The sequence below is a fragment of the Nocardioides sp. NPDC059952 genome, assembly GCF_042730435.1.
Classification (GTDB): domain Bacteria; phylum Actinomycetota; class Actinomycetes; order Propionibacteriales; family Nocardioidaceae; genus Nocardioides.
This window is the reverse complement of record NZ_JBHWLY010000041.1, coordinates 2,429-51,388: the sequence shown is the minus strand read 5'-3', so window position 1 is coordinate 51,388 and position 48,960 is coordinate 2,429. Positions and strand designations below refer to the sequence as shown.

The window sequence follows — 48,960 nt, the reverse complement described above, 5'->3', positions numbered from 1 at the left end:
GGGTCCCTCCGGACCGGGCCCACGCCTGCACCTGGCCAGATAGCAGGAACCACATGAGCTCACCGATCCTGGAGATGCGCGGCATCACCAAGGAGTTCCCCGGCGTCAAGGCGCTCGCCGACGTCAACCTCGTCGTCAACCGCGGTGACATCCACGCGATCTGCGGTGAGAACGGCGCCGGCAAGAGCACCCTGATGAAGGTGCTCAGCGGGGTCTACCCCCACGGCACCTACAGCGGCGACATCGTCTTCGAGGGCGAGACCGCGAAGTTCGCCAACATCCGGCAGAGCGAAGCCGCCGGCATCGTGATCATCCACCAGGAGCTCGCCCTCATCCCCGAGCTCTCGATCGCGGAGAACATCTTCCTCGGCAACGAGACCGCCAAGCGCGGCATCATCGACTGGGGCCGCGCCAACCGCGAGGCGATCGACCTGCTCGCGCGGGTCGGCCTGCGGGAGAACCCGCTGACGCCGGTGAAGAACCTCGGTATCGGCAAGCAGCAGCTGGTCGAGATCGCCAAGGCGCTCTCGAAGGAGGTCAAGCTCCTCATCCTCGACGAGCCGACCGCCGCCCTCAACGACGACGACTCCCAGCACCTTCTCGCGCTCCTGGAGGGGCTCAAGGAGAAGGGGATCACCTCGATCATGATCAGCCACAAGCTGAACGAGATCGAGCAGATCGCCGACGAGATCACGATCATCCGCGACGGCCAGAGCATCGAGACCCTCTCCGTCGCCGCCGGTGGCGTGGACGAGGACCGGATCATCCGCGGGATGGTCGGCCGTGACCTCGAGAACCGCTTCCCCGATCACACCCCCTCCATCGGAGACGTCCTCTTCGAGGTGCGCGACTGGACCGTCATGCACCCGCAGGACAGCCACCGTGAGGTCATCCGCCAGGCCAACCTGTCCGTGCGAGCCGGTGAGATCGTCGGCATCGCGGGAATGATGGGCGCGGGACGTACGGAGCTGGCGCGGTCGATCTTCGGGCGCTCCTACGGCTCCCGGACCTCCGGCTCGCTGGTGCTCGACGGCGCGGAACTGCAGCTCAACACGGTCACCCAGGCGATCGATGCGGGCATCGCGTACGTCTCGGAGGACCGCAAGGGTCTCGGGCTCAACCTCATCGACGACATCAAGACCTCGATCACCGCGGCGGCGCTGAAGAAGCTGCGCACCGGGCTCGTCGTCGACGAGCACAAGGAGGTCGTGGTCGCCGAGGGCTACCGCAAGAACCTCAACATCAAGGCGCCCTCGATCACGGCCGGGGTCGGCAAGCTCTCCGGCGGCAACCAGCAGAAGGTGGTGCTGTCCAAGTGGATGTACACCGACCCGAAGCTGCTGATCCTCGACGAGCCGACCCGAGGCATCGACGTCGGCGCCAAGTACGAGATCTACGGGATCATCCAGGAGCTCGCCCGCAGCGGTCGCGGCGTACTGGTGATCTCCTCCGAGCTGCCCGAGCTGCTCGGTCTGTGTGATCGCATCTACACGCTCGCCGAGGGCGTGATCACCCATGAGTTCGACCGCTCAGAGGCCACCCAGGAGTCCCTGATGCGCTACATGACCGCGGACGCGAGGAAGTAACCCCCGATGAATGCCCTGCTCAACACGCTGCGCGGGAACGTCCGCCAGTACGGGATGATCATCGCTCTGGCGGCGATCGTCATCCTCTTCCAGATCTCGACCGAGGGCGTGCTGCTCAAGCCGCTCAACGTCTCCAACCTGGTCGTCCAGAACGCCCAGATCCTGATCCTGGCCATCGGCATGGTGATCGTGATCGTGGCGCGCCACATCGACCTCTCGGTCGGCTCCGTGGCCGCCTTCGTCGGCGCGGCCGCGGCGATCATGATGACCCAGTACGACTTCCCGTGGTGGCTGGCCGTCTTCCTCGGCCTGCTGATCGGCACCGCCATCGGCGCCTGGCACGGCTTCTGGGTGGCGTACGTCGGGATCCCGGCGTTCATCGTCACGCTGGCCTCGATGCTGCTCTTCCGCGGGCTCACCCTGGTCGTGCTCAAGGGCGCGACCGTCGGTGGTCTGCCCGAGCAGTTCAAGGCGATCGGCAACGGCTTCCTGCCCGAGATCGGGCCGGACACCGGGCTGCACAACCTGACGCTCCTCATCGCGGTGGCCGCCGTCGGTGTGCTGATCTTCCTCGAGGTGCGTCGCCGCAACGCCCAGATGGCCTACAACTTCGACGTCCTGCCGTTCCCGCTCTTCGTGGTGAAGCTGGCGCTGCTGACGATCGTGATCATGTACTTCGCCTACCTGCTCGCCGACGCCCGCGGCCTGCCGATCGTCGGCCTGATCCTGGCCGGGCTGATCGTGGTCTACACGTTCATCATGAACAAGACCGTCTTCGGCCGCCACGTCTACGCGATCGGTGGCAACGTCGACGCGGCCACGATGTCCGGCGTCAACACCAAGCGGGTCGACTTCCTGGTCATGGTGAACATGGGTCTGCTGTCGGGCCTCGCGGGCCTGGTCACGACCGCCCGCCTGACCGCCGCGAACCCCAAGGCCGGCGTGAACTTCGAGCTCGACGCGATCGCCGCCGCCTTCATCGGTGGCGCCGCCGTCACCGGCGGTGTCGGCACCGTCGTCGGCGCGATCATCGGTGGTCTCGTCATGGGTGTCCTCAACAACGGCATGTCGCTGCTCGGTGTCTCCATCGACTGGCAGCAGGCCATCAAGGGCCTCGTGCTCCTGCTCGCCGTCGCCTTCGACGTGTGGAACAAGCGCCGCACGGCAGGGTCCGGTGGTGCCGGTGCCGAGGCCGCCGAGCCCAGCGCTCCGCCGCCCGACAAGCTGGCCGAGGAGATCGAGGCCATGGAGGCCGAGCTGAGCGTCGACTCCAACGATCCGCCGAAGACCTGATCCATCCCTCACACCCCCACCCCTCGACCCCTGCCTCCCCCCGGGCAGGGGTCGTTGGGTTTTCGGTGTCCGGCGGCACCTGTAACACGCTGTTCGTAGGACTACTCGCCCTATCGGAACGACCGGATAGCCCTACGAACGACGTGTTACATCCCCGCCGCACCCGCCGCGAGCCACAGGTGTTGAATAGCGGGGTGGCAAACTCCGCTCAGTGGCTCCAGGGAGCCCGTCCTCGCACACTCCCCGCTGCGCTCGCGCCGGTCATCGCCGGCACCGGGGTGGCTGCGTACGCCGGTGGCCTGGTCTGGTGGAAGGCGCTGCTCGCCCTCGTGGTGGCGCTGGCGCTGCAGGTGGCGGTCAACTACGCCAACGACTACTCCGACGGGATCCGGGGCACCGACGACGACCGCGTGGGCCCGCTGCGGCTGACCGGCTCCGGCCTCGCCGCGCCGGCCGCGGTCAAGCGCGCCGCGTTCATCGCCTTCGGGATCGCCGCGGTCGCCGGCCTGGTGCTGGCGCTGACCTCGGCATGGTGGCTGATCCTCGTGGGGCTGGTCTGCATGATCGCGGCCTGGTACTACACCGGCGGCTCGCGCCCCTACGGTTACGCCGGGCTCGGCGAGGTCATGGTCTTCGTCTTCTTCGGGCTCGTCGCGGTCATCGGCACCACGTTCGTCCAGACGCAGAGCTGGGAGTGGGGCGCGTTGTGGGCCGGTGTCGGGATCGGCGCGATCACCTCTGCGCTCCTCGTCGCCAACAACCTCCGCGACATCCCCGGCGACACCGAGTCCGGGAAGATCACGCTCGCCGTACGCCTCGGCGACGCGCGGACCCGCTGGCTCTACGTCGCCCTCGTGGCCGTCGCCGCCGTCTCCGTGGTGCTCGTGGCCCTGACGACGTCCTGGTGGGCGCTGCTCGGTCTCGGCTTCATCGCCGTCGCCGCGCAGGGCGTACGCACCATCCTCGACCGCGCCAACCTAGGCCCGCGCCTGATCCCCGTCCTCCAGCAGACCGGGATGGCCACGCTGGTGTGGGGGCTGCTCGTCGGCGTACCTCTGCTGTTCGTCTGAACGCGTTCCGGGAGGTGTAACACGCTGTTCGTCGGACGATCGGTCGTTCTCATCGGGCGAGTAGTCCTACGAAAGACGTGTTACACCACCGACCGACAGCCCACCTCAGGCGGCCTTCGAGCGACGCACGCGGAATCGTTCCAGGTCCGAGATGTCTGTGCCGAAGGCTCGGCAGGTGACGAGATACTCCCGGTGCAGGCGGTCCTTGAGGTAGTTGCGGTTGGGGCCGAAGAGGTCGTCCCACTCGACCCGTGACATGCCGAGATGGAAGCCGTGGGCCCAGTCTTGCCGTGTCTTCTCGTCAGCCAGGATTGCGTCGACCGATCTGAGCGCCAGGCCGCCGTCAGACGCAGGCACGTACTTGTTCCGGCCGTCGAACTCAAAGAGGTGACGGCCGACCCGAAGATCGAATCGGGCAGTACGTACGCCGTCCGTGATCTCGAACTGAGTCTCGATGCCGGTCATGCCGATCTCTTCGAGTACGTCGCGGGTGAGTGATTCGCCGACGGACTCTGCCCCGGGGTGGGAGAGCTCGATGGCCTCCCGTGCCAGACGACGGTTGGGCCAATGCTTCATATCGTCGAGGACCCCCCAGAGGTCGTCGACGGACGCCCCCATCTGTCTGGCGGAATCGACGGCGACAACCCCGTACGGCCGGCCGTGCTCCCGCGCGATGTCGATCGCCGTCCGGGCTGGACCGAGCAGGTCGAACCCGTTCGCCTGCCTCAGCTGACTCGCGAGGTAGGGCGCAAGGTGATGCTTCACGCCCCACTTGTTGTGGGTGCCGACGACAGGATGGCGAGTGACATGGGTTTGAGCCTTCCGGGGAAGGAGGATGCCCATCTCGAGTTCGAGGGCGGCGGTTTCATGGCTGCGTACGAACGGAACCGTGATCGCCGCGCAGGCGGCCCGGTCACGGAGGCGCCGCCTCTCGGTCGGCAGCGTGATGCTCTCCACGTACGCCCGTTCGGCATAGACCCCACGACGCACTGCGGTCCACAAGCCGCTGTTGACGTGGCGATAGATCGTGTCGAGATCGAGGCCGGCTGCGAGCGCCTGGCTGCGGGTGACCAGCCCATGGTTGGCCGCCATGATCGCCTGGATGCGTGGGTTCATGGTCTCAGCCTGCGGCGTCGCGCCGACGCATGCCGGCGCTCAGCGACGCGCTGTGGATAACCCCGACACGAGGTGGGCCTGTGGATGGCTGGCGGCTCGGTGCGGAGCCTCGGGCGTGTGTAACACGCTGTTCGTAGGACTATCGGGTCGCTCAAATAGGGCGAGTAGTCCCACGAACGACGTGTTACACGGCGCGCTACGCCGGCGCAGGGACGGGCTGGGCCCGGCGGGCGAGGTAGCGCTCGGCGGCGCGGGCGGAGGGGTGGACGCCGATCGCGGCGATGACGATGATCCCGGCGATGATGGCCCAGCCGAGATGGCCGAGCTCCATGGCCAGGAAGGTGTACGCCGCAGGGGCCCAGACGGTGCCGAGGGTGTAGCCGACCTGGGCGGCGCCCTGGTAGTCGCCGCGGTGCTCCGGGTCGGAGAGATCGGCGACCAGACCCCACTCGCCGGCGGACTGGAAGAGCTCGGCGCCGGTGACGGTCACGTGGCCGAGCCAGACGAGGGCGATCGTGATCAGGCCGACGGTGTCGTGGGTGACGGCGATGATCGCGCAGGAGGCCAGGAAGCAGAGCGCGCCGCGGCGCTGGGCCTTCAGTGATGTCGTCACGTCGGTCACCCCGCGGGCGGCGATCACCTGCAGCCCGACGGCCATGACGGTGTTGGTGCCGAACAGCCAGGCCAGCAGCACCCGTGGGGCGTCGGTCTCCTGGACCAGCCACAGCGGGATGACGACGTTGAGCAGGACCTGATGGGTGCCGAGCACTCCGTCGAAGAAGGTCGTCGCGAGGAACGCGCGGTTGCGCAGGGCGCCGAGGCGGTCGCGTACGTCCGGCTTCATGTCGCCGGGCGAGGCAGCCGTGGCGAGGCGGGGGAGGCGCGAGATCCAGTAGGCGTTGACCAGGAGGACCACGGCGGTCATCAGCGGGACGGCCTTGATCAGGGTGTTGGAATCGGCGGCCAGAGCGAGACCGCTGGCCAGGGCGCCGAGCGTGTAGCCGACGTTGCGGGCGGCCCGCATGTAGGCGAACGAGCGCACCCGGGTCGCCGCGGGGAAGACCGAGATCCGGTAGGCGTCGCGACCCGACCGCTGCCAGGAGGCGGCGAGCGCGAGGAGCACCTCGACGGCGACGTACGCGGCGAAGTTGCCGACGAGAACCCAGGAACCGAACAGCAGCGCCTGGAGTACGGCACCGGCGATCCAGCTGAACCGGGTGCCGAGACGATCCGCGAGTCGGCCCAGGGGGACGGCGAACAAGAAGGTTGCAGCGCCCGCGATCGTGAGACCGAGGCCGACCTGTGCGGCAGAGAGGCCGACGATCTGGGTGAAGAAGACCGCCGAACCGGTGAGAAAGGTGCCTTCGGCGAAGGCCGAGAGCACCGACTGGTACGACATCGCCCGGATGAGCGGGTCGTCTGAGAGGACCTTGTCCCTCAACCGGATGAAGTGAGGGGACAAGACGACTCCAAACTATCTTGACATCGAGACAAGCGCAGTCTTGTCATCGCGGCGTCCGACGTCAAACAGTTATCCGTGCTGATCGGTCCCCAAACCGGGCAGCGAAGAAAAAGGAGTCCATCGCGCCGACGCCCGGGCGTCGGCGTAGGTCATGGCGAGGTCAGCGGGTGGAGCCCTCGATCGTGCCGATCACGCCGCCGAAGACGTCGGTGGTGACGCCCCAGATGCCGCCAGCGATAGCCGAGACCGTGTTGGTCAGTCCCTGCGGATCGGTGAACAGCCAGAACCCGACGAACAGGGCGCCGATGACGATGAAGATCTTCTTCTTGTCCATGTGAGCTCGTCCTCCCGAGAAATCCGATTGAATGTTGTGTAAATTCGCGAATCCGGACGCAAGCGCGCGAAATTCGCGAGGATGCACCGGGATATAGATTCGCTGAAGTTAGCCTCCCCTCGCAAGAATTCAGCGAAGGAGACCACTGAGCGGGACAGTGTCGCGCCCAGCGGTCCGGTCTGTGGCATGGCGGCCTGGTGAGGCGGTCGTCCGGTGCGCCCGCAGGCGCGCGGTGAGCACGTGTCGTCAGGTGGAACGAGGTGCGTTACGGCGGTCTGGGGACTACGCTCGTCTCACATGGCGGTGGCGTTTGTCCAGAAATGCCGATGCCCGGGAGTTCGCGTCAGCCCGCGGGAGGGGCAAGGCGCCTCCACCCACCGGTGCCGCATGGGGCTGCGCCGGGCGGGACAACCGAATACTTCCGGCAACCACACCTCACCTCGGGAAAGGGAGCAGAACAATGGCACCGCACCAGTTGATTCAAAGTACGACTCAAGCCGCCGAGTATGGCACCGGCGGCCTGGCCGAGTGGATCACCGACAACATCATCACGCTGGTCGTCCTGATCTTGGGCGTCACGGTCCTGTGGGCTGCCCGCAGCGGGAACATCTCCAAGGCCGTCACGATCGTCGGTGGCCTGATCATCGGTCTCGGCGTCCTCGGCCTGGCCGTGGGCAACAACGCCACGGACCTCGGTCAGTGGATGGCTGGTCTCTTCAAGGGGTGAACCCGGTCCCGTTAGCTAACCCAGGGAGGGATCTCGGGGATGAGGCTGCCTGACGACGACGAGCTGTACGAGGTCGACCAGACCTATCTCGGCCCCCCTCGTCGCTACATCGGGGAGATGCGTTATCGCACCATCTTCCTCTTTCTGGTGATCGCACCATTGACGCTTGTGCTGCTGCGCAAGCTCGGCATGCCGGTGACGCTGCTGAGCATGGGGCTGTGGCTGATCGGCGCCTCCTTCCTCTCGATGAAGGCCTCCGACTACATCAGCTCGGAGAGCTCGGCCGGCGCCTGGCTGATGACCTTCTGGCACGAGCTGACCACGCCGCGCGTGGAGACCAGCGCCCAGTACGCGGGCGGCGCGGCTGTCGCCTTCCGGCACGCCACGAGCCCCCGCGGCGGCTGGGCGAAGGCCATGCGGCGACCCGGCCGGCGGTTCGCGCAGCAGCCGGGTGCCACCCCCTCGCCGAGGGCGCTGCAGGCGACGGTCGTCACCTCGACCCCGAGTGCCCAGACCGGACATGTCGCGTCAGCGGGACGTACGGCTTCGGGCTTCGCTTCAGCGGGACACACTGCTTCGGGCTTCGCTTCAGCGGTGCCGGTACGCGGCAAGGCCGCGCCCGTGCGACCCGTGATCGAGGCGAAGGTCGTCGAGGAGCCGCTCCCGGCCCACCTCTCGGTCCAGGCCGAGGCGCAGCCTGCGAGGCAGCAGCACGCCACCGGCGTACGTCCGGCGAAGGGCGGCTGGTCGAGCCGACCGTCCTCCTCGCCGCGTGAGCCCCGCGACGTTCCGTGGAAGGGTGGCGCGCCGTGGCAGGCCCGGCAGGAGCCGGAGCAGCCCGCGCCGGCCGCGCCGCCTGCGCCGCCTGCCCCGCCTGCGCCCCCAGCCCAGCCCACTGCGGCGCCACCGCCACCCCCGCCGCCTCCTCCGCCACCGCCACCGCCTGCCCAGGAGCCCGCGCCCAGGCCAGCCCGGCAGCCGCTCTCGCATGCGGTCAGGCCGGCCGTGGTGATCGCGCCGGAGCCAGGGTTCGACGAGGAATGGGACGAGGCCGACGAATGGGACGACTTCGACGATGCCCCCTCGGGGAGCACCCGTCCCAGGGACAATCAGGACGAGCGGGCGGTGCCTGACGGGCGCCTGCAGAGTGTGGACGACTACCGCAAGCGCCTCGACGGCGACGACGCACCCAACGACGGAGGAACCGCATGAGGCGGCCGCGAACGGAGCGGGCCTACGGGCCTGGCTTCGAGAAGCCCAAGCCGGGACGCAAGAGCGTCTTCGGCCGGGGCGGCGACGACTCGAAGGGCGTCCGTGAGCCGAGAGGCGACATGTGGGCGCTGGAGGAGGTGCGCGGTCACCTGACCTTCACCAGCGACCGGATCATCGCCTGGTACCTCGCCGAGCCGCAGACCTGGTCGTTCCGCGCCCACTCGGACCTCGAGGCCCTGATCACCGACCAGGCGAGCCAGCTGGCCGACCTGGTCGGCAACACGGTCCACGGCCGGGTCACCACCCGCCCCTATCCCGTACGTCACTGGGCGCATGCCGCGTTCGCCAACGCTCCCGACCCGCAGCCCGGGTTCGAGGAGATGATGGCGCGCAACCAGGCTCATATGGCCGCCCACAGCCAGGCGGACAAGCTGGTCTACTACGGCGTCGACCTGGGCCGCCGCGACGCGACGGTGAGGACGCTGGCGAAGTTCTCCGCCGGTGCCGCCGAGCGCGAGATGGCAGCGATCAGCGAGCGCCTCGACACGGTCAACCGGGTGATGTCGCGTCCGGGCTTCTCCGCGCGGCCGGCAGTCGGTCACGACATGGAGTGGATGATCGCCCGTTCGCTCTCCCTGGGCGCCAAGATCCCGGTGCCCGAGCCGGGTGAGGCCCAGCAGAACTTCCTCGACACCGACGACATGGCCGAGTGGTTCGAGTCGGTCGCCTGGTCGGCCGAGCCGCTGGCACCGACGGTGCAGGTCACCAGCAGCATCGGTGGCCGCCAGGAGACCAGCCACGTGTGCGTGCTGACGGTCTCCCGGATCGGCGACATCGAGGTCCCGGAGACCCACGCGCCGTGGATGGCGAAGACCGACGCGCTCGGCTTCCCGGTGGAGTGGTCGTTCCGGGTCGAGCCCCGCTCGCCGGATGACGTCTCCCGCGAGATGGCGTCCCTGACCCGCCGCATCGACGGCCAGGTCAGCCACTGGTCCGACGACCACGGCAAGCGGCCTCCCAAGCAGCTCTCCCGTCAGGCCGGCCGAGCCGCCGACGTCGAGGACGAGATGCGTTCGGAGTTCACGGGCCTGTCCACCCGGACCAGAGGCTGGTACCGGATCGCCGTCACCGGCCGCAGTGAGGCGGAGGCGCTCGACAAGGCGCAGAAGGTCGTCGACCTCTACCGGCCGCAGATCAAGATCACCCGCCAGCTGGGGCAGTATCACCTGGCTCGCGAGTTCGTCCCGGGCGAGCCGCTCGCGTCGACCGCCCACGCCCGGAAGTTCCCGGTCCTCAAGGTCGCCGCCGGGCTCCCGGCGGTCACCGCCGAGGTCGGCGACAAGCGCGGCTTCTACCTCGGCGAGACCTCCGCGATGGCCTCCCGGGCCGTGCTGATGGACCCGTGGTACCTGACCGAGGTCATGGAGCAGGCCGGCCTGATCCCGCTCGTCGGCACGCCCGGTTCCGGTAAGTCGACCCTGATGGGCGTCGTCATCTACATGTCGATCCTGTCCGGCATCCACGGTGTCGCCATGGACCCGGCCGGGCGGCTGCAGCGGCTGATGACGCTGCCCGAGATCGGCGGCGGCGTCTTCAACGGCCAGCAGGTGCCCGCCCGCGCCCGCAGCGTCGACGTCCTCGGCGGTCGACCGGGAAGCCTGTCGCCGTACGCCGTCGTCCCCGACCCCAACCCGGAGCTGATCCGCGCCGAGGCGATGTCGGACCACGAGTTCGCCGAGCGGCTCCACCGGGAGCGGTCCGCGGCCGTACAGCAGCGCCGCGACCTGACCGTTTCGGTGCTCCGCTCCTGCCTCCCGGTCGGACTGGCCAACAACGAGGAGGTGCTCAAGCGCATCCGCGCCCGCGTCATGGAGGCGCAGGCCGACCGCGGCGCCGACACCTCGACGATCGTGAAGATGCTCTTCGAGGGCGACGGCGGTGACCACGAGATCGGCCGCGAGCTCGCCGCCGCCCGTGAGCGTGAGCTCGGCCGCCTCTTCTTCGGCAACGACTTCCTGCAGTCCGACAAGGAGCTGAAGGGCACGCCGTTCACCTTCTACAACCTCAAGGGGCTCAACACCCCGCCCGAGCACGTGCCGCGCGAGGAGTGGAGTGCCGAGGAGCAGATGGCGCGCCCGATCATGACCCTCGCCGCCTGGTCCGCGCTGCACCTGATCTACCGCAGCGACCCCAACGAGCGGAAGCTGTTCGCGCTCGACGAGGCCCACGAGGTCACCCAGGCGAGTGGTGGCACCGGGCGGGCCCTGGTCCACAAGCTCTCCAGCGACTCCCGCAAGAACAACTGCGCCGCGCTGGTCTCGACTCAGAACGCCTCCGCGATCCTGGGCTCCGACATCAACAACTTCGTCGGGGCGGCCTTCGTGGGACGTACGCAGGACGAGGGTGCCCAGCGCGACGCGCTCAAGCTGCTCGGCAAGCCCGAGGGTCTGGGCTACGAGTCGATCCTGGCGCGGCTCTCGCCGCGCACCAGGCGTGGTGACGAGCAGCTCGGCTACCGCGAGTTCATCTACCGCGACGGCCTCGGTGGCGACACCGGTCACGGCGGCATGGAGATCATCAAGGTCACCCTCAACCACCACCCGGGTCTGCAGGAGGCGCTCAACACCACCGCCGACCCCACCCGCCGCGTCAGCCGAGCCATCGGCGGCGAGCCGACCGATCTTCCCAGGACCGAGCTCTCCGGGGACGGGATCGGCTGATGCCGCCGCGCCCCACCCACCACAGGGCAGCCCTGCGCCGTAGGGCCGCTGCCCTCGTCGTACTCGTGGTCGCTCTGCTGTCCGTCGCCGGTCCGGCGGCTGCGGGGCCGAGGGGGATCGATATCCCGATCCCGTTCGATCCGACGGGTGGGCTCTCGGGTGTGAGCGATGCGTGCAACAACCTTGACGCGCCGATGCCGGCGTCTCCGTATGGGGACGGCAGCTTCATCGTGCGGATGACGGCGTTGGGGGCGGCGTCGAAGGCGGGCACGGAGCTGAACGACCCGGAGAAGGTCAACGACGAGCTGGATCCGTTCCGCAACAAGGACGAGGTCTCGTTGGAGTCGGCCTATGGCACGACTCCGCAGTGGTGGACCTATGACAACGGGTGCACGGGGCAGTTCGTCGCAGGTGCGGGGACCTCGATCGGCAACATCATGTTGGAGATCTCGGGGATCCTGCCGAACTGGTCGCATGCGTTGCTGAACGCGGTGATCGGCGAGGACTCGTTCCTGAGGGCGCTGGACGATCCGATCGTGGCGGCGAGCAAGGCGGTCACCGACGGGGTGTGGGCGCCGTGGGTGAGCGTGGTGCTGTTGCTGGTGGCGGCGACGGTGATGATCCGCGCGCGGGATGGCCGGTTCGCGCGGGCGGTGACCGCTGCGGGTTGGGCGCTGGGTGTGCTGGTGGTGACCTCCTGGCTGATCCAGTACCCGGTGGAGTCGACCAAGCTGGTCGATGAGGGGGTCCGGTCGGCGACGGGGATGATCGCGACCGGGTTCAACGACGGCAAGACGGTCCCGGGTGTCGGTGACGACGAGTTCGGTGAGACCGATGCGGTCAAGGCCGTGGATGCTCAGATGGACGAGGTGGTGCGTTCGACGCAGTACCGCACCTGGCTGGCCGGTGCGTTCGGTGATCCCGACTCGGCCACGGCGAAGAGGTATGGGCCGCGGGTGTTCCGGTCGACGCACTTCTCCTGGCAGGAGTACGACACCTACCGCAAGGACCCGAACGGGGATGGCAAGAAGGTCCTGGAGGCCAAGCAGGACGCGTTCAAGAAGCATGCCGAGGCGGTCAAGAAGTCGGACCCGGTGGCCTATGAGTACTTCAAGGGCGAGCACTGGTCCCAGCGGGCGACCACTGCGTTGGTGAACCTGGTCGTGGTCGTGGTGGTGTGCGGGTTCTTGCTGGTGGCCGGGTTGGCGATCTTGTTGTCGTTCGCGTTGATCCGGTTGATCGTGCCGTTCGCGCCGGCGGCGGGGGTGCTGTTCATGCTGGACCACACCCGGGACGCGGCGGTGGCGATGCTGAAGCGGGTGGTGGGTCCGCTGGTGATGGGCCCGATCTACTTCCTGGTCGCGCTGTTGCTGCTGCGGCTGGACTCGGCGATCTTGGGCTCGACGATGTGGTTCGTGCTGCAGCTGGCGTTGATCGCGGTGCTGACCGTGCTGGCCTGGCGCCTGACCCGGCCCGCCGCCTACGGCATCCCGTTGCCGGGCATGGGCCGGCTGACCTCGATGCTCTCCTCGTACGTCGGCACCCGGACGGGCACCGAGGCCGGGATCCGCGACGCGGCCGAGGACCGGCCGCCCGTCCCGGGCGGTGGCCCGGCGGGCACCGGATCGGTCTCGAGCCCCGGCGGCGTCTACATGCCCGGACACGAGCTGACCGGCAGCCGGCCGACGATGACCGCCGAGCAGGTGCCCAACCAGGCGCCGGTGACGGCGGCCGGAGCGCTGGGTGCCGGAGCGAGCGCGAGCAACACACCGACGTACGCCCTGGGGTCCTCGATGAGCGGCGAGGAGGGGGAGCGGGTGGCCGGTCAGTGGTTCGACTCGCGCTCCGTCGAGCGCGACGAGCCGGCGTTCCGTGATGAGGCGCGCCCAGGGTTCGCTGCCGGGCAGGTCTACAACAACGACCGCCCGGAGGCGCCGAACCCGGTCGACTACACCGCGGGCGCCTACGCCGACCGCGAGCCGGAGCCGCCGCGACAGTCCCCGGTGGCGGAGGCCAACGTGGACTACGACTCCGACGGCAACGCGGTCTTCGTCATCTACTCACCGAACGGGAACCGCTCGGTGCCCGTCGACAACAGTCCGGGCCGGTCCGAGGGCTGGTCTGAAGGAGGAGCCCGGTAGTGCGGTCGACAACGACGCGTGGTGTGCTGTGGGAGGTCATCGCGCCGGTGCTGAGGTGGCCCATGAGGTCGCCGTTCCGGTTCTTCTCGGTGGTTGTCGGCATCGTCTTCGTCATCTGGCTGATCGCCCAGGTGAGCGACGCCCCCGACGCCGAGCCGGCCGCGCAGCCCGACCGGGGATCCGCGTCGGCGCAGCAGAGCGCCTCCGCGAGCGGATCGCCGGCGCCCGTCCCGGACCCGACTCCCTTGGCGACCAAGTTCGTCGTCGCCTGGGCCCGTCCCGACCTGACCACCGAGGAGTGGTGGGCCGGGATCAACGCCGCCCGCCCGGACGAGTCGCTGGCCCAGGCCCTGGGCACCACCGACCCGGCGACCGTGCCGGCGTCCAAGGTGGTCGGCGCCGCGAAGGTCCTCGAGCAGACCGACGGGGAGGCACGCGTCGAGGTCGCCACCGACGGTCCCAAGGTCATCGTCTACCTGACCCTGGTGGACAACGTCTGGTACGTCGCGAACATTCTTCCGGGGGGATAGGGCGATGTGGATCTTCAAGGCGCGTCTGATCTGGGGGATCGTGGCCGGGGTGGCCACGTTCGTCCTGGTGGTCACGGGTGGCTTGGTGATCCTCATCGGTGGTCTTGCGAGCACCGAGCAGAGCAACCAGGACCAGGCCGAGTCGGGCTGTGTCGGCGGGACCAACGCGATCCAGGCCGGAAACCTGGGACCGGACGGTGAGGTCCCCGAGGGCAGCATCGCCGGGTTCGACACCGAGCAGATCCAGAACGCCCGGACTATCGTGGCGGTCGGCAAGCAGTCCGGCGTGCCCGCCTACGGGTGGGTGATCGCGCTCGCGACCGCGATGCAGGAGAGCACCCTGCGCAACCTCAACTACGGCGACCGCGACTCACAGGGCCTCTTCCAGCAGCGCCCGGTCTCCGGCTGGGGTTCGGTCGCCGACATCACGAACCCGGTCAAGTCCGCCCAGGCGTTCTACGGCGTCGCCACCCACACCGGCAACACCGGGCTCCTGGACATCCCCGGCTGGCGCAAGATGCAGGTCACCGCGGCGGCGCAGGCGGTGCAGCGCTCGGCGTTCCCGCTGGCGTACGCCCAGCACGAGGACGAGGCGCGGGCTCTCGTCGCAGCGCTCGCCGACGGGGTCTCGGCCGCCGACCTGACGGCCACCGCGACGGATGTGTCCTGCACGATCGGCATGGCCGGGATCAGCACCAGCGTCGTACGTCCCATCCAGGCCGGCCTCGCGGTCGACCAAGGCAACTACGGCAACTCCGGCTCCAACTGGGCCAACATGCACACCGGCAACGACTACTCCTCGCCGTGCGGCACGCCCGTGCAGGCGGCCCACGGCGGCACCGTCGTCCTCGAGTCGGGCGGCAGCTGGGGCTGGTCGGGGCGCTGGCTGGTGAAGGTGCAGACGGCACCCGGCAACCTGACCACCTGGTACGGCCACATGCAGTCGCTCTCGGTGGCCGCGGGGCAGACGGTGAAGGCCGGGCAGGTCATCGGGCAGGTCGGCAGCGAGGGCAACTCGACCGGCTGCCACCTCCACTTCGAGGTGCACCCGCACGGCGGCGGCTACCTGCAGGACCAGGTGGACCCGGCGGCGTGGCTGACGAAGAACATCGGCAAGACCCTCGAGGCGACCAAGCAGGTCGGCGGGCTGCCGGGCGCTGGTCAGCCCGGCGCCTCCCCGGCGGCCGTCTCCGGCCCGCAGGTCCGCCTGGCACAGGCCAACATCAAGGTCTCCATGTCCCGCTCGAGATACCGCTCCGACCTGGCCGAGGTCATGAAGCACGGACCCGACTTCGTCTCCTTGAACGAGGCCCAGTCACGTACGGTCTCCGACATCTCGGTGCGGGGATACGGCACCTACCGAGCCTCGGAGGATGAATACGGTCGTCGGAGCCAGGCGCTGAGTCCGGTCGTCATGTGGCGCACCGACCGCTGGGTGGCGGTCGACAAGGGCACCGTCCAGCTCACCAAGCCGGTCACCGGAGTCAAGAACGACAACAGGTACGCCACCTGGGTGGTCCTCGCCAGCAGCGACGGCTCCGGGCGTATCTCGGTGATCTCCACCCACACCATGACCTCGCCCGCCAAGAGCGCACAGGCGCGTAAGGACGAGGCCCAGCGCGGCTTCGCGAAGCTCGCCGGACTGGCGCAGGGGCTGCAGAAGTACGGCCCGGTCCTCGTTGCCGGCGACCTCAACTCGCCCTACCCGCGCAACGGTGGCGACGGGGATCCGTGGGGTCCGAAGCCGTTGATGGCCAAGGCCGGGATGACCTCCTCCTTCGAGACCCTCGGCGCGCCCGCGCAGGGCTGGGCCACCCACGACGGCGGCGGCACCATCGACTGGCTCCTCGGCTCGAGCTCCACCGCCACCCCCACCCGCCACGCCACCTTCAAGCTGGACTCCGACCACCACGGCCTGGTCGCGGACTTCGACATCCGCGGCCAGTAGCGGCCCACGGCGAGCCCGCGTAGCGCAGGAGATAGCGTTGGGGGTGTGAACGACGCGGTGGAACGGGCTGAGGGCACCGTCGCCGCGATGGCCGAGTGGCTCGCCGGGGGTGGGCCGGAGCACTGGGTCGTGGAGACCTCGGGATCGACCGGCAGGCCCAAGCGGGTGATGCTGTCGCGCGAGGCGATGAAGGCGTCGGCAGCGGCGTCGGCGCGACGGGTCGGGGCGAGCGGGCAGTGGCTGCTGACGCTGCCGGAGTCGTACGTCGCCGGGGCCAATGTGATCGCGCGCTCGCTGCTGGCCGGCCACGAGCCGGTGATCGCCGCCGCCCACGGATCCTTCGCCGAGGCCGCTGGAGCGATGATGCCGGGGCCGCGGTTCGTCTCGATGGTGCCGACCCAGCTGCACCGGATCATCGAGTCGGGCGGCGACGACCTCGCCGCCCTGGCCGGGTTCCACACGCTGCTGCTCGGAGGTGGCCCGATCGACCCGTCGCTGCGGGCCCGTGCCGAAGCGGCTGGGATCGTCGTGGTCGCCACCTATGGCTCGGCCGAGACCTGTGGCGGGTGCGTCTACGACGCGATGCCGCTGGACGGCGTGGGGATCGCGATCGGCACCGACGGCCGGGTCCGGATCAGCGGCCCGACGCTCTTCGACGGCTATCAGGACGACCCCGAGCAGACCGCGACCGCCCTGGTCGACGGCTGGTTCCTCACCTCCGACGCCGGCACCCTGGACGAGGACGGCCGGCTCCGCATCCTCGGTCGGGTCGATGACATGGTGATCACCGGCGGCGTGAAGGTGCCCGCGGCGCTCGTCGCCAGAAGGCTCCGTGAACACCCGTCCGTCGTCGCCGCGGAGGTTCTCGGCACCCCCGACGAGGAGTGGGGCCAGCGACTGGTCGCCTTCGTCGTCGGCGACATCGACGCCGCCGCGGCCCGCGAGTGGGTCGCCGCTGAGCACCCGCGCTCCTGGGCGCCCCGTCAGGTGGTTGCGCTCGACGAGATCCCGCTTCTCGGCAACGGCAAGCCCGACCGGCAGGCCCTCCTCGCGCTCGCCACGACCAACGAGGCGGAGACGCGATGACCGACCAGATGCATGTCTTCTCCCTTCCGATGACCACCCGCTTCCGCGGGATCACCGTGCGCGAGGGCCTGGTCATCTCGACAGGCTCGATACATCGCCTCGAGGGGGCCATCGGGTGGGGCGAGTGGTCGCCGTTCCTCGACTACGACACCCCCGAGATCGAGCCCTGGCTGCGCTGCGCGGAGGAGGCGGCAGCGGGGGACTGGCCGGCGCCGGTCCGTGACGCCGTCCCCGTCAACGCGACCGTGCCGGCCGTCGGCCCCGAGCGCGCCCACGAGATCGTGACCCGCTCCGGGTGCGCGACCGCCAAGGTCAAGGTCGCCGACCCGGGCCAGAGCCTGGCCGACGACATCGCTCGCGTCGAGGCGGTCCGGGACGCCCTCGGCCCCTCCGGCAAGGTGCGGATCGACGTCAACGGGCTCTGGACCGTCGACGAGGCGCTCGCCGCGATCGGGGTGCTGGACCGGGCCGCCGGCGGGCTCGAGTACGTCGAGCAGCCCTGCCCCACGGTCGAGGAGCTCGCCGCCGTACGCCGCAAGGTGGAGGTCCCGATCGCCGCGGACGAGTCGATCCGGCGGGCCGCGGACCCCTATCGCGTACGCGATCTCCAGGCTGCCGACGTGGCCGTGCTGAAGGTGCAGCCGCTGGGCGGCGTACGCGCCTGCCTGCGGATCGCGGAGGACATCGGGCTGCCGTGCGTGGTCTCCTCGGCGCTGGAGACATCGGTCGGGATGGCCGCCGGGATCGCGCTCGCGGCGGCGCTGCCTGAGCTGCCCTATGCCTGTGGGCTCGGCACGGTCTCGATGTTCACCGAGGACATCGCCGCCGTCCCGCTCCTTCCGGCAGGCGGTGTCCTGCCGGTGCTACCTTCCTCGCCCGCCCCGGAGCGCCTCGTCGCCGACCCGGCGTTGCGGGCCACCCCGGAGCGTACGGAGTTCTGGCGCAGGCGGCTGGCTGACGTGATGGCGTACCGGGAAACGCTCTGAGGAGGATGGATGCCCACTGCTACTGAGCTCGCCCGGGCGGTCGTCACCGCGCTCGTGGAGGCGCGGGTCACCGACATCGTCGTCGCGCCGGGATCACGCAACGCGCCGTTGTCGTTCGCCGTCCTCGACGCCGCGCGAGCGGGTCTGCTGCGGCTGCACACCCGGATCGACGAGCGCTCGGCCGGCTTCTTCGCGCTCGGCCTGACCAAGGTCGGTTCGCGCGCGGCGGTGATGTGCACCTCCGGCACCGCGGTCGCCAACTTGCACCCGTCGGTGCTGGAGGCCGCTCACTCCGGAGTGCCGCTGGCCGTCGTCACGGCCGACCGTCCGGCACGCCTGCGGGAGACCGGTGCGAACCAGGTCACCGACCAGGTCGGCATCTTCGGCCGGCTGGTGGAGACCGTCGACCTGGCCGACGCGCCGGACGAGAACACGATCGCTGCCCTCGACTCCGCGCGCGGCCCGGTCCACTGGAACATCCAGCTCGACGACCCGCTGACCCCGCCCGACAGATGGCAGCCGGGGGAGGTCGCGGTCCGTCCGGAGCCCGTACGTCCCGAGCTGATGATCTACGAGTCGATCCCGACCGGTGCCGGCACGCCGCGCACGGTCGTCGTCGCGGGTGACGACGCCGGTCCGCCCTCCCGGATCCTGGCCCAGGACGGCGGTTGGCCGCTGCTCGCCGAGCCGTCCTCGGGCGCGCGCACCGGCGACAACGCCCTGCGCTCCTACCGGCTGCTGCTCGAGTCACCGCTCGCCGAACGGATCGAGCGGGTCGTCGTCTACGGCCACCCGACCCTCTCCCGGCCGGTCACCAACCTGCTGGCTCGCGCCGACGTCGAGGTCATCGCGGCCCCGGTCGACGGTGTCTGGGCCGCGCGCCCGTTCCGGGTCGACCGCACGATCCGCACCCGGCTCCACGTCGAGGGTGAGCCCGATCCGGCGTGGCTGGAGGAGTGGCGCTCCGCGGATCGCGAGCTCGGTCGCCAGGTGGGCCGGCTGCTCCACGAGCAGCAGCAGATGACGGCGTACGACGTCGCCGGCTGTGTCGCCCGCGCCCTGCCCGACCGCGGGCTGCTGATGCTCGGCCCCTCCAATCCCGTACGCGACCTGGACCTGATGATGCGGCCCAACAACGTCGGCGGACGGCGGAAGGTGATCGCCAACCGCGGCCTGGCCGGCATCGACGGCATCGTCTCCACGGCGATCGGCGCCGCCGTCGGTCGTTCCTGGTCGACGCGGGCGCTCGCGCTGATGGGTGACGTCACCTTCCTGCACGATGCCGGCGGGCTGCTGCTCGGTCCCGAGGAGGTCCGCCCGGACCTCACCATCGTCGTCGCGAACGACGACGGCGGCTCGATCTTCGCCTCCCTCGAGCAGGGCGCCGACGATTACGCCGACAGCTTCGAGCGCCTCTTCGGCACCCCGCACGGGACCTCGCTGGAGGCGCTCTGCGCCGCCCACCGCATCCCGCACCTCGCGGTCACCTCCGTACCCGAGCTCGAGGCCGCCCTCGCCTCGCCCAACGGCGGCATCGAGGTCGTCGAGGCGGTCGTCTCCCGGGATGGACGTCGCGAGCTCGATCTCGCCATCCGCGCCCTCGCTCGTTCCTGAGCCTGCGACCGGGCCGGGCGTGGCACAGTGTGCCCGTGACCGAACAGCAGCAGTGGCCTGGCGTGGTGCCGTACGTCGAGTTCTACACCGGCGCGAAGCGCATTCTGGTGCTGCACCTGACCAGCGGAAACGTGATGCTGGCCAACAATCCGGGCAAGCTCCCGCCGATCGCGAGCATCGACGGGCGGCAGTATGTCGTCTACTGGGGGACCGTGTCGTTCGAGATCCCGGCCGAGCGCGCCTGCCACGTCAGCGTCCACGTCGAGGGTGACTACATCCAGCAGGCCGCCACCATCCTGCTCTCGCCCGGGCCCGAGCAGGTCCAGCTGACGTACGCGACCCACTACACCTCGGGTGTCGGCTCCCTGACGCTGTCCTGAGGTCAGCGCACCCGGAGGATGTCGCCAGGCTGGCACTCGAGTACGTCGCAGATCGCGGTGAGCGTCGAGAACCGGATCGCGCGCGCACGGCCGTTCTTGAGGATCGACGCGTTCGCCAGGGTGATCCCGATCCTGTCGGCGAGCTCGGTGAGCGTCATCCCGCGCTCCTCGAGGAGGGCGTCGAGGTGCACGGTGACTCGATGGTCCTCGGTCATACGGTGAGATCCACCTCCTTCTGGAGATGCGCCGCACGGATCAGGATGCGAGCGAACGTGATCACGCCGAGCCCGACGACCAGGAGGGTCACGTCCAGAGGGAAGCTGGCGACAAGCTGGGACTGCCAGGTCATGCCCAGCTCTGCGGTCGTCACCGATGCCAGGAAGATGCCGTTGCCGAGTGCTGTGGCCGCGGGCACGAGGATCGACATCGCCACCAGGAACTTGCCGAGCCGACCGAGCCAGATGATCGGTCTGACGGCGAAGAGGCCGTCCTCGCGTGCCACCCGGATCAGCCGGCGAATCAGCAGACAGGTGCCGAAGATGTAGACCACGCTGATCGGCCGGCCGAGTGCGGCAGCCACCCGCTGTGTCGCTGTTGGGTTGTCGATGCAGAACGTGGTGCCGCTCGGCGACAGGTGGGTTCCGGGTCGCACGAGATCCGGCCCCGGGATCTTCGTGTCTTCGCCCTCGGGCAGGCCGATGATCATGTTGTCGGTCGAGACGCAGGGGTGGTCGTCGTTGAACCCGAGGATCGAAACCGATGAGTGCGGGCTGGTGAAGGGTAGGACGATCGCCGCGACCAGGAGCATCGCGAAGACTGCGATCTGGATCCAGAGGATCGCGCTGATGATCCGCTCGATCGGTTCGAAGGGGTCGCTCGCGAGCGACGCGGGGATGTCCCTGGCCATGGCGGTCCTTATCGATAAACGATGTTATCGAGGGACAATAAACGACCCCGTCACTGACCGCAGCCGATTCCACAACGAACCCTTGTAGCGGTGAAGCAGGTCGCTGCCGTGGCCCCCGACGTTGCCTACGTCAGTTGGCGGCAGTTCGTGAGTGCTTTCACAAGCTGCCGTTCAACTGACGTAGGTGGGCCAGGCGAGAGCCTCAGGCCTGCCAGTAGGGGTCTCGGCCGATGAAGCCGAGGAGCTGCTCCTGAGGGGTGGCGTCGGCGGGGACCTCGACGCGCGGGCCGAACTGGCCGGAGGCGCGCATGGCGTCCTCCATGGCGGCCGCACCGGCCAGCATCGCCGAGGCGCGGTCGGCGCCGAGGTCGAAGTCGCGCCCGAGGGCGCGAGACAGGTCCCAGGAGTGCATCCAGATGTCGGGCGTGTAGATCTCCGAGAGCGCCTCGTCGAGCGGCTTGTCGCCCATGTGGGGGTTGGAGATCATCCGGTCGGCGGGATCGTCGAAGAGTTCCTGGATGTCGGCGGTGTGGGTCTTCCAGGCGGCCGCCGGGTCCGCGGCGACGTCGAGCGGCGCGAGATCCACGCCGGCCGATCCCTGCAGGAACCCACGCGACCATTCGACCAGATGCGAGACCACGTCGAGCGCGGTCCAGGCCGCCACCGGGCTGGGGCGGGCCCAGTCCTCGGCGGAGGCGGAGTCGACGATCTCGGAGAACCGGGCCGCGTCGTACGCGTGCTGCTCGCGCAGGCTCAGTCCGGCGGAGCTCATGAGAGCTCCGCGAGGAGCTCGTCGAGCTGCTCGTAGCCCTGGACGACGCCCTGGTCCATGCCGCTGGCCATGATCGCGGCCTGGGTCTCGAAGGACTCGACGACACTGAGGCCGGTCAGCCGGGTGCGGCCGCCGGGGAGCGGTTCGAGGGTGAGGTACTCCAGCGAGGCTCCGTCGGGGGCGCCGCGCCAGGTGAAGGTCTGCACGATGCGCTCGTTCTCGCGCACCTCGTGGAAGCTGCCGAAGAACTGGAACTCGTCGTCGTCCCGCTCGCCGGTGTAGGCCCAGGAGCCGCCGGTGCGGAAGTCCCATGTGGTGATGTTCATCCCGACGTCGCGGGGCCCGAGCCACTTGGCGTACAGCTCCTTCTCGGCGTGGGCGCGGAAGACGAGCTCCGGCGGAGCGTCGAACTCTCGGACGATGGTGATCGTCGGGGCGTCCTTGGAAGCCTCGATCGTGGTCTCGTGCTTCGTGGTGGTCATGATGCGTCCTCTTCTCTGGCTGGTTCTCGGGTTGGTCGGTCTTCCTGCATCTCGGCGAGCAGTGCGTCCAGGCGCTGGTAGCGCTCTTCCGCCTGCTGCTGATATCTCTCGATCCACTTGGTCATGAGGTCGAACACCTCCGCTTCGAGGCGTACGGGTGCGCGCCGCGACTCCCGGCTCACCAGGCCGGCGTCCTCGAGCACCTTGAGGTGCTTGGAGACCGCCTGGAGGCTGACGTCGTACGGCGCCGCCAGCTCACCGACGGTCGCGTCGGCCGACGAGAGCCGGGCGACCAGGTCGCGCCGGGTCGGGTCCGCCAGTGCCGCAAAGACTCGGGAGAGTCTGTCCTCGCTCATCCGCTACTCCTCAACCATTTGGTTGATAACGAGGCTAGATCGCCGCGCGGACCTTTGTCAACCACTTGGTTGAGTAATTTGCTTACCGGAAAACATTCCCCGGGGGACATCGGTTGCGGCACCATGTTTCTCAGCCACGACGGCTCTCAGTGCACGTTCCTCCTCGGGAAAGGCCCTAGCCCCATGAGTCCTTCGCGCCGCAGATCCATGAGAGTGACCGCGATTGCCGCCGGTCTCCTCCTCGCCATCTCCCTCTCCCCGACCCAGTCCGCCGGCGCCGCCGAGAAGGACGATCGCCATCTCACCCAGAAGGCGAAGTCCCACGGCGTGACCCTCGAGCACGGGGCGTACGTCGGCTGGTCGACGCCCGGCTCGGACGCCAAGGGCGGCACCAGGAACGCCCCGCCGATCAGCGCCCAGGCGACCGTCAGCGGCATCGACGTCTCCGGTCACCAGGGCAACGTCGACTGGGCCTACTGGTGGGGCCAGGGGAAGCGGTTCGCCTACATCAAGGCGACCGAAGGCACCTACTACAAGAACAGCACCTACTTCCCGCAGCAGTACAACGGCTCCTACAACCAGGGCTTCATCCGCGGCGCCTACCACTTCGCCAACCCGTCCGACTCAGGCGGCGCGGCGCAGGCCGACTACTTCGTCAACAGCGGCGGGGGCTGGTCGGCCGACGGGAAGACGCTCCCGGGGGTGCTCGACATCGAGTACAACCCCTACTCCGGCGGCACCTGCTACGGCCTCTCCCAGGCATCGATGCGCTCGTGGATCGCGGCGTTCCTGGACCGCTACCGCGCCCGCACCGGCCGTGACGCGGTCATCTACACGACCACCGACTGGTGGACGACGTGCACCGGCAACACCTCGCAGTTCGCCAGCGCGCACCCGCTGTGGATCGCCCGCTACGCCAGCACGCCGGGCACCCTGCCGGCAGGCTGGGGCTACTACACCTTCTGGCAGTACACCTCGTCACCGTTGGACCAGAACACGTTCAACGGCGCGTACGACCGGCTCCAGGCGCTCGCGCGGGGGTGACCCTCCGGGGTGGACCCCCGGTCCTCACAGACCCAGCTGGGTCTTCCAGGAACCGAGGACCGGGGTCCACTCGAAGACGCGACGCTCCTTGATCAGCCCGACCGCGAGGAACGGGTCGTCGTCCACGGCAGTCTCGACCGCGGCGATCTCGCCCTCGAAGACGAGCAGGCCGGAGCCGTCGGAGGTGGGGCCGGAGAGCACCAGGTTGTCCTGGCTCGCCAGGAACCCGCGATGCGCGTCGAGGTGCTCGGCGCGTACGTCGGGGAGGTCGTTGTAGGCGTACAGAACCGCGACGAGGGCCATCAGAGGTCAGCCCCGTCCGCGAGACGTACGTAGCCACGCTCGGCCGGGATCAGTGCGCCCGCCTGGGTGTCGAAGATGCCCGAGCCGGCCTCGGAGTAGACCCGGTCGTGTATCGCGACGGTGCTGGACGCGCCGACGGAGCGGGCGAAGTCGATCAGCTCGCTCGAGCGCGCCCACGGCGCGGAGACGGGCAGGAAGAGTACGTCCACGGCCTGGCCGGGGCCGTCGAGTGCGTCACCCGGGTGGAAGAGCGTCTGCTCGCCCGCGGTGATCAGGTAGCCCGAGTTGTCGAAGTGCGGCATGTCGGCGTGGATGACCGCGTGCTTCTCGTTGACCGCGGTGACCGGGAACCCGGCGTCGAACGACTCGCCCGGCTTCACCACCGTGGTCCGCTCGTGGACCGCCGGGGCCGTCTTCAGGATCTGCGCCGCGACCGCGCCGATGGTGTAGACCGGCGCGTCGTTGGCCTCCAGGAGGGCGGGGCTGTAGTGGTCGGGGTGCTCGTGGGTGATCAGCACCGCCGTCGCGCCGTCCAGCGCCTCGGGCTGGGTGAACACGCCCGGATCGACGACCACCACCGCCCCGTCGTGCTCGATCCGGACACAGGCATGGCCGAACTTCGTGATCCTCATGCGGCGAATCTATCGCGCGGACTCTAGACGTCGGAGCGGACCATGTTGGCGAGCCATAGTCCGAGGAAGGCGGGGAGGAGCAGGCCCCAGCCCATCTGCACCGCGGTGTCCTCGGGCAGGGCGACCACACCGATCACGGCGATGGCGCTCGGCAGCGCCCCCGCGACGATCGCGATCCCGATCTCGACGGCGGGGTGGTTGCTCCGGGAGTAGGCGAAGTAGAGGGCCATCGCCGCGGACGCCACGGCGAAGAGGATCGTCAGCACCGCAGCGATGACGAGCAGCCGGTAGGCGCCGGGTGCGTCGTCGGGGCGCTCGGCCAGCCAACTGACGGATGACCAGAAGCCGTAGCTGTCCCCGTCCTCGCCATCGTCATGGACGATCCGATAGGCCGGGACCGAGATCATCGCCACGATCAGGACTGGGACCATGAGCAGCTGTGTCCGCGCCAGCCGGTCGGCGTTCTCCTCTCCCTCGCGCAGGGCTGTGCGGATGAGGCCGTCCGAGTTCTCCATGAACGGAGGTTAGGACAGTGCGTCCCGAATCGGGACGAACTTGGCCTGGGTCTCGGCCAGCTCGGTCTCCGGGTCGGAGCTCGCCACGATGCCGCAGCCGGCGAAGAGGCGGGCGGTGCGGTCGTCGATCATCTCGGCCGTACGCAGCGCGATGCCCCACTCGCCGTCGCCGGTGGCATCCATCCAGCCGACCGGGCCGGCGTAGCGGGCGCGCTCCATCGACTCGATCTCGGCGATGAGCGCGACGGCATCCTCGCGCGGGGTGCCGCCGACCGCCGCCGAGGGGTGCAGGGCGGCGGCCAGATCGAGCGAGCTGACCCCGTCGCTGGCCACGCCGGTGATGTCGGTGGCCAGGTGCATCACGTTGGGGAGCTTGAGCACGAATGGTGCGTCGGGCACGTTCATCGAGGAGCAGTGTGGCTCCAGGGCATCGGCGACCGACCTGGCGGCGTACTCGTGCTCCTCGAGGTTCTTCGAGGACTCGGCCAGCGACGCGGCGAGGGCGTCGTCGAGGTTCTCCTCGCCGGTCGGCCAGATCGTGCCCGCGAGCACGCGGGAGGTGACCAGGCCGCGCTCGCGGCGGACGAGCAGCTCGGGGGTCGCGCCGAAGAGGTCGTCGACGTGGAACGTCCAGCAGGTCGGGTACGCAGCCGCCAACCGCCGCAGCACGGCGCGGATGTCGATCGGGGCGCTGGCCGCGGCGAGCAGGTCGCGGGCGAGGACGACCTTGTCGAGGTCTCCGTCCTGGAGCCGGGCAACGGCGTCGGCGACGATCCGCATCCAGTGCTCGCCGTCGACGTACGCATCGGCGAAGACGACGTCGCGCGGCGCCTCCGGCTCCGGCGTCGGAGTCAGTGCAGGAGGGGGCACCGCGGCCGGACCGACGGTGGTCACCCAGGCGACGTCGCCGCGCTTTCCGACGACGACCGCGGGCACCTTGAGCACGGAGAATCCCGGCAGGTCGGCGAAGGCGAAGGAGCCGAAGCCGACCAGGCCGGTGCCGGGCTCGCGCACGGGATCGGAGACCGTGGAGATCGCCGCCAGCTCCTCGAACCACTTGGCCGCGTGCGCGAACCGCTCCGGTCCGGAGGTACGGATCTCGGCGGCGGTTCCCCAGCCGACCAGGCCCTCACCGTGGCGGACCCATGACAGAACGCGCCGGCGGGCGGGCAGCAGCGCGAGCAGGTCGTCGAGAGTCTCCGACCCGGCATCGAGGGCCACGGTGGTGGCTACCAGGGACTGCTGCTCAGACTCATGTTTTTCGGGGTCCCTACGGCGCCCGGAGCGAAGCGAGGACGTCGTGGGGTGGTTACTCACGCCCCCAGCGTATCGGCGTGGTGTCGGCGAGGACGAGTCGAAGTGATGTATGGCATCCGCCCCAGTTGCCATACATCACCATGTGGGTTGTAGCGTGCGCTTGCGTGAGTACCAACAAAGAGCAGTCGTTCATCGCAGAGAACGGCATCACCCTCGGCATCATCGCCTTGGCCCTCTTCGTCGTGCTGGGCGTTGGCCTGCCGCGGTGGGTTGGCGACTCCGACTCCCACTCGGGGGTGAAGATCACCCTCCCGGAGACGCTGTCGGGCGGCTACAAGCCGGCGGACGAGAAGTCCTCCTACGACCTCGACGTGATCAAGAAGCAGGGTGCGTCCGAGGAGCAGCTGGACCTGTTCATCAAGCAGAACGCCGCCAGCTCGAAGACCGAGGACCGCAACGTGTCCGACGCGCTCGGGTTCTCGATGGCCTCGCGCACCTACATCACCAAGGACATGGCGAAGTCCGTGATGATCCGTGCCTTCGCCGGCGACGGCAGCGCCTACTACGGCGGTGGCGAGGTCTCCAAGGTGGGCGACAACGTCTGCTACTCCAGCGCCGACCAGTCGACCGGTCAGACCCAGGCGACCTGCTCGCACGCGTCCGACGACCTGACCGTCCAGGCGACCGCTGCCTCGAAGAAAGACGCGGCGAAGTACGCCGACGAGATCTTCGAGAAGCTCGCCTGAGTTCGGTCCCGGACGCATACCCGAGACAGAATCAGCCCGTGACCCGAGCAGATCTGGACAAGCAGCCCGGCGAGGTCCGTCGGATGTTCGACGCCGTGGCCAAGCGCTACGACGTGACCAACGACGTGCTCTCGCTCGGCCAGGACCGACGCTGGCGACGCGAGGTCATCAAAGCCGTAGCCCCGAAGCCGGGCGAGCTCGTGCTCGACCTCGCCGCCGGCACCGGCACCTCGTCTCAGCCGTTCCTGGACGCCGGCGCGTCCGTGGTGCCGACGGACTTCTCGATCGGGATGCTCCAGGTCGGCAAGCAGGCCAGGCCCCACCTGCCGTTCACGGCCGGCGACGGCACCCGGCTGCCCTATCGCGACGGCACCTTCGACGCGGTGACGATCTCGTTCGGCCTGCGCAACATCGTCGACCCGGCGGCCGGCCTGCGTGAGCTGCGCCGGGTCACCCGCCCCGGCGGCCGGATCGTGGTCTGCGAGTTCTCGCACCCGACCTGGAAGCCGTTCCGGACGGTCTACGTGGAGTACCTGATGAAGGCGCTCCCGCCGGTCGCGCGGGCGGTATCGTCCTCCCCGGACGCGTACGTCTATCTCGCTGAGTCCATCCGGGCATGGCCCGACCAGGCAGGTCTCGCCGACATGCTCTCCTCAGCGGGGTGGCAGTCGCCGACCTGGACGAATCTCTCGGGTGGAATCGTCGCACTCCATCACGCAACCGCCTGATCTCTGCGAAAGTTCAACTATGACCTCCACGTTGCCATGGGACGGGATCTTGATGCCTCGCGAGGCCTACGGGCCCGCCGCGGTCAAGGCCAGGGATTCGCTCACCGACGCGGCCGCACAGGGTGACTGGCGCCGCGCGCTCTCGCAGGTGCGCAACGACTACACGGTCGGCGTCAACACCTGGAAGATCGGCGGTGAGTCGATGTTCACGCCGCTCCACCACGCCGCCTACCTCGGTGCGCCGCGGGAGACCGTCCAGGAGCTGCTCTCGCTGGGTGGCGTCAGGTCGCTGCCCACCGCCCACGGCGAGACGCCCTACCAGCTCGCCAAGCGACGCGGTCACGAGCACCTGCTCGACATGCTCGACCCCTACTTCCGTCCCGGCACCCCGCTCGGCGACAACCTCGAGAACGTCAACCTCCACGTGAACACGACGCTCGCCGAGCTGACCGCCGAGTTCCGCGGCGAGCACCAGCTGCGTACGTTCGACGTCCGGCTCATCTCCGAGGAGGGCGGCCCCGACGAGGCCTGGTTCACCGCCCCGGGGATGTACGGCGGCATCCGGATCGGCATGTTCTGGGGTCGCGCCCACCTGGAGTACAACTCCCGCATGGGCGACTCCTACGCCGTCGTGGGTCCTGAGGGGTCGGCCTACGTGTCGCGCTCCAAGCGTGCCCTCTCCCTGCCCACTCGCTGACCGAGTTCATCCCTGCGTACGCAGCATGGGAAGGTCGTCCCATGGACGACTCGCCTGCCGACCTGATCGCCGACCAGAACCCGCTCCCGGACGAGATCGACGGAAGGCTGCGGGCCCAGCTGGAGTTCATCGCCGAGGCCGACAAGCTCAAGACGATCCTGCGCGCCTCGCCGCTGGCCGCGGCCGACCGCCGTGAGAACGACGCCGAGCACTCCTGGCACCTGGCGCTGATGGTGCTGCTGCTCGCCGAGTACGCCGACGAGCCCATCGACGTCGGGCACGCGATCAAGCTCGTGATCATCCACGACATGATCGAGATCTACGCCGGCGACAGCCCGGTCTTCGACCCGGCCGCGGTCGTCGACCAGGTCGAGCGCGAGGTCGCTGCCGCCGAGCGTCTCTTCACGATGCTGCCGCCGGACCAGGCTGGGGAGATCCGGGCGCTGTGGGACGAGTTCGAGGCCGCTCAGACGCCCGAGGCGCGCTTCTGCAAGGCGATGGACCGCCTCGAGCCGATGCTCCTCAACTGGCTCAACCGTGGTGGCACCTGGGGCATGCCCGGCGCCACCGAGTCCCGCATCCGCGCCCGCGAGGCCGGCGTCGTCGCAGCGAGCACGACTCTCGGCGAAGCCACCGACGCCATCGTTCGTGCCGGGCTCGCAAAGGGTTGGATCCGTCCCGACCCCGACTGAGCGAAGCTTCCCGTATCCGGGCCGGGGGTCACCCCTGGCGAACGCGTCATTGCTGGATAGGGTGCGCCCTCATGACCCCCACCGCCGATGAACTCTCCGTGACCTGGATGCCAGCGGCCGCCGACCGGCGTCGTCTTGTCATGGCACTGGCGATCACGACGGCGACGAACTGGCGGATGTGGGCCGTGCTCGTGGCAACGACGGTCGTCAGCATCTTCGTGCTCGGCCTTGTCGTCGAAGACAGCTCGAAGCCGGTCATCATCAGTTGTGTCGTGGCGGTCGCCGTGTTGGTACCGATGCTGATCCTCGTCCCTCCGCTGCGGGCACTACGTCGCTATCGGCCCAGCGAACCGGTAACGGCGAGCGTGATCAACGGCGAGTTTCGGGTCGTCTCCTCGAGGGCTACCGTCGCGATTCCGCTGGCTCGCGTGAGTGGCGTGTCGACGCGGCGCGGCATCGTGACGCTACGCACTACGCGTCCTACCGGGATGCTCCTGATTCCCGGCCAGCTGATCTCTGCAGGGGTCTACGAGCTGCTGTCAGCAAGCGAGGCGTCAGGTGACGCATCACCGGCGCAGTCGGTGAGTGCTGCCCGGGAGGGGCTGCGAGAGGTGACGGTGACGCGCGCGCTTCAGTGGCATCTGACCTTCGCCTCGGCGAGGTTGGCCTTCAGGTGGTGGTCGCGCGTACTCATCGGCCTGTTGGTGGCGTTCGCGCTGCTGCTCGTCTGGGGCACCGGCGACTGGACGGCATTTGTGCGGATCGCCTTGCCGCTCACCCTTGTCTTTCCCATGCTGGTGCTCCCGCGACACCTCGCCACGTGCATGACCTGCCCAGCGGGCAGCGTGATCAGCGGTGCCTACGGGCCCGGGTTGACGCTCCGTACGCCGTCGAACATGTTCAGCATCACCGAGGCGGATATCGCGCGCCGACTGGTCACTCGTCGCGCGGTCGCGTTCAAGATCGGTCCGACGATCATCTCCGTGCCGCGTACGTTCGGTGATCTGTAGCTTCGCGAGGGTTTCCACCATCGATTGAACCTCAACATTCCCTCTGGGGTATCCAGTACGCTGCGGCGACCCTGAACTGCGGGATGCCGAGGAGCCCTTCGTGGATGTGGATGTGGTGCCGGGCTCGGTGACGGACTGGAGCGTCACGCTCGAGGATCAGCGTCGGCTCAAGCGGGCCTTGGTGGGGCTGCGGCTGCGGATGTGGGCGTACTGGATCCCGGGGTTGGTTCTGCCTGTGGTGGTGGCCAGCCTCTTCTGGCTCGGGATGCCAGATCCGGATCTGGGACTTGTCGGTGGAGCTGTCGAGCTGGCGATGACGGCCGTCCTCGGAGTCGCCATCTTGCTGCTCCAGCTGGCGGCGCCCCTGTGGGGGCTGCGTCGCCAGGTGGAGCGCGAGCTCCCGGTCGGCGCCACGCTCACGGCGTGGACGACGCCCACGGGCCTGGGTGTGCGTACGCTCAACCGACTCACCTTCTACCCGTGGTCGCGACTGTCGCAGGTCGAGGTGGGTCCGGTGCTCGTGCGGTGTCGACAGGACGGTCCGAACACGCTGGTCATGCCGGCGTACCTTCCGACCGGGCCGGATGAGCTGGCGCGGTCGGTCGACTTCCCGGTCCAGTTGATCGGGCCGGAGATCAGGCGCGAGCTGGCTGAGAGAGCGGGCCGTACGCCTGTGGCGGCGCCGCTGGCGGGGGCTCCGATCGTCGTCGATCGGACGCTGCGGTGGCGGCTCGTCCGGGCACGGTTGCGGGCGCAGTTCGGCGCCTTGGCGTGGGTGCTTCCAGTCGGCTACGGCCTCAATGCCCTGCTCCAACTGGAGATCGGTTCCTTCTGGTCCGTGGCCTTCTGGGGCTTCATGGCCCTATTCATTCTGGTCACCTTGCTGCTCGTCGGTACGGGCCGCGTGTCGGGGATGTATCCCGTCGGTGCCACTGTCGTCGGGTCCGTGGGTGAATGGCTCGAGATCCAAGGGTCGTGGGGGAGCGTCGCCTGGCACAACACGTGGCTAAGACAGCGCCGGACGACCGAGCACACCGTGGCGTACGAGATGGTGCCGGTCGGCCCCGATGGACAGCCAAGGTCCCAGGCCAACGCCGGGAAGCGGTACGTCGTGATCCCCCGAGCCTTCCTCGATACGCCGGCGGAGGCCGTCAGCGCCGAAGTCTGACCCGCCACAACCCCGCAACATCCGCTCACATGTGGAGTTCTGGCACGACCTGGGCACGGGGCGTACGTAACTTTCGCTCATTTGTGGGGTTCTGTCCCGGGTCTCCGGACCCCTTCCAGGGTTTCCCGTACGCTGCGGTGGCCGAGCTGCGGCGATGTCGAGGAGGCCGTGGTGGACATGGATGTGGTGCCAGGTTCGGTGACCGGATGGACCGTCACGGCTGAGGATCAGCGCCAGGTGGGGCGGGCCCTCATAGGACTGCGGTTGCGAGATCCGGGCTACTTGTTCGCGGCGCTGGTGTTGCCGCCGATGGTCGCGGGCGCGGTCTGGTTCGCGGGGCTTCTCCCAGGGCAGGGTGCCATCGGCGACACGTTCCGTGTTGTGACGGCAGCGATCCTCGGAGGCACGATTCTCGTGGCCCAGTTGGCGGTGCCGCTGTGGACCGTGCGACGCGCGGTGCGGCGTGACTACGCGGTCGGGGCAGTGCTCACGGCGTGGGCGACGGGGAGCGGTCTGGGGATACGCACGCCCAGTCGGATGGTCTTCTACCCCTGGTGGCGACTCACCCGGGCCGACGTCGGTCCGGTGCTGGTGAGATGTCGGCAGCCGCATCGCGGGCACCTGGTGCCGTCCTATCTCCCCGCGGGACCGGACGAGATCGCAGGGTCGATCGACCTCCCGGTCCCTCTCATCGGCCCGGTGATCCGACGGGAGCTGGAGACGGCGGGCGGCAGAGGATCCATCGAGCCGCAGTTGTCGGGAGTGCGCATCGAGGTGGACCGGGCCATGCGACGACGGCTCGTCTACGCCTGGATGCGGGAACGGATCGGGCTCTCCCCCTTCCTGGCGTCGGCGGCCGGGGCTCTCGTCGTCCTAACTTTCGTCGCCTCAGGCTTCTATCGAGGCGCGATCTACTTCACGGTGCTCGGCGGCCTGGGGCCGCTGTCCCGGCTGGTCAGCGCCGAGCACTGGATGCCGGGGATGTACCCGCTCGGCGCCACCGTCGGCGGGAGAGTCGCTCGAGATCCAGGGACCGTGGGGAAGCGTCGCCTGGCACCAGGGGTGGCTCAAGCAGCGGCGGATGACCGCGCACACCGTGACGTACGAAGTGATGCAGGCGAACGCCGACGGAAGTCCCGCCCAACTGCTCGATGCCGAGAAGCGGATCGTCGTGATTCCTCGAGCCTTCCTCGACACGCCGGCGCCGGCCGCCAGCGCCGAAGTCTGACCCGCCACAACCGCGCCATGGCGTGGTTGTGCAAGCGTTTGCCCTCGGATGCTGGGTACTTTCGCGCCATGGCGGGAAAGTGCCCGCGCGCCATTTCGGCAACCCACTTGCAATCCGTCACAGGAGTGGCAGGATGTGAGTTGGCCCACATTGTGATTCTATTCACAAAGTCTCAAGAAGGGGTGGGCCGCTCAGGGTAGGAGGCGAGATGGAGCTCTACGTGCCGGTGCTCGCGTTGGCGGGACTGGCGACGCTCTTCGCGGTCGGTTCGGTGGTGATGAGCTCGGTCGTGGGACCGAGTCGCGCCAACCAGGCCAAGGCGGATCCCTACGAGTGTGGGATCGAGGCCACGCCACAAGCGTTGGGCGGTCGCTTCCCGGTGAAGTACTACATCACCGCGATGCTCTTCATCATCTTCGACATCGAGATCATCTTTCTCTACCCGTGGGCCGTCAGGTTCGACGCGATGGGATGGTTCGGCCTCGCGGAGATGGGCCTGTTCCTGCTGACGGTGTTCGTGGCGTACGCCTATGTGTGGCGCCGCGGCGGATTGGACTGGGACTGACATGGGTCTCGAAGAAAAGCTCCCGAGCGGGGTTCTGCTCACGACCGTCGAGGGCCTGGCGGGCTACTTCCGCAAGGCGAGCCTGTGGCCGGCGACGTTCGGGCTGGCCTGCTGCGCCATCGAGATGATGACGAGCGGCGGACCGAAGTACGACCTCGCCCGCTATGGCATGGAGGTCTTCCGGGCGAGCCCGCGGCAGGCCGACCTGATGATCGTGGCGGGCCGGGTGAGCCAGAAGATGGCGCCGGTGCTGCGCCAGATCTACGACCAGATGCCCGAGCCGAAGTGGGTGCTCGCGATGGGCGTCTGCGCCAGCAGCGGCGGGATGTTCAACAACTACGCGATCGTCCAGGGCGTCGACCACATCGTGCCCGTCGACATGTATCTCCCCGGCTGCCCGCCGCGTCCCGAGATGCTGATCGACGCGATCCTCAAGCTCCACGACAAGATCCAGGGCACCTCGCTGGGCGTCAACGCCGAGCGCGAGGAGGTCGCCAACGAGACCGCGGCGCTGCGCCAGCTGCCGCTGATCGACCAGACGGGACTTCTGCGGTGACTGAGCAGCAGAACAGCGGCATGTTCGGCGTGAGCGACACCGGCGACACCAGCGGCTACGGCGGTCTCACCCGCCAGCACGCGATGCCGAGCCGCACCAGCGACGTCGGCGTGCAGCCCTACGGCGGCTGGTTCAAGGAGATCGCCGACGCTCTCGCCTTCACCGAGGCGGAGGCGGTCATCCACCGCGGCGAGCTGACCTTCCACGTACGCCGCGAGCGGCTGCTCGAGGCCCTGCAGGTGCTCCGCGACGAGCTGCGCTTCGAGCTCTGCTCGGGGGTGAGCGGGGTGCACTACCCCGATGACCAGGGCGCTGATGGTCAGGCCGGGGGGCTGCACGCGGTCTACCACCTGCTCTCGATGACCTACAACCGTCGGGTCCGGGTGGAGACAGCGGCTCCCGACGAGGACCCGCACGTGCCGAGCGCGGTGGCCATCTACCCGACGCTCGACTGGCACGAGCGCGAGACCTACGACATGTTCGGGATCGTCTTCGACGGCCACCCGGGCCTGACCAGGATCCTGATGCCCGACGACTGGCCGGGCCACCCGCAGCGCAAGGACTACCCGCTCGGTGGGATCCCGGTGGAATACAAGGGCGCGACGATCCCGCCGCCGGACACCCGGAGGAGCTACTCATGACGACCACAGAGGACGAGGGACGTACGTTCACCGTCACCGGCCAGGACTGGGACGAGCTGACCGACGCCCTCAAGGACGTCAAGGACGAGCGGATCGTCGTCAACATGGGCCCGCAGCACCCGTCGACCCACGGGGTGCTCCGGCTGATCCTCGAGCTCGAGGGCGAGACGGTCACCGAGGCGCGTGCCGGGATCGGCTACCTGCACACGGGCATCGAGAAGAACATGGAATACCGGTCCTGGACGCAGGGGACCACGTTCGTCACCCGGATGGACTACCTGTCCCCGATCTTCAACGAGACGGCGTACGTCCTCGGGGTGGAGAAGCTGCTCGGCATCGGTGCCGAGGTGCCGGAGAAGGCCGAGGTGATCCGGGTCCTGCTGATGGAGCTCAACCGGATCTCGTCCCACCTGGTGGCGATCGCGACCGGCGGCATGGAGCTCGGCGCGCTGACCGTGATGACGATCGGGTTCCGCGAGCGTGAGCTGTGCCTGGACCTGTTCGAGTTCATCACCGGACTGCGGATGAACCACGCCTACATCCGCCCCGGCGGCGTCGCCCAGGACGTGCCGGAGGGCACGGTGGCGCGGGTGAGCGAGTTCATCGAGCTGATGAAGAAGCGCCTGGCCGAATACGCGGCGCTGTGCAACGCCAACCCGATCTTCAAGGGTCGCCTGGAGCAGGTCGGCTACCTCGACCTGGAAGGCTGCCTGGCTCTCGGTCTGACCGGCCCCATCCTGCGGAGCACCGGCTATCCGTGGGACCTGCGCAAGACCCAGCCCTACTGCGGCTACGAGGACTACGACTTCGAGGTCATCACCTGGGACACCTGCGACTCCTACGGCCGGTTCCGGATCCGGCTGGCCGAGATGTGGGAGTCGCTGCGGATCATGGAGCAGGCGCTCAAGCGGCTCGCGGACCTCGACGGTGCGCCGGTCATGGTGGCCGACAAGAAGATCGCCTGGCCCTCGCAGCTCTCCGTCGGCCCCGACGGCCAGGGCAACTCCCTCGATCACATCCGCCACATCATGGGCGAGTCGATGGAGGCGCTGATCCACCACTTCAAGCTGGTGACCGAGGGCTTCCGGGTGCCTGCCGGCCAGGCGTACGTCGCGATCGAGTCGCCGCGCGGCGAGCTCGGTGCCCACGTGGTCAGCGACGGCGGCACCAAGCCCTACCGGGTCCACTTCCGGGACCCGTCGTTCACCAACCTTCAAGCCACGAGCGTGATGTCCGAGGGCGGCATGGTCGCCGACGTGATCGTGGCGATCGCGTCCATCGACCCGGTGATGGGAGGCGTCGACCGATGACGCTTGCTGCTGAGACCTACGACGAGCTGCGCGAGATCGCCGCTCGCTACCCCCAGGCCCGCTCCGGCCTGTTGCCGATGCTCCATCTGGTGCAGTCGGTGGAGGGCCGGGTCACGCCCGAAGGCATCCAGGCCTGCGCCGAAGTCTTGGGGCTGACTCCCGCCGAGGTGAGCGGGGTGGCGACCTTCTACACGATGTACAAGCGTCATCCCGTCGGCACCCACCACGTCGGCGTCTGCACCAACACGCTCTGCGCGGTGATGGGCGGCGACGAGATCTTCGCCTGCCTGCGCGAGAAGCTCGAGGTCGGCAACGACGAGACGACGGCAGACGGCAGCATCACGCTGGAGCACATCGAGTGCAACGCGGCCTGCGACTACGCGCCGGTGGTGATGGTCAACTGGGAGTTCTTCGACAACCAGACCCCGGAGTCGGCCTCGCAGCTGGTCGACGACCTGCGCGAGGGCCGCGAGGTCGTGGCCTCGCGCGGGGCGCGGATCACGAGCTGGCGCGAGGCCGAGCGGGTCCTCGCCGGCTTCGAGGACGGGCTCGTCGACGAGGGGCCCGCGGCCGGAGCGGCATCGCGTGTCGGGCTGGAGCTCGCCCGCGAGCGAGGCTGGGCCGCGCCAGGCGATGCCCATGGTTCCGCCGATGTGCCGGAGCAGCTGCCCGAGGCTGTCGAGGTCGCCGACACCCGTCGCGCCGAGTCGGAGACGATCGCCGAGGAGGCGTCCGATGACTGACACCCTGACCCCGGTGCTGACCGCCAACTGGGCCGACGAGCGGGCCTGGACACTGCCCGCCTATGCCGAGCAGGGCGGCTACGACGCGCTCGATGTCGCTCTGGGGATGGCCCCCGAGGACGTACAGACGATGGTCAAGGACTCCGGGCTCCGCGGTCGCGGTGGGGCAGGGTTCCCGACCGGGGTGAAGTGGGGTTTCCTGCCGGCCCCCGATCCCGAGAACCCCAAGCCGCGCTACCTCGTGGTCAACGCCGACGAGTCCGAGCCGGGCACCTGCAAGGACATCCCGCTGATGATGGCCTCGCCGCACACCTTGGTCGAGGGCGTGATCATCTCGTCCTACGCGATCCGCGCGGAGCGTGCCTTCATCTACGTACGCGGCGAGGTGCTGCACGTGATCCGGCGGCTGCGCGCCGCGGTGCGCGAGGCCTACGAGGCCGGCCATCTCGGCACGAACATCCACGGCTCCGGCTACGACCTCGAGCTGGTCGTGCACGCCGGTGCCGGGGCCTACATCTGCGGTGAGGAGACCGCGCTGCTCGACTCCCTCGAGGGGCGCCGCGGTCAGCCGAGGCTGCGGCCGCCGTTCCCGGCCGTCGCCGGTCTCTACGCGAGCCCGACCGTGATCAACAACGCCGAGTCGATCGCCTCGGTGCCCGCGATCGTGAAGAACGGCGCCGACTGGTTCGCCGGCATGGGCACCGAAAAGTCGGCCGGCGTCGGTATCTTCTCGCTCTCCGGCCACGTCAAGAGGCCGGGGCAGTACGAGGCACCGCTCGGCATCACGCTGCGCAAGCTGATCGAGCTGGCCGGGGGCGTACGCGACGGGCATGAGCTGAAGTTCTGGACCCCGGGTGGCTCCTCGACCCCGTTGTTCACCCAGGAGCACCTGGACGTGACGTTGGACTTCGAGGGGGTGCAGGCGGCCGGCTCGATGCTCGGCACCCGCGCGCTGCAGATCTTCGACGACTCCGTGTGCGTGGTCCGCGCGGTGCTGCGGTGGACGGAGTTCTACAAGCACGAGTCGTGCGGCAAGTGCACCCCGTGCCGCGAGGGCACGTGGTGGCTGGTGCAGGTGCTGGAGCGGCTGGAGAAGGGCGACGGGAAGCCCGAGGACCTCGATCTGCTGCTCGACCAGTGCGACAACATCCTGGGCCGCTCGTTCTGCGCGCTCGGTGATGGCGCGACGAGCCCGATCACGAGCTCGATCCAGTACTTCCGGGACGAATACCTGGCCCATCTGGAGCAGGGTGGCTGTCCCTTCGACGCCAAGAAGTCGACGGCATGGGCGGAGGCAGTGCAGTGAGCGAGCGACAGCGAGCGACGGTGAGCTTCATGCCGCCGCTTCCGTATTCTTCGACTTTCTCTACGGAGGCGGCGGCATGACCGATGTGACGCTCAAGATCGACGGCGCCGATGTGACGGTGCCCGCGGGCACGCTGGTGATCCGGGCGGCCGAGGAGGCCGGGATCGAGATCCCGCGCTTCTGCGACCATCCGCTGCTCGCTCCCGTCGGCGCCTGCCGGCAGTGCCTGGTCGACATCCCCGATGCCGGCAACGGCCGCGGCTTCCCGAAGCCGCAGGCCTCCTGCACGATCCCGGTCGCCGAGGGCATGGTGGTGGAGACGCAGAACTCCACGGCGGTGAAGGCTCAGCACGGGATCATGGAGTTTCTCCTGGTCAACCACCCGTTGGACTGCCCGGTCTGCGACAAGGGCGGCGAGTGTCCGCTGCAGAACCAGGCGATGTCCCACGGCCAGGGTGAGACCCGGTTCGAGGGCGTGAAGCGTACGTTCCCGAAGCCCATCAACCTCTCGCCCAACGTGCTGCTCGACCGTGAGCGGTGCATCGTCTGCCAGCGCTGCACCCGCTTCGCGGCGGAGATCCCGGGCGACCCGGGGATCGCGCTGATCCAGCGCGGCGCGCAGCAGCAGATCGGCATCGCCGAGGACAAGCCGTTCTCGTCCTACTTCTCCGGCAACGTCATCCAGATCTGCCCGGTGGGCGCCCTGACCTCGGACGACTACCGGTTCCGGGCTCGGCCCTTCGACCTGGTCTCGACGCCGGGTGTCGCCGAGCACGACGCCTGCGGCGCCGCGATCCGCGTCGACCACCGCCGTGGCAAGGTCATGCGCCGCCTGGCCGGCAACGACCCGGAGGTCAACGAGGAGTGGATCTCCGACAAGGACCGCTTCGGCTTCCGCTACGCCGTCCGCGACCGGCTCACCTCGCCGATGGTCCGTGAGGACGGCGAGCTCCGGCCGGCGTCGTGGCTCGAGGCCGTCGCCGTCGCCGCCGCCGGGCTGGCAGGTGCCGGCTCCGTCGGTGTGCTGCCCGGTGGGCGGCTGACGCTGGAGGACGCGAAGGCGTACGCCGCCTTCGCCCGCGACACCCTGCGCACTCCCCACATCGACTTCCGGTCGCGGCCGCTGTCGGAGGAGGAGACGGGCTTCCTGCGCTCGCGCGTCGCGGGGACGAGCGTCACCTACGCCGACCTCGATGCCGCCGACCACGTCGTCCTGGCCGGCCTCGAGCCCGAGGACGAGGCCGGGACGCTCTTCCTGCGGTTGCGCAAGGCCAACCGCAAGGGTCTGCGGATCACCACCCTCAGCCCGTACGCCTCGGAGGGCTCCCGCAAGCTCGGAGCCGAGGTCGTCCTGACCGCTCCCGGTGCCGAGAAGGATGCGTTGTCGCAGGTCAGTGACGTCACCGAGGCTTCGGTGATCCTGGTCGGTGAGCGGCTGGCGACCAGCCCCGGTGCCTACTCCGCCGCTGCCGAGCTCGCCGACCGCACCGGCGCGAAGCTCGGCTGGGTGCCGCGCCGTGCCGGCGACCGCGGCGCGGTGGAGGCCGACCTGCTCCCGGGCGAGGGCGGTCTCGACGCCGAGGCCATCGTCCGCGGCAACCTCGGCGCGCTGCTGGTTGCCGGCGTCGACCCCGACGACACCGCCGACCCCGCCGCCTTCCTGGCCGCCCTCGACCAGGCCGGCTTCGTGGTCAGCCTCGAGCAGCGGATCACCGCCGTGACCGAGCGCGCCGACGTCGTACTCCCGGTCGCCGCCGCCTCGGAGAAAGCCGGCACCTTCGTCACCTGGGAGGGCCGCCGCCGCCCGTTCACCCAGGTCTTCGACAAGCCCGCGGCTTACTCCGACGCCGAGGTCCTCGGGCACATCACGACTTCGCTGGTTGAGCCCGCGAGCGCAGCGAGCGGTGTCGAAACCAACACGGTCCCATCGGGCGCGTCGGGGGAGCGTGTTGGTCTCGACACGCCTCCGCCTAGCGGCTCCGGCGGCTCGACCGACGGGAGTGGCTTCCGCCTCGCCACCTGGCGCCTGATGCTCGACAACGGGACGCTGCAGAGCGGTGACAAGGCCCTGGCGGCGACCGCCCGGCCCGCTTTCGTACGCCTCCCGGCAGCGCTCCACGCGGAGGTCGGCGACGTCGTGACGGTCACCGGCGACCGGGGGAGCTGGACGCTCCCGGCGCTGCCGGCCGAGATGGCCGACGGCACCGTGTGGGTGCCGACGAACAGCTTCGGGCGCGGCGTCTGGGCGGATCTGGCCTCGCCGGGCTCGACCGTCACCATCGAGGGAGCGCAGCAGTGAACGGGCTGGAGCAGTTCGGCCAGGACCCCTGGTGGATCATCGCGATCAAGGTCCTGCTCGTCTTCGTGGTCTGCGTCGTGCTGACGCTGTTCAACATCTGGTGGGAGCGCAAGGTCGTGGCCCGGATGCAGCACCGCATCGGGCCCAACCGGCACGGACCGTTCGGTCTGCTCCAGTCCCTCGCCGACGGCGTGAAGCTGGCGCTGAAGGAGGACCTGACCCCGGAGAAGGCCGACAAGATCGTCTTCATCACCGCGCCGGTCCTGGCCTGTGTGCCCGCGTTCGTGACCTTCTCGGTGATCCCGTTCGGGCCGGAGGTCAACTTCTTCGGCGTACAGACGCCGCTGCAGCTGACCGACATGCCGGTCGCGGTGCTGTTCGTGATGGCGATCGCCAGCATCGGCATCTACGGGATCGTGCTGGGTGGCTGGGCCTCGGGCTCGACCTACAGCCTCCTCGGGGGACTGCGAAGCAGCGCCCAGATGATCTCCTACGAGGTCAGCATGGGCCTGGCGCTCGTCACCGTCTTCCTGATGGCGGGCAGCCTGTCCACCAGCCAGATCGTCGCGGCCCAGGAGGACTGGTGGTTCGGCGCCCTGCTGCTGCCGTCCTTCCTGATCTACTGCATCTCGATGGTCGGCGAGACCAACCGCGCGCCGTTCGACCTCCCCGAGGCCGAGGGTGAGCTGGTCGGTGGGTTCCACACCGAATACTCCAGCCTGAAGTTCGCGCTCTTCTTCCTCGCCGAATACATCAACATGGCCACCGTCAGCGCGCTCGCCACGACGCTGTTCCTCGGCGGCTGGCGGGCCCCGCTCGGCCTCGGCACCGTCTGGGCAGGCGCCAACGAGGGCTACTGGCCGGTGCTGTGGTTCTTCCTGAAGATGTTCTTCTTCATCTGGGTCTTCATCTGGCTGCGCGGCACGCTGCCGCGGCTGCGCTACGACCAGTTCATGTCGCTCGGTTGGAAGGTCCTGCTGCCGGCGAGCCTCGCCTGGATCGTCGTGGTCGCGGTGATCAAGATGGCCGCGATCCAGGGCGGCTTCAGCCCCAACTGGATCCTCTTCGGCTTCGGTCTGGCCGCCACTGTGGTCGTCGTGCTCGGCTTCCTCAACCGGCTTCCGGAGAAGGAGGCCCAGGTCACCAAGCCGACCGGCGGCTTCCCCACGCCCATCCTGCCGCAGGGCGGGGCCGTGCGGGGCGCCGCGCAGCCACTGGTGTTCGGACCGCCGGCTGTGCCGACAGCCACCAACGGCGTACGCATTCTTCCCTCTCCTGAGGAGGCCAAGTGAGCAACGACGACCGCTCGTTCAAGGAGCGTTTCTGGGACCCGGTCAGTGGGTTCGCGGTGACGTTCGGGACCCAGTTCAAGAAGCCGGTCACCGAGCAGTACCCACAGCAGAAGGAGCCGACCGAGGAGCGATTCCACGGTCGGCACCAGCTCAACCGGCACGCCGACGGGCTGGAGAAGTGCGTCGGGTGCGAGCTGTGCGCGTGGGCCTGCCCGGCCGACGCGATCTACGTCGAGGGCGCGCCCAACACCGAGGAGGAGCGCTACAGCCCCGGCGAGCGCTACGGCCGCGTCTACCAGATCAACTACCTGCGCTGCATCCTCTGCGGGCTGTGCATCGAGGCCTGCCCGACGCGGGCGTTGACGATGACCAACGAGTACGAGCTCGCCGACACCTCGCGCGAGAGCCTGATCTACGAGAAGCAGGACCTGCTCGCGCCGCTCGAGGACGGGATGGAGGCGCCTCCGCACCCGATGTTCCTCGGCAACGACGACTCCTCCTACTACGCACCGGAGCCCAAGGAGTCCGCCCGATGAGCTTCGTGATCCTCGCCTCGGTCACGGTGATCGCGGCGATGGGCCTCCTGTTCGCGCGCAAGCCGGTCCACGCCGCGCTGTCGCTGGCGGTCGTGATGATCGGCCTGGCGATGATGTACGCGATGCTGGAGGCGCCGTTCCTGTTCGCGGTGCAGATCGTGGTCTACACCGGCGCGATCCTGATGCTGTTCCTGTTCGTGATCATGCTGGTCGGAGTCGACACCTCCGACACCCTGAAGGAGACGATCGCGGGACAGAAGGTGCTCGCCGTCGTCCTGGGGGTCGGGTTGGGCACGACGCTGATCGCGGGCGTCGGCCAGGCGAGCATCGCCACGATGCGCGGGCTGTCCAGCGCCAACGAGGGTGGCAACGTACAACGCCTCGCCGACCTTCTCTTCTCGCGCTACGTGATCGCCTTCGAGGCGACCAGTGCGCTGCTGATCACCGCCGCGATCGGCGCGATGGTGCTGGCCCACCGCGAGCGGATCGACCCGAAGCAGAGCCAGACCGACCTCGCCCAGAAGCGGGTCGCCGACTACGCGAAGAGCGGCAAGCACCTCGGCCCGCTGCCCCCACCGGGCACCTTCGCGCGGCACAACAGCAACGACACCCCGGCGCTGCTGCCGGACGGGTCGCAGAGCACGAAGTCGGTCCCGGCGATCCTCGCCGGTGGTCGCGCAGACGAAGGAGAGGACGAATGACAGACAACACGACGGCGTACGTCATCTTGTCCGCCATCCTCTTCACGATCGGCACGATCGGCGTGCTGACCAGGCGAAACGCCATCGTCGTCTTCATGTGCGTCGAGCTGATGCTCAATGCGGCCAACCTGGCCCTGGTGGCGTTCAGCCGGATGCACGGCAACCTCGACGGGCAGGTGACCGCGTTCTTCGTGATGGTTGTCGCGGCCGCTGAGGTGGTCGTCGGGCTGGCGATCATCATGACCATCTTCCGCACCAGAAACACGGCTTCGGTCGACGAGCCAAGGATGCTCAAGTGGTAACTCCTGTCGAGGCCAGCGGCGTCTTCTCGCTGATCTGGCTGGTCATCGCGCTGCCCTTGGCCGGCGCGGCCCTGATCCTGATCGGCCGCCCGCTGGCGCCGGCCCTCTTCGACCGGATCGGCCACTGGCTCGCGGTCGGGCTCGCCGGCGCGTCCTTCGTGCTCTCGCTCGTCCTCTTCATCGCTCTCCTCGGTCGCGACGAGGAGAGCAGGCAGGTCGTCCAGCACCTCTACACCTGGTTCGACACCGGCGACCTGCGCGTCGGGTTCGACCTCCTCTACGACCAGCTCTCCAGCCTGTTCCTGCTGCTCATCACCGGTGTCGGCACGCTGATCCACATCTACTCGGTCGGCTACATGGCCGACGACGAGCGGCGCACCCGGTTCTTCGGCTACCTCAACCTCTTCCTCGCCGCGATGCTGATGCTGGTGCTGGCGGAGAACTACGTCGGCCTCTTCCTCGGCTGGGAGGGCGTCGGCCTGGCGTCCTACCTGCTGATCGGCTTCTGGCAGTACAAGCCGTCCGCGGCCGCCGCCGCCAAGAAGGCGTTCGTGATGAACCGCGTCGGTGACATGGGCTTGAGCCTGGCGATCGCGCTCTGCTTCGTCACCTTCGGGTCGACGTCGTTCTCGGCGATCGACATCAGCGACACCACCACGACCACCCTCAACTGGCTCGGCATCCTGCTGCTCATCGGTGCCTGCGGAAAGTCCGCCCAGGTGCCGCTGCAGGGCTGGCTGCTGGACGCGATGGAGGGCCCGACCCCGGTCTCGGCGCTGATCCACGCGGCGACGATGGTGACGGCGGGCGTCTACCTGATCGTGAGAAGCTCAGCGATCTTCGACGCCGCCGAGGCCGCCTCGACCGCGGTCGTGGTCGTCGCCCTGGTGACGATCATCTGGGGTGCCGCGATCTCCTGCGTGAAGGACGACATCAAGAAGGTCCTGGCCGGCTCGACGATGAGCCAGATCGGCTACATGATGCTGGCCGCCGGGCTGGGTGGGCCGGGCTACGCGTTCGCGATCTTCCACCTGCTCACCCACGGCTTCTTCAAGGCCAACATGTTCCTCGGTGCCGGGTCGCTGATGCACGGCATGAACGACGACGTGAACCTCAAGCACTACGGCGCTCTGAGCCGGGCGATGCCGGTCACGTTCCTCACCTTCTCGATGGGCTACCTGGCCATCATCGGGTTCCCCGGCTTCGCCGGCTTCTGGTCCAAGGACAAGATCCTCGAGGTCGCCTTCGCCGACAGCTGGCTGGTCGGCATCATCGCCCTCCTGGCCGCTGGTGTGACCGCGTTCTACATGACCCGCCTGATGATGCTCGCCTTCTTCGGCCGCAAGCGCTGGCCCGAGGGCGTACATCCGCACGAGTCGCCGCGGATCATGACCGGTCCGCTCGTCGTCCTCGCGGCGCTGTCGGTCCTCGGTGGCATCTTCGCGCTCGGCGGCTGGATCGAGCACTGGCTCGAGCCGGTGGTCGCGATCGGCCATGCTGAGCACCACGGTCCGCTCCCGGTCTGGGCGACCTCCGTCCTCGCGGTGCTGGTCGTCGCGATCGGGGTCGCGGCCGCAGGGTTCGTCTTCGGACGCCGCCCGATCACGACCGAGCCGACGCCCTACCTGCACGTCCCGCACGTCGAGGACGTCGTGGTGCCGCCCGGAATGGCGATCACCCGCGGCGCCCTCGCGACCGACAAGTACGCCGTCGACGGCCTGATGAGCGGTGGCCCGGTCGCCCTCGCGGCGATCGCCGGTGAGCTCCGCAAGGCACAGACCGGCTACGTACGTTCCTACGCCCTCTCCGTCCTCGGCGGCACTGTGCTGGTGACCCTCGTGATCCTGGTGGTCAACTGATGCTGACAATCCTCGTCCTCGTCCCGTTCGCGGGAGCGCTGATCACCGCGGTGATGCCGGCCCGGCCCAAGGCGTGGGCCTTCGGCTTCGCGATCGCCACCCTGATCGCCGGCATCGTCACGATGTTCACGGCCCCCGACACCGATCTCCTCTGGATCGAGCCGCTCGGCGTCCACTGGGCGCTCGAGATGGATGGCTTCGGCAAGCTGATGGTGATGCTGACCGTCGTCCTGGTGCCGCTCGTGATGATCGCGGCGGTCAAGGACCACGACAAGCGGTGGTACGCCTGGGCGCTGGCCCTGGAGGCCTTCGCGCTGCTCACCTTCACCGCCGGCGATCTCTTCCTCTTCTACATCGCCTTCGAGGCGACGCTGATCCCGGCGTACTTCATGATCGGCCAGCACGGCGGTCCCAACCGGGCCCGAGCCGCGCTCAAGTTCCTGATGTTCCAGCTCGGCGGCGGGCTGGTGCTGCTCGGTGCGCTGATCGGGTTCTTCGTGGTCTCCTCGGAGGCCGGGGCGCCGTCCTACCTGATCAGCGACCTCGCCCAGCTCGACATCGGCACCAACGCCGAGCGCTGGATCTTCGTGGCGATGTTCATCGCGTTCGCGGTCAAGGCGCCGTTGTTCCCGGTGCACACCTGGCTGGCCGACACCACCGAGCAGGCCACCACGCCGACCTCGGTGCTCCTGGTGTGCGTCCTCGACAAGATCGGCACCTTCGGCATGATCCGGCTCTGCCTGGGCCTGGTGCCGGAGGCGTCCGCCTGGGCGACGCCCGTCGTGGTGGTGCTGGCGCTGATCTCGATCGTCTACGGCGCGGTGCTGGCAATCGGGCAGGACGACCTGCTCCGCCTGATCGGTCTGACCTCTCTCTCGCACTTCGGGCTGATCACCCTCGGCATCTTCGCGGCGACCCGCGAGGGCCTGGTCGGAGCGATCCTCTACATGGTCAACCACGGTGTCGCGACCGCGGCGATGTTCCTGATCGCCGGTTTCCTGATCGCCCGCAAGGGCACCGCCTCGATCTCGTCGATGCGGGGGCTGGAGAAGGCGACCCCGGTGCTCGCCGGCACCTTCCTGATCGCCGGTCTGGCGACCGCCGGCCTGCCCGGCCTGAGCCAGTTCGTCTCCGAGATCCTGGTCCTGATCAGCGCCTTCGACTACCACTGGCTGCTCGGCGTCATCGCGGTCAGCGCGATCGTGCTCGCCGCGATCTACGTGCTGTGGGCCTACCAGCGGATCTTCACCGGACCCGCTCAGCTCTCCAGACCGGTCCCCGACCTCGACCGGCGGGAGGTCGGCGTACTCGTTCCGCTGCTGGTCGCCCTCCTCTTCTTCGGCTTCGTCCCCGGACCGCTGATCTCGGCGGCCCAGCCGGTCGTGGCTCCTCTTGTTGATGTCATCCAGGCAGGTGAGTGACGCGATGTTCGAGTCCCCCGGAATTTCGTACGCCACCCTCTGGCCCGTCCTGCTGGTGCTGGCCGTGGCGTGTGCCGGTGTCGTGGTCGAGGCCTTCGCGCCGCGCGCCGCGCGGTTCAACACCCAGGTGTCACTGGCGTTGGCGGGTCTGGTCGCCGCGCTCGCCGGGACCGTCGCCGTCGGCGCCGGGTCCAGCCTCGGTGCCTCGACGGGTGAGCGCGCCCTCATCGTCGACGGCCCGGGGGTCTTCTCCCAAGGGCTGGTGCTGCTGGTCTCGCTCGGCGGTGTCGCGCTCTTCGCCGAGCGACGTCTCGACAACGGTGTGAGCGCCTTCGCCGGTCAGGCCGCGGCCCTGCCGGGCACACCGGCCGAGCGCACCGCCTCCCAGCGGGGACTGGAGCACACCGAGGTCTACCCGCTGATGATGTTCGCGGTCGGCGGGATGATGCTCTTCTGCATCTCCGGCGACCTGCTGATGCTCTTCGTGGCCCTCGAGGTGCTGTCCCTGCCGCTCTACCTGCTGACCGGGCTGGCGCGGCGTCGCCGGCTGCTCTCCCAGGAAGCGGCGCTGAAGTACTTCCTCCTCGGAGCGTTCTCCTCGGGCATCTTCCTCTACGGTCTCGCGCTGGTCTACGGCTTCGCCGGGTCGATGTCGTTGGCCGAGATCGGAGACGTGGCGGCCGAGGACGGTTCCAGCCCGCTCCTGCTCCTCGGCATCGGCCTGATGGCCGTCGGCCTGCTCTTCAAGACCGGCGCGGTGCCGTTCCACTCCTGGACCCCCGACGTCTACCAGGGCGCCCCGACGCCGGTCACCGCGTGGATGAGCGCGGCCACCAAGATCGCCGCGTTCGCCGCGATGCTCCGGCTCTTCTACGTCGCTTTCGGCGCGGAGGGCGACATCTGGCGCCCGGCGATCGGCGTCATCGCGGTGCTGACGATGCTGCTGGGCGCCTCCTTCGCGGTGGTCCAGACCGATGTGAAGCGGATGCTCGGCTACTCCGCCGTCGCCCACACCGGTTTCCTGCTGACCGGCCTCCTCGGCGTGCAGACCGACGCCTTCGGCTCCACCCAGGCGGTGCTCTTCTACCTGACCGCCTACGGGTTCGCGACTCTCGGCGCCTTCGCGATCGTCTCCCTGGTGCGAGGGCCCAACGGGGAGGTCGGCTCGCTGGAGCGCTGGGCCGGCCTGGGCCGGTCCAACCCGTGGGTCGCGGCGACCTTCGCGGTCTTCCTGCTCTCGATGGCCGGGCTGCCGCTGACCGCCGGGTTCATCGGCAAGTGGGGCGTCTTCGCGGCCGCGCTGGGCGCCGGTCAGTGGCCGGTCGTCGCGGTCGCGATCGGCTCGAGCATCATCGCGATCTTCTTCTACGTCCGGATGATCATGGTGATGTTCTTCACCGATCCGCGCGAGGACGCGGCCGCGGTCGTGACCCCTTCGTACGCCACCACCGTCGTGATCGCACTGAGCGCTGTCGCCACCGTCTTGTTGGGTGTAATTCCGGGCCCTGTGCTCAGCCTGTTGGTGGATGCGGGAGGATTCATCGGGTGAGCACCAGCGCACCCACCGACCGAGCCCCTGAACTCGCCCTCCCGATCACCGATCCCGAGCTCGAGCAGCGGCTGCGCGCTCGGATGGCGATCGTGGAGGAGAAGCTGGCGGGTTACTCCCGCAGCAGCTCCCCGTTCGTCACGGAAGCGGCGTCGCATCTGCTGGAGGCCGGCGGCAAACGGTTCCGGCCGTTGCTGGTGCTGCTGGCCGCCGAGTGTGGCCCGGACACGCTCTCCGACGAGGTCATCACCGCCGCCTGCGTCGTCGAGCTCACCCACCAGGCCTCGCTCTACCACGACGACGTCATGGACGAGGCGCTCCTGCGCCGCGGTGAGGACACCGCCAACGCCCGCTTCGACAACCACGTCGCCATCCTGACCGGCGACTTCCTCTTCGCCCGCTCCTCGGAGCTGACCGCCGAGCTGGGCCCTGAGGCCGTACGCATCCAGGCGGCCACCTTCGCCAAGCTCGTCGAGGGGCAGATCCTCGAGGGCGTCACGCCGCCCGAGGGTGTCGACCCGGTCGACCACCACCTCGAGGTGCTGGCCGGGAAGACCGGCGTCCTGATCGCCACCTCGGCGCTCTACGGTGCACTCTTCGCCGGGGCCGACAAGTCGATCCAGGACGCGCTGATCGCCTACGGCGACATCGTCGGCGTCGCCTTCCAGCTCTCCGACGACATCCTCGACATCGCCTCGGACGAGTCCGGCAAGACGCCGGGCACCGACCTCCGCGAAGGTGTCCCGACGCTTCCGGTGCTGTTCGTCCGCCGTTCGAACGAGCCCGGTGACGCCCGGCTCCTGGAGCTGCTCGACAGCGACCTGACCGACGATGCGGCGTTGGCCGAGTGCGTCACCCTCCTTCGCGCCCACCCGGCGCTGGCCGAGGCTCGCGCCTACGTCCAGGCCCGCGCCGAGGAGGCCAAGGCCGCCCTCGCGCCGCTCCCCGAGGGTCCCGTCCGCAAGGCGCTCGAGGCCTTCGCCGACATCGTCGCGGTCCGCTCCGTCTGACCGCCACCGCTGGTCGAGCCGCGAGCGCTAGCGAGCGTGTCGAGACCAACACGGTGCCCCCCGCCGGGGAGTAATACGTGTTTTGTACGGACCCGCCACGCCCAACGGGAACGGCGGCGCCCACAAAG

48 protein-coding genes are annotated in these 48,960 nt (G+C 68.9%); 36 read left to right on the top strand and 12 right to left on the bottom strand.

Going from position 1 to position 48,960, the window contains the following annotated elements; all coding sequences use genetic code 11:
* Positions 1–53: 53 nt before the first annotated feature.
* From mmsA to ACFV9G_RS18680, 3 genes are all read left to right on the top strand, one after another.
* On the top strand, positions 54–1,586 hold the full coding sequence (gene mmsA, locus ACFV9G_RS18690) for a multiple monosaccharide ABC transporter ATP-binding protein (RefSeq protein ID WP_378729001.1): 1,533 nt from the start codon (positions 54–56) through the stop codon (positions 1,584–1,586).
* 6 nt (positions 1,587–1,592) lie between these two features.
* Complete coding sequence (mmsB, locus tag ACFV9G_RS18685; RefSeq protein WP_378729000.1) at positions 1,593–2,879, top strand: multiple monosaccharide ABC transporter permease; 1,287 nt, start codon at positions 1,593–1,595, stop codon at positions 2,877–2,879.
* Positions 2,880–3,073: 194 nt separating this feature from the next.
* Entirely contained in the window at positions 3,074–3,949 is an 876-nt protein-coding gene (locus ACFV9G_RS18680) for a 1,4-dihydroxy-2-naphthoate polyprenyltransferase (RefSeq protein WP_378728999.1), read from the top strand.
* Between the two features lie 105 nt (positions 3,950–4,054).
* On the opposite strand, the gene ACFV9G_RS18675 is transcribed toward ACFV9G_RS18680, so the two are convergent.
* From ACFV9G_RS18675 to ACFV9G_RS18665, 3 genes are all read right to left on the bottom strand, one after another.
* Positions 4,055–5,065 (bottom strand): type IV toxin-antitoxin system AbiEi family antitoxin domain-containing protein, encoded by a 1,011-nt coding sequence (locus ACFV9G_RS18675; protein WP_378728998.1) that lies wholly within the window; start codon positions 5,063–5,065, stop codon positions 4,055–4,057.
* Positions 5,066–5,261: 196 nt separating this feature from the next.
* Positions 5,262–6,527, bottom strand: coding sequence for an MFS transporter (locus ACFV9G_RS18670; protein ID WP_378728997.1), 1,266 nt, complete (start codon positions 6,525–6,527; stop codon positions 5,262–5,264).
* A gap of 160 nt (positions 6,528–6,687) precedes the next feature.
* On the bottom strand, positions 6,688–6,861 hold the full coding sequence (locus ACFV9G_RS18665) for a hypothetical protein (RefSeq protein WP_160158737.1): 174 nt from the start codon (positions 6,859–6,861) through the stop codon (positions 6,688–6,690).
* A gap of 460 nt (positions 6,862–7,321) precedes the next feature.
* On the opposite strand from ACFV9G_RS18665, the gene ACFV9G_RS18660 reads away from it, so the two are divergent.
* From ACFV9G_RS18660 to ACFV9G_RS18615, 10 genes are all read left to right on the top strand, one after another.
* Complete coding sequence (locus tag ACFV9G_RS18660) at positions 7,322–7,588, top strand: hypothetical protein (protein ID WP_091043078.1); 267 nt, start codon at positions 7,322–7,324, stop codon at positions 7,586–7,588.
* Between the two features lie 39 nt (positions 7,589–7,627).
* On the top strand, positions 7,628–8,800 hold the full coding sequence (locus tag ACFV9G_RS18655) for a hypothetical protein (protein ID WP_378728996.1): 1,173 nt from the start codon (positions 7,628–7,630) through the stop codon (positions 8,798–8,800).
* Complete coding sequence (locus ACFV9G_RS18650; RefSeq protein WP_378728994.1) at positions 8,797–11,520, top strand: ATP-binding protein; 2,724 nt, start codon at positions 8,797–8,799, stop codon at positions 11,518–11,520. Before ACFV9G_RS18655 ends, ACFV9G_RS18650 begins: the two co-directional genes overlap by 4 nt.
* Positions 11,520–13,661, top strand: a complete 2,142-nt coding sequence (locus tag ACFV9G_RS18645; protein WP_378728993.1) for a hypothetical protein — start codon at positions 11,520–11,522, stop codon at positions 13,659–13,661. Before ACFV9G_RS18650 ends, ACFV9G_RS18645 begins: the two co-directional genes overlap by 1 nt.
* A gap of 62 nt (positions 13,662–13,723) precedes the next feature.
* The gene (locus ACFV9G_RS18640; protein WP_378728992.1) at positions 13,724–14,191 is read left to right on the top strand and encodes a hypothetical protein; all 468 of its coding nucleotides are present in this window, start codon (positions 13,724–13,726) and stop codon (positions 14,189–14,191) included.
* A gap of 4 nt (positions 14,192–14,195) precedes the next feature.
* Positions 14,196–16,139, top strand: coding sequence for a peptidoglycan DD-metalloendopeptidase family protein (locus tag ACFV9G_RS18635; RefSeq protein ID WP_378728991.1), 1,944 nt, complete (start codon positions 14,196–14,198; stop codon positions 16,137–16,139).
* Between the two features lie 45 nt (positions 16,140–16,184).
* Positions 16,185–17,225, top strand: a complete 1,041-nt coding sequence (locus tag ACFV9G_RS18630) for an AMP-binding protein (protein ID WP_378728990.1) — start codon at positions 16,185–16,187, stop codon at positions 17,223–17,225.
* Positions 17,222–18,211 carry an o-succinylbenzoate synthase gene (locus ACFV9G_RS18625; RefSeq protein WP_378728989.1) on the top strand — a complete coding sequence of 330 codons (990 nt, stop codon included), beginning with the start codon at positions 17,222–17,224 and terminating at the stop codon, positions 18,209–18,211. Before ACFV9G_RS18630 ends, ACFV9G_RS18625 begins: the two co-directional genes overlap by 4 nt.
* Positions 18,212–18,220: 9 nt before the next feature.
* A complete protein-coding gene (gene menD / locus ACFV9G_RS18620; RefSeq protein WP_378728988.1) occupies positions 18,221–19,825 on the top strand; it encodes a 2-succinyl-5-enolpyruvyl-6-hydroxy-3-cyclohexene-1-carboxylic-acid synthase in 1,605 nt (534 codons plus the stop codon).
* A 35-nt stretch (positions 19,826–19,860) separates the two neighbouring features.
* A complete protein-coding gene (locus tag ACFV9G_RS18615) occupies positions 19,861–20,205 on the top strand; it encodes a hypothetical protein (protein WP_378728987.1) in 345 nt (114 codons plus the stop codon).
* A gap of 2 nt (positions 20,206–20,207) precedes the next feature.
* On the opposite strand, the gene ACFV9G_RS18610 is transcribed toward ACFV9G_RS18615, so the two are convergent.
* From ACFV9G_RS18610 to ACFV9G_RS18590, 5 genes are all read right to left on the bottom strand, one after another.
* Entirely contained in the window at positions 20,208–20,420 is a 213-nt protein-coding gene (locus ACFV9G_RS18610) for a helix-turn-helix domain-containing protein (RefSeq protein WP_378728986.1), read from the bottom strand.
* Positions 20,417–21,112: a DUF2975 domain-containing protein gene (locus ACFV9G_RS18605; RefSeq protein WP_378728985.1), complete on the bottom strand. Its 696-nt coding sequence runs from the start codon at positions 21,110–21,112 to the stop codon at positions 20,417–20,419. Before ACFV9G_RS18605 ends, ACFV9G_RS18610 begins: the two co-directional genes overlap by 4 nt.
* Positions 21,113–21,314: 202 nt before the next feature.
* Entirely contained in the window at positions 21,315–21,884 is a 570-nt protein-coding gene (locus ACFV9G_RS18600; protein ID WP_378728984.1) for a TIGR03086 family metal-binding protein, read from the bottom strand.
* The gene (locus ACFV9G_RS18595; protein WP_091043047.1) at positions 21,881–22,366 is read right to left on the bottom strand and encodes an SRPBCC family protein; all 486 of its coding nucleotides are present in this window, start codon (positions 22,364–22,366) and stop codon (positions 21,881–21,883) included. The genes ACFV9G_RS18600 and ACFV9G_RS18595 overlap by 4 nt, the downstream gene beginning before the upstream one ends.
* Complete coding sequence (locus tag ACFV9G_RS18590) at positions 22,363–22,722, bottom strand: ArsR/SmtB family transcription factor (protein ID WP_378728983.1); 360 nt, start codon at positions 22,720–22,722, stop codon at positions 22,363–22,365. The genes ACFV9G_RS18595 and ACFV9G_RS18590 overlap by 4 nt, the downstream gene beginning before the upstream one ends.
* A gap of 213 nt (positions 22,723–22,935) precedes the next feature.
* On the opposite strand from ACFV9G_RS18590, the gene ACFV9G_RS18585 reads away from it, so the two are divergent.
* Positions 22,936–23,766: a GH25 family lysozyme gene (locus ACFV9G_RS18585; RefSeq protein ID WP_378728982.1), complete on the top strand. Its 831-nt coding sequence runs from the start codon at positions 22,936–22,938 to the stop codon at positions 23,764–23,766.
* A 24-nt stretch (positions 23,767–23,790) separates the two neighbouring features.
* Here the strand turns inward: ACFV9G_RS18585 and ACFV9G_RS18580 are convergent, their stop codons facing one another.
* From ACFV9G_RS18580 to ACFV9G_RS18565, 4 genes are read right to left on the bottom strand one after another with little or no spacing between them, the layout of a single operon-like run.
* A complete protein-coding gene (locus ACFV9G_RS18580) occupies positions 23,791–24,069 on the bottom strand; it encodes a YciI family protein (RefSeq protein ID WP_378728981.1) in 279 nt (92 codons plus the stop codon).
* Positions 24,069–24,701, bottom strand: a complete 633-nt coding sequence (locus ACFV9G_RS18575; protein WP_378728980.1) for an MBL fold metallo-hydrolase — start codon at positions 24,699–24,701, stop codon at positions 24,069–24,071. The genes ACFV9G_RS18580 and ACFV9G_RS18575 overlap by 1 nt, the downstream gene beginning before the upstream one ends.
* Positions 24,702–24,724: 23 nt before the next feature.
* Positions 24,725–25,216: a hypothetical protein gene (locus ACFV9G_RS18570; RefSeq protein WP_378728979.1), complete on the bottom strand. Its 492-nt coding sequence runs from the start codon at positions 25,214–25,216 to the stop codon at positions 24,725–24,727.
* Between the two features lie 9 nt (positions 25,217–25,225).
* Complete coding sequence (locus tag ACFV9G_RS18565; RefSeq protein ID WP_378729004.1) at positions 25,226–26,452, bottom strand: isochorismate synthase MenF; 1,227 nt, start codon at positions 26,450–26,452, stop codon at positions 25,226–25,228.
* A 185-nt stretch (positions 26,453–26,637) separates the two neighbouring features.
* Here ACFV9G_RS18565 and ACFV9G_RS18560 point away from each other — a divergent pair, with 185 nt between their 5' ends.
* From ACFV9G_RS18560 to ACFV9G_RS18455, 22 genes are all read left to right on the top strand, one after another.
* Positions 26,638–27,219: a hypothetical protein gene (locus tag ACFV9G_RS18560; protein ID WP_378728978.1), complete on the top strand. Its 582-nt coding sequence runs from the start codon at positions 26,638–26,640 to the stop codon at positions 27,217–27,219.
* A gap of 38 nt (positions 27,220–27,257) precedes the next feature.
* Positions 27,258–27,947, top strand: a complete 690-nt coding sequence (locus tag ACFV9G_RS18555; RefSeq protein ID WP_378728977.1) for a demethylmenaquinone methyltransferase — start codon at positions 27,258–27,260, stop codon at positions 27,945–27,947.
* A 19-nt stretch (positions 27,948–27,966) separates the two neighbouring features.
* A complete protein-coding gene (locus ACFV9G_RS18550) occupies positions 27,967–28,644 on the top strand; it encodes a hypothetical protein (protein WP_378728975.1) in 678 nt (225 codons plus the stop codon).
* A 41-nt stretch (positions 28,645–28,685) separates the two neighbouring features.
* Positions 28,686–29,336 (top strand): HD family hydrolase, encoded by a 651-nt coding sequence (locus ACFV9G_RS18545; protein WP_378728974.1) that lies wholly within the window; start codon positions 28,686–28,688, stop codon positions 29,334–29,336.
* Positions 29,337–29,407: 71 nt separating this feature from the next.
* Positions 29,408–30,346 (top strand): hypothetical protein, encoded by a 939-nt coding sequence (locus ACFV9G_RS18540; protein ID WP_378728972.1) that lies wholly within the window; start codon positions 29,408–29,410, stop codon positions 30,344–30,346.
* Positions 30,347–30,446: 100 nt separating this feature from the next.
* Positions 30,447–31,514 carry a hypothetical protein gene (locus tag ACFV9G_RS18535; protein ID WP_378728971.1) on the top strand — a complete coding sequence of 356 codons (1,068 nt, stop codon included), beginning with the start codon at positions 30,447–30,449 and terminating at the stop codon, positions 31,512–31,514.
* A gap of 1,081 nt (positions 31,515–32,595) precedes the next feature.
* A complete protein-coding gene (locus ACFV9G_RS18530; protein WP_378728970.1) occupies positions 32,596–32,742 on the top strand; it encodes a hypothetical protein in 147 nt (48 codons plus the stop codon).
* 208 nt (positions 32,743–32,950) lie between these two features.
* The gene (locus tag ACFV9G_RS18525) at positions 32,951–33,307 is read left to right on the top strand and encodes an NADH-quinone oxidoreductase subunit A (RefSeq protein ID WP_091043014.1); all 357 of its coding nucleotides are present in this window, start codon (positions 32,951–32,953) and stop codon (positions 33,305–33,307) included.
* A 1-nt stretch (position 33,308) separates the two neighbouring features.
* Positions 33,309–33,863: a NuoB/complex I 20 kDa subunit family protein gene (locus ACFV9G_RS18520; RefSeq protein ID WP_378679730.1), complete on the top strand. Its 555-nt coding sequence runs from the start codon at positions 33,309–33,311 to the stop codon at positions 33,861–33,863.
* A gap of 20 nt (positions 33,864–33,883) precedes the next feature.
* On the top strand, positions 33,884–34,504 hold the full coding sequence (locus tag ACFV9G_RS18515; RefSeq protein WP_378729003.1) for an NADH-quinone oxidoreductase subunit C: 621 nt from the start codon (positions 33,884–33,886) through the stop codon (positions 34,502–34,504).
* Complete coding sequence (locus ACFV9G_RS18510; protein WP_378728969.1) at positions 34,501–35,814, top strand: NADH-quinone oxidoreductase subunit D; 1,314 nt, start codon at positions 34,501–34,503, stop codon at positions 35,812–35,814. The genes ACFV9G_RS18515 and ACFV9G_RS18510 overlap by 4 nt, the downstream gene beginning before the upstream one ends.
* Positions 35,811–36,557: an NADH-quinone oxidoreductase subunit NuoE gene (gene nuoE / locus ACFV9G_RS18505; RefSeq protein ID WP_378728968.1), complete on the top strand. Its 747-nt coding sequence runs from the start codon at positions 35,811–35,813 to the stop codon at positions 36,555–36,557. Before ACFV9G_RS18510 ends, nuoE begins: the two co-directional genes overlap by 4 nt.
* The gene (gene nuoF / locus ACFV9G_RS18500) at positions 36,550–37,863 is read left to right on the top strand and encodes an NADH-quinone oxidoreductase subunit NuoF (RefSeq protein ID WP_378728967.1); all 1,314 of its coding nucleotides are present in this window, start codon (positions 36,550–36,552) and stop codon (positions 37,861–37,863) included. Before nuoE ends, nuoF begins: the two co-directional genes overlap by 8 nt.
* A 76-nt stretch (positions 37,864–37,939) precedes the next feature.
* Complete coding sequence (locus tag ACFV9G_RS18495) at positions 37,940–40,162, top strand: NADH-quinone oxidoreductase subunit G (RefSeq protein ID WP_378728966.1); 2,223 nt, start codon at positions 37,940–37,942, stop codon at positions 40,160–40,162.
* Positions 40,159–41,454: an NADH-quinone oxidoreductase subunit NuoH gene (gene nuoH, locus ACFV9G_RS18490; protein WP_378728965.1), complete on the top strand. Its 1,296-nt coding sequence runs from the start codon at positions 40,159–40,161 to the stop codon at positions 41,452–41,454. Before ACFV9G_RS18495 ends, nuoH begins: the two co-directional genes overlap by 4 nt.
* Entirely contained in the window at positions 41,451–41,990 is a 540-nt protein-coding gene (nuoI, locus tag ACFV9G_RS18485; RefSeq protein ID WP_378728964.1) for an NADH-quinone oxidoreductase subunit NuoI, read from the top strand. The genes nuoH and nuoI overlap by 4 nt, the downstream gene beginning before the upstream one ends.
* A complete protein-coding gene (locus tag ACFV9G_RS18480; RefSeq protein WP_378728963.1) occupies positions 41,987–42,691 on the top strand; it encodes an NADH-quinone oxidoreductase subunit J in 705 nt (234 codons plus the stop codon). The genes nuoI and ACFV9G_RS18480 overlap by 4 nt, the downstream gene beginning before the upstream one ends.
* Positions 42,688–42,993, top strand: a complete 306-nt coding sequence (nuoK, locus tag ACFV9G_RS18475; RefSeq protein WP_008356449.1) for an NADH-quinone oxidoreductase subunit NuoK — start codon at positions 42,688–42,690, stop codon at positions 42,991–42,993. Before ACFV9G_RS18480 ends, nuoK begins: the two co-directional genes overlap by 4 nt.
* Positions 42,987–44,852, top strand: coding sequence for an NADH-quinone oxidoreductase subunit L (nuoL, locus tag ACFV9G_RS18470; protein ID WP_378728962.1), 1,866 nt, complete (start codon positions 42,987–42,989; stop codon positions 44,850–44,852). The genes nuoK and nuoL overlap by 7 nt, the downstream gene beginning before the upstream one ends.
* On the top strand, positions 44,852–46,273 hold the full coding sequence (locus ACFV9G_RS18465; RefSeq protein WP_378728961.1) for a NuoM family protein: 1,422 nt from the start codon (positions 44,852–44,854) through the stop codon (positions 46,271–46,273). The genes nuoL and ACFV9G_RS18465 overlap by 1 nt, the downstream gene beginning before the upstream one ends.
* A gap of 4 nt (positions 46,274–46,277) precedes the next feature.
* A complete protein-coding gene (gene nuoN / locus ACFV9G_RS18460) occupies positions 46,278–47,822 on the top strand; it encodes an NADH-quinone oxidoreductase subunit NuoN (RefSeq protein WP_378728960.1) in 1,545 nt (514 codons plus the stop codon).
* Positions 47,819–48,832: a polyprenyl synthetase family protein gene (locus tag ACFV9G_RS18455; protein ID WP_378728959.1), complete on the top strand. Its 1,014-nt coding sequence runs from the start codon at positions 47,819–47,821 to the stop codon at positions 48,830–48,832. Before nuoN ends, ACFV9G_RS18455 begins: the two co-directional genes overlap by 4 nt.
* Positions 48,833–48,960 lie beyond the last annotated feature (128 nt).

Coding starts and splice junctions, on each gene's coding strand:
- ACFV9G_RS18635 (WP_378728991.1), top strand. CDS start 14,196: ATGTGGATCTTCAAGGCGCGTCTGATCTGGGGGATCGTGGCCGGGGTG.
- nuoF (WP_378728967.1), top strand. CDS start 36,550: ATGACTGACACCCTGACCCCGGTGCTGACCGCCAACTGGGCCGACGAG.
- mmsA (WP_378729001.1), top strand. CDS start 54: ATGAGCTCACCGATCCTGGAGATGCGCGGCATCACCAAGGAGTTCCCC.
- ACFV9G_RS18610 (WP_378728986.1), bottom strand. CDS start 20,420: ATGACCGAGGACCATCGAGTCACCGTGCACCTCGACGCCCTCCTCGAG.
- ACFV9G_RS18600 (WP_378728984.1), bottom strand. CDS start 21,884: ATGAGCTCCGCCGGACTGAGCCTGCGCGAGCAGCACGCGTACGACGCG.
- ACFV9G_RS18510 (WP_378728969.1), top strand. CDS start 34,501: ATGACGACCACAGAGGACGAGGGACGTACGTTCACCGTCACCGGCCAG.
- ACFV9G_RS18495 (WP_378728966.1), top strand. CDS start 37,940: ATGACCGATGTGACGCTCAAGATCGACGGCGCCGATGTGACGGTGCCC.
- mmsB (WP_378729000.1), top strand. CDS start 1,593: ATGAATGCCCTGCTCAACACGCTGCGCGGGAACGTCCGCCAGTACGGG.
- ACFV9G_RS18545 (WP_378728974.1), top strand. CDS start 28,686: ATGGACGACTCGCCTGCCGACCTGATCGCCGACCAGAACCCGCTCCCG.
- ACFV9G_RS18465 (WP_378728961.1), top strand. CDS start 44,852: ATGCTGACAATCCTCGTCCTCGTCCCGTTCGCGGGAGCGCTGATCACC.
- nuoE (WP_378728968.1), top strand. CDS start 35,811: ATGACGCTTGCTGCTGAGACCTACGACGAGCTGCGCGAGATCGCCGCT.
- nuoN (WP_378728960.1), top strand. CDS start 46,278: ATGTTCGAGTCCCCCGGAATTTCGTACGCCACCCTCTGGCCCGTCCTG.
- ACFV9G_RS18540 (WP_378728972.1), top strand. CDS start 29,408: ATGACCCCCACCGCCGATGAACTCTCCGTGACCTGGATGCCAGCGGCC.
- ACFV9G_RS18655 (WP_378728996.1), top strand. CDS start 7,628: ATGAGGCTGCCTGACGACGACGAGCTGTACGAGGTCGACCAGACCTAT.
- ACFV9G_RS18520 (WP_378679730.1), top strand. CDS start 33,309: ATGGGTCTCGAAGAAAAGCTCCCGAGCGGGGTTCTGCTCACGACCGTC.
- ACFV9G_RS18575 (WP_378728980.1), bottom strand. CDS start 24,701: ATGAGGATCACGAAGTTCGGCCATGCCTGTGTCCGGATCGAGCACGAC.
- ACFV9G_RS18590 (WP_378728983.1), bottom strand. CDS start 22,722: ATGAGCGAGGACAGACTCTCCCGAGTCTTTGCGGCACTGGCGGACCCG.
- ACFV9G_RS18550 (WP_378728975.1), top strand. CDS start 27,967: ATGACCTCCACGTTGCCATGGGACGGGATCTTGATGCCTCGCGAGGCC.
- ACFV9G_RS18625 (WP_378728989.1), top strand. CDS start 17,222: ATGACCGACCAGATGCATGTCTTCTCCCTTCCGATGACCACCCGCTTC.
- ACFV9G_RS18605 (WP_378728985.1), bottom strand. CDS start 21,112: ATGGCCAGGGACATCCCCGCGTCGCTCGCGAGCGACCCCTTCGAACCG.
- ACFV9G_RS18660 (WP_091043078.1), top strand. CDS start 7,322: ATGGCACCGCACCAGTTGATTCAAAGTACGACTCAAGCCGCCGAGTAT.
- ACFV9G_RS18595 (WP_091043047.1), bottom strand. CDS start 22,366: ATGACCACCACGAAGCACGAGACCACGATCGAGGCTTCCAAGGACGCC.
- ACFV9G_RS18570 (WP_378728979.1), bottom strand. CDS start 25,216: ATGGAGAACTCGGACGGCCTCATCCGCACAGCCCTGCGCGAGGGAGAG.
- ACFV9G_RS18515 (WP_378729003.1), top strand. CDS start 33,884: ATGTTCGGCGTGAGCGACACCGGCGACACCAGCGGCTACGGCGGTCTC.
- ACFV9G_RS18480 (WP_378728963.1), top strand. CDS start 41,987: ATGAGCTTCGTGATCCTCGCCTCGGTCACGGTGATCGCGGCGATGGGC.
- ACFV9G_RS18665 (WP_160158737.1), bottom strand. CDS start 6,861: ATGGACAAGAAGAAGATCTTCATCGTCATCGGCGCCCTGTTCGTCGGG.
- ACFV9G_RS18675 (WP_378728998.1), bottom strand. CDS start 5,065: ATGAACCCACGCATCCAGGCGATCATGGCGGCCAACCATGGGCTGGTC.
- ACFV9G_RS18650 (WP_378728994.1), top strand. CDS start 8,797: ATGAGGCGGCCGCGAACGGAGCGGGCCTACGGGCCTGGCTTCGAGAAG.
- ACFV9G_RS18580 (WP_378728981.1), bottom strand. CDS start 24,069: ATGGCCCTCGTCGCGGTTCTGTACGCCTACAACGACCTCCCCGACGTA.
- menD (WP_378728988.1), top strand. CDS start 18,221: ATGCCCACTGCTACTGAGCTCGCCCGGGCGGTCGTCACCGCGCTCGTG.
- nuoK (WP_008356449.1), top strand. CDS start 42,688: ATGACAGACAACACGACGGCGTACGTCATCTTGTCCGCCATCCTCTTC.
- ACFV9G_RS18645 (WP_378728993.1), top strand. CDS start 11,520: ATGCCGCCGCGCCCCACCCACCACAGGGCAGCCCTGCGCCGTAGGGCC.
- ACFV9G_RS18530 (WP_378728970.1), top strand. CDS start 32,596: ATGACCGCGCACACCGTGACGTACGAAGTGATGCAGGCGAACGCCGAC.
- ACFV9G_RS18525 (WP_091043014.1), top strand. CDS start 32,951: ATGGAGCTCTACGTGCCGGTGCTCGCGTTGGCGGGACTGGCGACGCTC.
- ACFV9G_RS18640 (WP_378728992.1), top strand. CDS start 13,724: ATGAGGTCGCCGTTCCGGTTCTTCTCGGTGGTTGTCGGCATCGTCTTC.